The sequence below is a fragment of the Rhodobacter ferrooxidans genome (assembly GCF_000176015.1).
GTDB lineage: Bacteria > Pseudomonadota > Alphaproteobacteria > Rhodobacterales > Rhodobacteraceae > Pseudorhodobacter_B > Pseudorhodobacter_B ferrooxidans.
The window spans coordinates 110004-166098 of record NZ_ACYY01000004.1; the positions used below are offsets into that span (position 1 = coordinate 110004).

At 66.0% G+C, this 56095-nt stretch carries 56 protein-coding genes and 1 pseudogene (2 of these 57 only partly in view); 29 read left to right on the forward strand and 28 right to left on the reverse strand.

The annotated features are described in order from the left end of the window. A protein-coding gene (locus RSW2DRAFT_RS04465; RefSeq protein WP_008028475.1) for a DUF6544 family protein crosses the window boundary here: on the forward strand, positions 1–386 show its 3' end. It extends 445 nt beyond the left edge of the window; 386 of the gene's 831 nt are visible here — the last part of the coding sequence; its start codon lies off the left edge, out of view; it ends in the stop codon at positions 384–386. A 29-nt stretch (positions 387–415) separates the two neighbouring features. Here the strand turns inward: RSW2DRAFT_RS04465 and RSW2DRAFT_RS17835 are convergent, their stop codons facing one another. After that, positions 416–577, reverse strand: coding sequence for a hypothetical protein (locus tag RSW2DRAFT_RS17835; protein ID WP_008028476.1), 162 nt, complete (start codon positions 575–577; stop codon positions 416–418). Positions 578–940: 363 nt separating this feature from the next. Here RSW2DRAFT_RS17835 and RSW2DRAFT_RS04470 point away from each other — a divergent pair, with 363 nt between their 5' ends. Then, a complete protein-coding gene (locus tag RSW2DRAFT_RS04470) occupies positions 941–1846 on the forward strand; it encodes a LysR family transcriptional regulator (protein WP_008028478.1) in 906 nt (301 codons plus the stop codon). Positions 1847–1872: 26 nt separating this feature from the next. Here RSW2DRAFT_RS04470 and RSW2DRAFT_RS04475 read toward each other — a convergent pair whose 3' ends face one another. From RSW2DRAFT_RS04475 to RSW2DRAFT_RS04485, 3 genes are read right to left on the reverse strand one after another with little or no spacing between them, the layout of a single operon-like run. Further along, the gene (locus RSW2DRAFT_RS04475) at positions 1873–2841 is read right to left on the reverse strand and encodes an OmpA family protein (protein ID WP_083800642.1); all 969 of its coding nucleotides are present in this window, start codon (positions 2839–2841) and stop codon (positions 1873–1875) included. 14 nt (positions 2842–2855) lie between these two features. Next, positions 2856–3560, reverse strand: a complete 705-nt coding sequence (locus RSW2DRAFT_RS04480) for a GNAT family N-acetyltransferase (RefSeq protein ID WP_040671623.1) — start codon at positions 3558–3560, stop codon at positions 2856–2858. Positions 3561–3562: 2 nt separating this feature from the next. Beyond that, positions 3563–4291: a competence/damage-inducible protein A gene (locus RSW2DRAFT_RS04485; RefSeq protein WP_008028484.1), complete on the reverse strand. Its 729-nt coding sequence runs from the start codon at positions 4289–4291 to the stop codon at positions 3563–3565. A 109-nt stretch (positions 4292–4400) separates the two neighbouring features. On the opposite strand from RSW2DRAFT_RS04485, the gene map reads away from it, so the two are divergent. After that, positions 4401–5246 (forward strand): type I methionyl aminopeptidase, encoded by an 846-nt coding sequence (map, locus tag RSW2DRAFT_RS04490; RefSeq protein ID WP_008028486.1) that lies wholly within the window; start codon positions 4401–4403, stop codon positions 5244–5246. Next, positions 5243–6739 (forward strand): dienelactone hydrolase family protein, encoded by a 1497-nt coding sequence (locus tag RSW2DRAFT_RS04495; RefSeq protein WP_008028487.1) that lies wholly within the window; start codon positions 5243–5245, stop codon positions 6737–6739. The genes map and RSW2DRAFT_RS04495 overlap by 4 nt, the downstream gene beginning before the upstream one ends. Positions 6740–6793: 54 nt before the next feature. On the opposite strand, the gene RSW2DRAFT_RS04500 is transcribed toward RSW2DRAFT_RS04495, so the two are convergent. The 14 genes from RSW2DRAFT_RS04500 to bchF form a co-directional block, all read right to left on the reverse strand. Then, positions 6794–7291 carry a c-type cytochrome gene (locus tag RSW2DRAFT_RS04500; protein ID WP_008028489.1) on the reverse strand — a complete coding sequence of 166 codons (498 nt, stop codon included), beginning with the start codon at positions 7289–7291 and terminating at the stop codon, positions 6794–6796. Positions 7292–7496: 205 nt separating this feature from the next. Further along, positions 7497–8312 carry a putative photosynthetic complex assembly protein PuhE gene (gene puhE, locus RSW2DRAFT_RS04505; RefSeq protein WP_008028490.1) on the reverse strand — a complete coding sequence of 272 codons (816 nt, stop codon included), beginning with the start codon at positions 8310–8312 and terminating at the stop codon, positions 7497–7499. A gap of 57 nt (positions 8313–8369) precedes the next feature. Continuing rightward, positions 8370–9437, reverse strand: a complete 1068-nt coding sequence (gene acsF / locus RSW2DRAFT_RS04510; RefSeq protein WP_050786774.1) for a magnesium-protoporphyrin IX monomethyl ester (oxidative) cyclase — start codon at positions 9435–9437, stop codon at positions 8370–8372. Between the two features lie 17 nt (positions 9438–9454). Next, positions 9455–9751: a hypothetical protein gene (locus RSW2DRAFT_RS04515; protein WP_008028494.1), complete on the reverse strand. Its 297-nt coding sequence runs from the start codon at positions 9749–9751 to the stop codon at positions 9455–9457. Positions 9752–9773: 22 nt separating this feature from the next. Beyond that, positions 9774–10232 carry a photosynthetic complex assembly protein PuhC gene (puhC, locus tag RSW2DRAFT_RS04520; protein WP_008028496.1) on the reverse strand — a complete coding sequence of 153 codons (459 nt, stop codon included), beginning with the start codon at positions 10230–10232 and terminating at the stop codon, positions 9774–9776. 42 nt (positions 10233–10274) lie between these two features. Beyond that, on the reverse strand, positions 10275–10913 hold the full coding sequence (gene puhB / locus RSW2DRAFT_RS04525; protein WP_008028497.1) for a photosynthetic complex putative assembly protein PuhB: 639 nt from the start codon (positions 10911–10913) through the stop codon (positions 10275–10277). 22 nt (positions 10914–10935) lie between these two features. Then, entirely contained in the window at positions 10936–11712 is a 777-nt protein-coding gene (puhA, locus tag RSW2DRAFT_RS04530; protein ID WP_008028499.1) for a photosynthetic reaction center subunit H, read from the reverse strand. A gap of 15 nt (positions 11713–11727) precedes the next feature. Next, the gene (locus RSW2DRAFT_RS04535; protein WP_008028501.1) at positions 11728–13167 is read right to left on the reverse strand and encodes a PucC family protein; all 1440 of its coding nucleotides are present in this window, start codon (positions 13165–13167) and stop codon (positions 11728–11730) included. Beyond that, complete coding sequence (gene bchM, locus RSW2DRAFT_RS04540; RefSeq protein WP_008028503.1) at positions 13164–13832, reverse strand: magnesium protoporphyrin IX methyltransferase; 669 nt, start codon at positions 13830–13832, stop codon at positions 13164–13166. The genes RSW2DRAFT_RS04535 and bchM overlap by 4 nt, the downstream gene beginning before the upstream one ends. Next, positions 13832–14734: a ferredoxin:protochlorophyllide reductase (ATP-dependent) iron-sulfur ATP-binding protein gene (bchL, locus tag RSW2DRAFT_RS04545; protein WP_008028505.1), complete on the reverse strand. Its 903-nt coding sequence runs from the start codon at positions 14732–14734 to the stop codon at positions 13832–13834. The genes bchM and bchL overlap by 1 nt, the downstream gene beginning before the upstream one ends. A gap of 114 nt (positions 14735–14848) precedes the next feature. Beyond that, complete coding sequence (locus tag RSW2DRAFT_RS04550) at positions 14849–18403, reverse strand: magnesium chelatase subunit H (RefSeq protein ID WP_008028507.1); 3555 nt, start codon at positions 18401–18403, stop codon at positions 14849–14851. Beyond that, positions 18393–19985, reverse strand: coding sequence for a ferredoxin:protochlorophyllide reductase (ATP-dependent) subunit B (bchB, locus tag RSW2DRAFT_RS04555; RefSeq protein WP_008028509.1), 1593 nt, complete (start codon positions 19983–19985; stop codon positions 18393–18395). The genes RSW2DRAFT_RS04550 and bchB overlap by 11 nt, the downstream gene beginning before the upstream one ends. 88 nt (positions 19986–20073) lie before the next feature. Further along, a complete protein-coding gene (locus tag RSW2DRAFT_RS04560; protein WP_008028512.1) occupies positions 20074–21360 on the reverse strand; it encodes a ferredoxin:protochlorophyllide reductase (ATP-dependent) subunit N in 1287 nt (428 codons plus the stop codon). Continuing rightward, entirely contained in the window at positions 21357–21857 is a 501-nt protein-coding gene (gene bchF, locus RSW2DRAFT_RS04565; RefSeq protein ID WP_008028514.1) for a 2-vinyl bacteriochlorophyllide hydratase, read from the reverse strand. The genes RSW2DRAFT_RS04560 and bchF overlap by 4 nt, the downstream gene beginning before the upstream one ends. Positions 21858–22233: 376 nt before the next feature. On the opposite strand from bchF, the gene RSW2DRAFT_RS04570 reads away from it, so the two are divergent. From RSW2DRAFT_RS04570 to idi, 8 genes are all read left to right on the forward strand, one after another. Next, positions 22234–22965, forward strand: a complete 732-nt coding sequence (locus tag RSW2DRAFT_RS04570; protein ID WP_156790629.1) for a cobalamin-dependent protein — start codon at positions 22234–22236, stop codon at positions 22963–22965. Between the two features lie 70 nt (positions 22966–23035). Further along, positions 23036–24430: a transcriptional regulator PpsR gene (ppsR, locus tag RSW2DRAFT_RS04575; protein ID WP_040671598.1), complete on the forward strand. Its 1395-nt coding sequence runs from the start codon at positions 23036–23038 to the stop codon at positions 24428–24430. A gap of 140 nt (positions 24431–24570) precedes the next feature. Then, on the forward strand, positions 24571–26328 hold the full coding sequence (bchE, locus tag RSW2DRAFT_RS04580) for a magnesium-protoporphyrin IX monomethyl ester anaerobic oxidative cyclase (RefSeq protein ID WP_008028520.1): 1758 nt from the start codon (positions 24571–24573) through the stop codon (positions 26326–26328). An 8-nt stretch (positions 26329–26336) separates the two neighbouring features. Continuing rightward, positions 26337–26951 carry a bacteriochlorophyll 4-vinyl reductase gene (gene bchJ, locus RSW2DRAFT_RS04585; protein WP_008028523.1) on the forward strand — a complete coding sequence of 205 codons (615 nt, stop codon included), beginning with the start codon at positions 26337–26339 and terminating at the stop codon, positions 26949–26951. A gap of 89 nt (positions 26952–27040) precedes the next feature. Next, a complete protein-coding gene (gene chlG / locus RSW2DRAFT_RS04590) occupies positions 27041–27946 on the forward strand; it encodes a chlorophyll synthase ChlG (protein ID WP_008028525.1) in 906 nt (301 codons plus the stop codon). Beyond that, positions 27943–29229: a BCD family MFS transporter gene (locus RSW2DRAFT_RS04595; RefSeq protein ID WP_040671599.1), complete on the forward strand. Its 1287-nt coding sequence runs from the start codon at positions 27943–27945 to the stop codon at positions 29227–29229. Before chlG ends, RSW2DRAFT_RS04595 begins: the two co-directional genes overlap by 4 nt. 2 nt (positions 29230–29231) lie before the next feature. Then, positions 29232–30431: a geranylgeranyl diphosphate reductase gene (locus RSW2DRAFT_RS04600; RefSeq protein ID WP_008028529.1), complete on the forward strand. Its 1200-nt coding sequence runs from the start codon at positions 29232–29234 to the stop codon at positions 30429–30431. Continuing rightward, positions 30428–30964, forward strand: coding sequence for an isopentenyl-diphosphate Delta-isomerase (gene idi / locus RSW2DRAFT_RS04605; protein WP_008028531.1), 537 nt, complete (start codon positions 30428–30430; stop codon positions 30962–30964). Before RSW2DRAFT_RS04600 ends, idi begins: the two co-directional genes overlap by 4 nt. 66 nt (positions 30965–31030) lie before the next feature. On the opposite strand, the gene bchO is transcribed toward idi, so the two are convergent. The 4 genes and pseudogenes from bchO to crtA form a co-directional block, all read right to left on the reverse strand. After that, a complete protein-coding gene (gene bchO / locus RSW2DRAFT_RS04610) occupies positions 31031–31885 on the reverse strand; it encodes an alpha/beta fold hydrolase BchO (RefSeq protein WP_008028534.1) in 855 nt (284 codons plus the stop codon). 15 nt (positions 31886–31900) lie between these two features. After that, positions 31901–33581: pseudogene (locus tag RSW2DRAFT_RS04615) on the reverse strand (magnesium chelatase subunit D). Positions 33582–33604: 23 nt separating this feature from the next. Further along, positions 33605–34609: a magnesium chelatase ATPase subunit I gene (bchI, locus tag RSW2DRAFT_RS04620; RefSeq protein ID WP_008028540.1), complete on the reverse strand. Its 1005-nt coding sequence runs from the start codon at positions 34607–34609 to the stop codon at positions 33605–33607. Next, positions 34606–35358: a spheroidene monooxygenase gene (gene crtA, locus RSW2DRAFT_RS04625; RefSeq protein WP_008028542.1), complete on the reverse strand. Its 753-nt coding sequence runs from the start codon at positions 35356–35358 to the stop codon at positions 34606–34608. The genes bchI and crtA overlap by 4 nt, the downstream gene beginning before the upstream one ends. 130 nt (positions 35359–35488) lie before the next feature. Here crtA and RSW2DRAFT_RS04630 point away from each other — a divergent pair, with 130 nt between their 5' ends. The 3 genes from RSW2DRAFT_RS04630 to tspO are packed head-to-tail and all read left to right on the forward strand — an operon-like array spanning position 35489 to position 38661. Further along, positions 35489–37090: a phytoene desaturase gene (locus RSW2DRAFT_RS04630; protein WP_008028544.1), complete on the forward strand. Its 1602-nt coding sequence runs from the start codon at positions 35489–35491 to the stop codon at positions 37088–37090. Then, positions 37087–38163, forward strand: coding sequence for a 15-cis-phytoene synthase (gene crtB / locus RSW2DRAFT_RS04635; protein WP_008028547.1), 1077 nt, complete (start codon positions 37087–37089; stop codon positions 38161–38163). Before RSW2DRAFT_RS04630 ends, crtB begins: the two co-directional genes overlap by 4 nt. A 33-nt stretch (positions 38164–38196) precedes the next feature. Then, positions 38197–38661, forward strand: a complete 465-nt coding sequence (tspO, locus tag RSW2DRAFT_RS04640; protein ID WP_008028549.1) for a tryptophan-rich sensory protein TspO — start codon at positions 38197–38199, stop codon at positions 38659–38661. Positions 38662–38676: 15 nt separating this feature from the next. On the opposite strand, the gene crtC is transcribed toward tspO, so the two are convergent. Together crtC and crtD are read right to left on the reverse strand one after the other, a co-directional pair. After that, positions 38677–39549 carry a carotenoid 1,2-hydratase gene (gene crtC / locus RSW2DRAFT_RS04645; protein ID WP_008028551.1) on the reverse strand — a complete coding sequence of 291 codons (873 nt, stop codon included), beginning with the start codon at positions 39547–39549 and terminating at the stop codon, positions 38677–38679. A 35-nt stretch (positions 39550–39584) separates the two neighbouring features. Further along, entirely contained in the window at positions 39585–41105 is a 1521-nt protein-coding gene (gene crtD / locus RSW2DRAFT_RS04650; RefSeq protein ID WP_008028552.1) for a 1-hydroxycarotenoid 3,4-desaturase CrtD, read from the reverse strand. A 123-nt stretch (positions 41106–41228) separates the two neighbouring features. On the opposite strand from crtD, the gene RSW2DRAFT_RS04655 reads away from it, so the two are divergent. The 13 genes from RSW2DRAFT_RS04655 (at position 41229) to dxs (ending at position 53325) form a co-directional block, all read left to right on the forward strand. Then, on the forward strand, positions 41229–42116 hold the full coding sequence (locus RSW2DRAFT_RS04655; protein WP_008028554.1) for a polyprenyl synthetase family protein: 888 nt from the start codon (positions 41229–41231) through the stop codon (positions 42114–42116). A gap of 1 nt (position 42117) precedes the next feature. Next, positions 42118–43293, forward strand: coding sequence for a methyltransferase (locus RSW2DRAFT_RS04660; RefSeq protein WP_008028556.1), 1176 nt, complete (start codon positions 42118–42120; stop codon positions 43291–43293). Positions 43294–43432: 139 nt separating this feature from the next. Next, the gene (gene bchC, locus RSW2DRAFT_RS04665) at positions 43433–44389 is read left to right on the forward strand and encodes a chlorophyll synthesis pathway protein BchC (protein WP_008028558.1); all 957 of its coding nucleotides are present in this window, start codon (positions 43433–43435) and stop codon (positions 44387–44389) included. Then, positions 44386–45390, forward strand: coding sequence for a chlorophyllide a reductase iron protein subunit X (locus RSW2DRAFT_RS04670; protein WP_008028560.1), 1005 nt, complete (start codon positions 44386–44388; stop codon positions 45388–45390). Before bchC ends, RSW2DRAFT_RS04670 begins: the two co-directional genes overlap by 4 nt. Positions 45391–45471: 81 nt before the next feature. After that, a complete protein-coding gene (bchY, locus tag RSW2DRAFT_RS04675) occupies positions 45472–47037 on the forward strand; it encodes a chlorophyllide a reductase subunit Y (protein WP_008028563.1) in 1566 nt (521 codons plus the stop codon). Beyond that, positions 47037–48512 carry a chlorophyllide a reductase subunit Z gene (gene bchZ, locus RSW2DRAFT_RS04680; protein ID WP_008028564.1) on the forward strand — a complete coding sequence of 492 codons (1476 nt, stop codon included), beginning with the start codon at positions 47037–47039 and terminating at the stop codon, positions 48510–48512. The genes bchY and bchZ overlap by 1 nt, the downstream gene beginning before the upstream one ends. After that, entirely contained in the window at positions 48509–48730 is a 222-nt protein-coding gene (pufQ, locus tag RSW2DRAFT_RS04685) for a cytochrome PufQ (protein ID WP_008028566.1), read from the forward strand. Before bchZ ends, pufQ begins: the two co-directional genes overlap by 4 nt. A 120-nt stretch (positions 48731–48850) precedes the next feature. Beyond that, a complete protein-coding gene (gene pufB / locus RSW2DRAFT_RS04690) occupies positions 48851–49000 on the forward strand; it encodes a light-harvesting antenna LH1, beta subunit (RefSeq protein WP_008028569.1) in 150 nt (49 codons plus the stop codon). A 13-nt stretch (positions 49001–49013) separates the two neighbouring features. After that, a complete protein-coding gene (pufA, locus tag RSW2DRAFT_RS04695; protein WP_008028570.1) occupies positions 49014–49190 on the forward strand; it encodes a light-harvesting antenna LH1, alpha subunit in 177 nt (58 codons plus the stop codon). A gap of 112 nt (positions 49191–49302) precedes the next feature. Beyond that, entirely contained in the window at positions 49303–50151 is an 849-nt protein-coding gene (pufL, locus tag RSW2DRAFT_RS04700) for a photosynthetic reaction center subunit L (RefSeq protein ID WP_008028572.1), read from the forward strand. Further along, a complete protein-coding gene (gene pufM / locus RSW2DRAFT_RS04705) occupies positions 50144–51067 on the forward strand; it encodes a photosynthetic reaction center subunit M (RefSeq protein WP_008028573.1) in 924 nt (307 codons plus the stop codon). Before pufL ends, pufM begins: the two co-directional genes overlap by 8 nt. Before the next feature lie 13 nt (positions 51068–51080). Next, on the forward strand, positions 51081–51245 hold the full coding sequence (pufX, locus tag RSW2DRAFT_RS17840) for an RC-LH1 core complex protein PufX (protein WP_008028574.1): 165 nt from the start codon (positions 51081–51083) through the stop codon (positions 51243–51245). 181 nt (positions 51246–51426) lie between these two features. Next, positions 51427–53325 carry a 1-deoxy-D-xylulose-5-phosphate synthase gene (dxs, locus tag RSW2DRAFT_RS04710; protein WP_008028576.1) on the forward strand — a complete coding sequence of 633 codons (1899 nt, stop codon included), beginning with the start codon at positions 51427–51429 and terminating at the stop codon, positions 53323–53325. Positions 53326–53328: 3 nt separating this feature from the next. Here dxs and RSW2DRAFT_RS04715 read toward each other — a convergent pair whose 3' ends face one another. Genes RSW2DRAFT_RS04715 through RSW2DRAFT_RS04730 form a run of 4 tightly spaced genes read right to left on the reverse strand, consistent with a single transcriptional unit; the run spans position 53329 to position 55263 of the window. Beyond that, the gene (locus RSW2DRAFT_RS04715; protein WP_008028577.1) at positions 53329–54045 is read right to left on the reverse strand and encodes an LrgB family protein; all 717 of its coding nucleotides are present in this window, start codon (positions 54043–54045) and stop codon (positions 53329–53331) included. Next, positions 54038–54397, reverse strand: coding sequence for a CidA/LrgA family protein (locus tag RSW2DRAFT_RS04720; protein WP_008028578.1), 360 nt, complete (start codon positions 54395–54397; stop codon positions 54038–54040). The genes RSW2DRAFT_RS04715 and RSW2DRAFT_RS04720 overlap by 8 nt, the downstream gene beginning before the upstream one ends. Before the next feature lie 24 nt (positions 54398–54421). Further along, positions 54422–54880 carry a GNAT family N-acetyltransferase gene (locus RSW2DRAFT_RS04725; protein ID WP_008028579.1) on the reverse strand — a complete coding sequence of 153 codons (459 nt, stop codon included), beginning with the start codon at positions 54878–54880 and terminating at the stop codon, positions 54422–54424. Beyond that, the gene (locus RSW2DRAFT_RS04730; protein WP_008028580.1) at positions 54877–55263 is read right to left on the reverse strand and encodes a GFA family protein; all 387 of its coding nucleotides are present in this window, start codon (positions 55261–55263) and stop codon (positions 54877–54879) included. Before RSW2DRAFT_RS04730 ends, RSW2DRAFT_RS04725 begins: the two co-directional genes overlap by 4 nt. A gap of 187 nt (positions 55264–55450) precedes the next feature. On the opposite strand from RSW2DRAFT_RS04730, the gene smc reads away from it, so the two are divergent. Then, positions 55451–56095: the 5' portion of a chromosome segregation protein SMC gene (gene smc / locus RSW2DRAFT_RS04735; protein WP_008028581.1), read on the forward strand. It continues 2811 nt past the right edge of the window; only the first 645 of its 3456 coding nucleotides appear in the window; it begins with the start codon at positions 55451–55453; its stop codon lies beyond the right edge, outside the window.

Here is a 56095-nt window from a genome sequence, read left to right on the forward strand (position 1 = left end):
GCACGGCGGATTTTGCCCGCTCGGCGGCGGCGCGGATGGTCCTGGAAACCCTGTGGAACCCGGCGGCGCTGTTGCCGCAGTTCGGGGCGCGCTGGCAGGTGGTGGGGCCCGATCTGGCGGCAGTGCGCTTTGACGCCCTGCCGCAGATCGAGCCGGTGATGCTGCGCATCGACGCCGAGGGCCGGATTACCGAAGCCTTCACGCAGCGCTGGTCCTCTGCCAATGCCGACAAGGTTTACCGGCTGCAACCGTTCGGTGGCCATTGCCGCGGCTGGGGCAGCTTTCACGGCTTTACCATCCCGACCGAACTGCAGGCCGGCAATTTCTTCGGCACGCCGCAGTTTGTGCCGTTCTTCGTGGCCCGGCTGACGGCGATGCAGGTTTGAATGTGAGGGGCATGACGCCCCTTTTGCGGTCAGCCTTCGGTGACCAGAACCTTTTCGGCCAGCGCCTTGGTCAGCTCGTCCTGATCCACGCCGCCATCGGCATTGGCGTCGATGCTGGCGAACCCATCCGCGGTCAGCGCCGGTGCAACCGAAAGCCCAAATACTGCAGCAATGAAGGTCAGGCGGGTCATGGTTGTCTCCTTGATCTGCGCAAAGAATCGTCCGGAGGTGGCAGGATGCCATCCCCCGGACCTTGCAGATAGGCCATTGCGGAACACTGTTCCATCAGACTTCGGAAACCGGCAGGAAGGCCGACAAAACCCTGCCCATTCATCGTCAGAACTGGAACAGTTTCCTGCCGATCTGTCGGGCCTTACCCTTTTTCCGCCGATAGATTTCGCAACAAACGCTGGTTTTCCGCGCAGGTCAGGCTGTTTCCCCGCCATCAACGATCCGCGTTAATACCCCGGACTTGTCGCGCCCCTGCCGCTATCTCGCCCGATTTGAGGGCCAATAGGGATCATCAACCCGCATAAGTTCGCATGGGGAATACAATGGACCGACTGACCGAAATGGAAGCCTTTGCCACTGTGGTGGACCAGGGGGGCTTTACCGACGCGGCAAAGAAGATGGGCATTTCGAAGTCGGCGGTGTCCAAGCACGTCTCGGCGCTGGAGGCCCGGCTTGGGGCGCGGCTGCTCAACCGCACCACGCGGCGGGTCAGTCCGACCGAGATCGGTCTGGCCTACTATGACCGCGCACGGCGGGTTCTGAACGATGCGGGCGAGGCGGATGCGCTGGTGACCTCGATGCAGTCGGCGCCTTCGGGGCTGCTGCGCATCTCGGTTGCCACCGATTTCGGGGTGAACCTGCTGTCACCGATTCTGGGGGATTTCCTGCTGGAATATCCCGATATCACCGTCAACATGGTGCTGAACAACCGCTATGTCGAACTGATCTCGGAAGGCTTCGATCTGGCTATCCGGGTCGGCGATCTGGAGGACAGCAGTCTGCGCGCCCGCAAGCTGACCGAGACCAGCAAGCGGATGATCGCCAGCCCCAGCTATTTCCAGCGCTTTGGCCGGCCGATGAAGATCGACGATCTGAACGACCACAAGCTGCTGCATTACTCGAATCAGGCCAATGGCAATGTGTGGAAGATCACAGCACCTTCGGGCGAAAAGCGGCAGGTGCGTTCGGTCGGCTGGCTGACGGTGAATGACGGCCAATCGCTGCTGAACGCCGCGGTTTCCGGTTTGGGCATTGCCTATCTGCCGTCGTTCCTGTGTGCCGAGGCGATGAAGGCGGGGCAGGTCGAAGAGGCGATCCCCGGCTTGCCGGTGGAGACGCTGGGCATCTATGCGGTCTATCCGCCGGGGCGGTTTACCCAGCCCAAGGTGCGGGCGTTCATTGATTTCCTGGCCCGGCGCTATACCGACAAGGGGCCCGATAACTGGTGATTTAACGATTTTCTTGGTGCGGTGAACTACTGGGTCGAGGTCAACATGACTTCGACCCTTCTGTTTTGCGCCCGGCCTGCTTCGGTCAGGTTGCTGGCGCGCGGCACCAGAAACCCCACACCTTCAGCGATCACCTGTGTGGCGGGCACGCCAAGGCTGTCGATCAGCACCTGCCTTACCGAGGCGGCGCGTTTGCGCGACAGCGCAATATTCACCGCCAAGGGGCCAGAGGCGTCGGTATGGCCGACCACGGCGATGGCGCGGTCGGGGTGGGCTTTCAGATAGTCGGCCAGTGCCTGCAGCGAGGCATAGCTGCCCTCCGCCAAGGCCGCGGTGCCCGACGAAAACACCAGATCGTCCAGCGCCAGTGAGCCGCCGGTTTCCAGCCGGTTGCCCAGATCGACGGTTTCCGCGGGCGCTTCGGCGGCAGGAACCGGGTCCGCGGCGACAACCGGCATCGCCGCTGCCGGAGCGACGCGGGTCATCTGCACAAACCCCGAAGTGGCCGAACGGCTGACCATCAGCGCCACCAGATCGGGGCCATCGGGCGTGCCGCGCTCGGCCACGACATAGCGGAAGTCGCCCAGATCGACATGCATGTCGGGTTCGGGCAGCACCTCGGCGCCAAAGCGGAAATCGAAACCGCCGCAGGCCGCGGTCTCACATTCAAAAAGCACCCTATATCCTTCGACTGCCAGTTGCGCCCGCAGCGGCTGCATCAGCGCCAGCGTCGAAAGCGCCTGCGGCGTGGCGGCGGGGGCGGCGATGCGCCAGGCGGTCTGTTCCAGCGCGCCTTCGGCCAGACGGGTGGGCAGGCCGGTGGCGGCGGTCCAGGCGCCGATCGGCAGGCGGGTGCTGGTCAGCGGCTCGGTGCGGCTGGCGGTCTGGGTGGCGGGGCCGGGAAAGCTGGGGGTCAGTGCCAGCGCCGGGGTTGCGGCCAGCCACAGGGTCAGGCCGATCAGGCGGGCCGGGAAAGGAAATGGGCGTTGGGTCATCGGCCTGCTGCTGCTCATTTTTGGCGGTAGTGATACTGACCCATAGCCTGCAAGCCAAGCGAAGCATAGAGCGCGCGGGCGCCGGCATTGGCGGTGGTCACCACCAGGGACAGCGTGCCCGCCCCATTATCTTGTGCCCAATGGGCTGATGCCCGCAGGATGTTGCTGGCCACGCCCAGACGGCGGCGGTCGGGGGCAACCTCCAGCGCGTGCAGCATGGCGCTCGGACCGTGGATCGCCACAAAGGCCACCCCGGCAGCCCGGTCGCCCGCCCGGCCCAGGATCACGGTTTTCGGCCCCGCCGCGCGGTCCATCACCGCCAACCGTTCCGGCCCGATGCCCTCGGCCTCCCACAGGTCGCGGGCGATGCCCAGGGGCGGCCAATGCGGAAAGGCGGTCATCAGGTCGGGCGGCGCAATGGTGTCGCAGGGCGCGGCATAGGCCACCACCGGATCGACGATGCGATAGCCGCGCGATGCCAGTTCGGCATCCAGCGCGGCATCGCCATCACGGATCAGGAACAGCGCAGGCTGACCCAAGGCCTGCATGGCGGTTTCGGCGGCAGGAATATCCTGCGCGGTCCAGTCGCCTTCGGCGGTGGCCGCCGACACCCGCTTGCCGCCGCCCTGACCGTCGCGGATGCACCAGGGGCCAAGGCTTTGGCGGGCGGCGGGCGGCCAGGTTGCCTCCAGCACTGCATAGATATCGGCAGGGGGCAGCATCATCCGGCATCCCCGAACAGCGCCGCCAAGCGGGTCATCGCCGCGTCCAGCCGCCCCGCATCGGTGCCGCGGATCACCAGATTGGTGCCATGCGCGCCGTTCTGGATGAAGGGATAGCTGCCCATGCTCAGGTCGGGAAATTCGGCGGCAAGGGCGGCAAAGGGCGTGGCAATCTCGCCCTCGCCCCGGTTGACAGCCAAGGATTGCGACAACAACGGCGCGCCGCCGGTCAGCCCCGGCAGCACCGAGGCCAGCATCGCCTGAAAGATGTTCGGCACCCCGGCCATCACATGCACATTGCCGATGCGAAAGCCGGGGGCGGTGGACACCGGATTGTCGATCAGGCTGGCCCCCGCGGGTATCCGCGCCATGCGCTGACGGGCTTGGTTGAACTCCATCCCGGCGCGGGCGTAATGGGCGGCCAGGCGCGCCATCGCCTCGGGGTGCGGGCCGATCTCTACCCCAAAGGCCGCGGCCACCGCATCGGCGGTGATGTCGTCATGCGTCGGCCCGATACCGCCCGAGGTGAACACCGTGTCATACCCCGCCCGCAACGCGTTTAACGCCGCGATGATCGCGGGCGCCTCGTCCGGCACCACCCGCACTTCGGCCAGCCGGATGCCGGCCTGGGTCAGCTGCGTCGCCAGATAGTTGGTGTTGGTATCGCGGGTGCGGCCCGACAGGATCTCGTCGCCGATCACCAGCATGGCGGCGGTGGGGTTGGGCATCGGACTCTCCTTTGGCGGCGCAGGCTTTGGTATAGGCCCGGCGGCGCGGCGTTTCAAACCCCCGATTGCGGTCGCCGCCTCTGGCCATTCCCGCCGGAGGGCACTATTTATGGGCCAGACAACGCTGGAGACGACCTTGGACCACACGCGGGGACGCATCACCAAAGACGGCATCCGCATCTATGAGGAAGCCGATTTCGCCGGTATGCGCCGCGCCGGGCAGGTGGCGGCCGAGATTCTTGATGCGGTGATTCCGCTGGTGCAGCCGGGTGTCACCACCGAGGCGCTGGATAGTTTCATCACCGAAGAAGTGGCGCGGCGCGGCGTGACTTCGGCCACCATCGGCTACAAGGGCTATGCGCATGCCTCGTGCATTTCGGTGAACCATGTGGTCTGCCACGGCATACCGGGGCCGAAAACCCTGGCCGATGGCGACATTCTGAACATCGACGTGACGGTGATCGTCGATGGCTGGTTTGGCGATACCAGCCGCATGTATGTGGCGGGCAACCTCGGTCGCAAGGCCGAGCGGCTGATCGAGGTGACGCATCAGGCGCTGATGCGCGGCATTGCGGCGGTGAAGCCGGGCAACACCTTTGGCGACATCGGTTACGCCATTCAAACTCTGGTCGAGGCCAACCGCATGTCGGTGGTGCGCGATTTCTGCGGCCATGGGCTGGGCCGGGTGTTCCACGCGCCGCCGAACGTGCTGCACTATGGGCGCGCAGGCGCCGGGGCGGTGCTGGAGGAAGGCATGTTCTTCACCATCGAGCCGATGGTCAACCTTGGCCGCCCCGAAACCAAGGTGCTGGCCGATGACTGGACGGCGGTGACGCGCGACAAGTCGCTGTCGGCGCAGTTCGAACATTCGGTGGGGGTCACGGCCACGGGCTGCGAGATTTTCACCCTGTCGCCTGCCGGGTTGTTCCATCCGACCTGGGGCACCGCCGCGTGAGCCGCGCCCGCTGGGCGGTGCTGATTCTGGCGCTGATCGGCACGCTGTTGTCGGTCTGGCGGCTGGAGGGCGCGCGGGCGGGCATCGAGATTACCCATATGCAGGCAGGCAGCACGCCCGCCACGGTTTACCGTATGCCGGGCGCCGCGCCGGCCCCGGTGGTGGTGATCGCCCACGGCTTTGCCGGCTCGCGCGAGCTGATGGAGGGTTTCGCGCTGACCTTCGCGCGGGCGGGCTATATCGCGGTCAGCTATGACCTGCTGGGGCATGGCCGCAATCCGGTGCCGATGTCGGGCGATGTGACGGTGATTTCCGGCACGACGCAGGTGCTGATGGACGAACTTGGCCGGGTGTCGGATGCCGCCCTGGCCTTGCCCGGTGCCGATGGGCGGCTGGCGCTGCTGGGCCATTCGATGGCCTCGGATATCGTGGTGCGGCAGGCGATTGCCGACCCGCGGGTGGTGGCGGTGATCGGGGTGTCGATGTTCTCGCTGGCGGTGACGCCGACCGCGCCGCGCGATCTGCTGGTGATCGCCGGAGGCTGGGAAACCCGGCTGGCGCAGGAGGCGGAAAAGGCGCTGAAGCTGGCCGATCCGGCGGCATCGCTGGGCCAGACGGTGGGCGATCCGGGCACGGGAACCGGGCGGCGGGCGGTGCTGGTGCCGGGGGTCGAACATGCCAGCGTGCTGTATTCGCCGGTGACGCTGCGCGAGGCGCGCGACTGGCTGAACCTGAGTTTCGGCCGCGATGGGGTGGGCGAGGTTCCGGCCCGCGGCGGCTGGATCGCGCTGATGCTGGCCTCGGTGGTGGCGCTGGGCTGGCCTTTGGCCGGGGCGCTGCGGCGGTTCCGCGCCGAGGTGCCGCCGCTGCGGCTGCCGCCGGGTCGGTTCATGGCGGCGGTGTTGCTGCCGGCGCTATCGGTGCCGCTGCTGCTGTGGCCGGTGGATACGCATTTTCTGCCGGTGCTGGTGGCCGATTATCTGGCGGTGCATTTCGCGCTGTATGGGGTGATGGCGCTGGCCTTGGTGGCAGGGTTTGGCGGGCTGCGGCGCGGCGGGGTGTTGGCCCTGGCTTTGGCGCTGGTGGTGGCGGCCTATGGCATCGGGCTGTTCGGCGGGCTGACCGACCGCTACCTCGCCGCCTTTCACCCCTTCGCCGGGCGGCTGCCGATCGTGCTGGCAATGGCTTTGGGGGCGGTGCCGTTCATGCTGGCCGATGGCGTGCTGACCGAGGGCGGGCTGGCACCGCTGTGGCGGGGGGTCACGGTGCGCGGCATGGCGCTGGCCTCGCTGGGGCTGGCGGTGGCGCTGGATTTCGAGGGGCTGTTCTTCCTGATCATCATCCTGCCGATCATCCTGCTGTTTTTCGTGCTGTTCGGCACGGTCGGCGGCTGGATCGGCCGCGCCACCTGGCGCCCAGCGGCGGCAGGGGTCGGGCTGGGAGTATTTCTGGCCTGGGCCTTGGGCGTGACATTCCCGCTGTTCGCGGCATAAAAAAGCCGGGCGATTGCGCGCCCGGCTTTGCTTTGGCAGATTTTCTGACCGGCCTTAGTTGCTGGGTGCCGGGGCGGCAGCCGGATCAACCGGAGCAGCAGCCGGGTCAACCGGTGCTGCGGCCGGGGCCGGGAACAACGAGGTCAGGTAGGCGTAAAGATCGGCAGCCTCGGCCTCGGTCTTGACCTTGAAAGCCATCTTGCCCTTGGCCTTGGGGTCGCCCAGATAGGCTTGCAGGAACTTGCTGGGGTCGGCGGTGTAGGCGGTGAACTGCGCCTCATCCCAGACCAGACCCTTGGCCCCGGCGGCTACCATGTCCGGGCCATAGGCGAAATCGGGATAGGTGCCGGCCACGCGGCCGAACACGCCATACAGGTTCGGGCCCGTCTTCATCTTGCGACCGGCCAGAACGGTGCCATCGGGGGCCACCACGACATGGCAGGTCTGGCATTGCTTGAAGGCCTTTTCGCCTTTGGCAACATCGCCTGCGGCAAGGGCCGGGCTGGCCAGCAGCAGAGCGGCAGCGGCGGCGGCAGAGAGGGTGAATTTCATCTTTGGTCTCCCATTTGCAGGTGGTTCCGGGGCTGCTGCGGGTCTTGCACGTCCGGCGCAGCGCCGGGGTGGGGTTAAGCGGCGATGCGCCGGAGCCGGGCCCTTTGCCCTTGACGGCGGGTCTTCCTGTTCATCGCTCAGGTGGACGCCTGCGACAATGCGCAACGTTGCCACAGGGCGTCTTCGGCGGGAAGGCGCCGAAGGCTTACAACCCGTTGCCGTCTTCTTGCAGCAACTCGGGCGGGATGACTTTCGGCGCCGGGATCATCCAGCGCCACAGCTTCTGGTCGGGCAGCGGCACCACCATGAACCAATGCTCCAGCAGCGCCAGCAAGGTCAGTGCCGTCAGCAGAGTGAAGCCCGTGGTGCTGGCCGGCGTGGGGGCCGAAACCAGCCGCTCCAGAAAGCAGGCGGCGGAAAAGCTGAGCACGGTGATCGAGAACGGGTAGAACAGGTTCACCCGGCCACGGCGGAAATGGCTGGGCAGGTGCAGCAGCGGCGTGGACAGAAACTCGACATTGATCCGCGGCACGCCGAAGAACAGGTTCAGCTTGGCCGAAATGCGGGCAAAGAACAGGATCGAGAAGGTCCACAGCGCGAAAGGATGGTGCAAATCGCGGGTCGCAAAGGCCAGCAGCACCAGCGCCAGCACCAAAAGCCCCTCGTGCCAGGCAAGCGTGCCAAATCCGCGGACGAACCGCTGTCTGTCGCTGGCGTCAGGCGGGCAGCGGCTGCGGTTCGGGCCAGTGATGATGCCTGACAGGAAGGCAAGCTCGATCCAGCCCCAGATCGCCAGCGCCGACAAAAAGCCGACATAGGCCCCGAAGGTCGAGGTGTCGGTCAGCGTGACATTCACGCCCCAGATGCCGGCCGCCAGCAGCGGCAGGCCAAGCACAACCGAGACCAGATGCTGTTCCGGGCCGCCATTGTCCGCGACGCGCACCCGCCACAGGATGATGCCGGTAGAAAACCACCACAGGAAAATCGCCGTCAGCGTAGCCAGCCAGGGGTTGTCGGTCATGTCAGAACCGTCCGCGCCCTTGCCGGGCACGTTGGAAAAAGGGCTGTCGGTCTGCGCTCAATAACTGGGCTCCAGCCGGACATTGACCGGCAGAGTGTGGCGTTTCACCGGAATGGTGTAAAGCCCGACAAAAGCGACAAGCGCCTGCGTTGCCGCAACCCAGCCCTTCAGCTTGCCGCCGATGCCGCCCTGATGCTTGGCCGCGTCCATCGCCACGAAGGCGCGGTTCATCCGCTCCAGCCCCGGAATCCAGCGCGGATGGTCGATGTCCAGCTCGATCGGGAAGGATTGCCGGGCGATGGTCGAGGTCTTGCGGAACACTTCCTGATCATACCAACCGATGTCGACGCCCAGCGCCTTGTGGAACTCGGGGCGGGCATGGTCGCGCACCCACATGGTGGAATAGACTGCGGTCAGGAAGAACTTGATCCAGTAAAGATTGATGCCCGAGGTCAGTTTGGGGTCGGTGCGCATCAGCAGCGCAAAGGCCTCGCCATGGCTGAACTCGTCGTTGCACCATTCCTTGAACCACTTGAAGATCGGGTGGAAGCGGTGGTCGGGGTTGGCCTCCAGATGCCGGAAGATGGTGATGTAGCGGGCGTAGCCGATCTTTTCCGACAGGTAGGTGGCGTAGTAGATGAATTTCGGCCGGAAATAGGTGTATTTCTTGGCCTTGGTCAGGAACCCGAGGTTCACCGCAATCCCGGCCTCGCGCAGTGCGTCGTTGATGAAACCGGCGTGGCGTGCCTCGTCGCGGGCCATGAAGTTGAACAACTCGCAGATGTCGGGGTTGTTGCCGCGGCGCTTCATTTCCTTGTAAAGCACGCAGCCCGAGAATTCGGCAGTGCAGGACGACACCAGAAAGTCGATGAACTCGACCTTCAGCGCAGGGTCCATGCCATCCCAGTCGATCTTGTCCCAGTCCTCGTTCTTCTTGAAATGACCCTTGTTGGGGTCGGATTTCATCTGGCCGATCAGCTTGTCCCATTCGGCACGCACCGGGGTCACGTCGATGCGGTCCATCTCGTCAAAATCGGTGGTGTAGAAGCGCGGGTTCAACAGGGTGGTCTGCGTCGCCATCGCCGTGGTGTCGGTGGTATCGGGCGGCAGGATGTCGGCGTGCATCTCGGGGTTCGGAGCGTTCACAGCTTCACCTCGTCGGAAAAGGAAAATTCGCACAGTTCCATGAAACCTAGGTCACCTGTCAGCCGTGTCCAGAGTCTTTCGATGCCGGAGGCGCGGGTAATTGTGGCCATGCGGTCCTCGATCACCACTTCGCCGTAGGCCGCCACAACGGGCGCGCCATGCACCAGCACCACGTCGCCCGGAAAGACCACGGCACCGTTGTTGAACCGCACATGGGCGTGCAGGCTTTCAAAGCGGTGACTGACCTCGACGGTGCAGGGCACCTGTTCGGTGGTTCTGCTGAAAATTCCCATCAAGGCTTCCTTTATCTGGCCGTCACATCGCCATCAGCCGTTCGAACGCGGCCCGGTTGTCATCGCCAAAGGCGTGCAATTCGGCGGTCCAGCCGGTTTCCGGGTCGATGATCGACAGGCGGCCGTTCTCATAACGCACCAGCCGCACCGGTTTCATCTGATCGACGCCGCGCAGCTTGCGGGCGCGTTGCAGGCCGTTCTGGATGACGGTGATAAAGCCGCCGTGCGGCAGATCGACCAGCACTGTGCCATCGGTGTTCAGCACTTTCACCGCCTGGGCGTCCAGACCCACCAGAATGATCTGGCGTTCTTCGATCACAGCGGCCGCTTTGGGTTGGCCGACATGTTCGCGCCCGGTCAGCACCGCATAGCTGACCAGGGCAATCGAGACCACAAGCAGAACCCCAATGGCGCGCAGCAGGCCCTTGGGAATCATGTCGTCGTGGGAATCGTGCGGTTTCGGAGCGATTTCTGGGGGCATCGGATACCTTGGGTTAAAGCGCAGCGCGGAATTTGGCGCTGGCTATTGCGCGGGAACGCCCGCCATCGGGGCGGTATTGCGGGCCAGCACCGGTTGCGCCATCCGGGTTTCAGCGGCCTCGGCCAGAATCTTCGCCACGGCGGCGGCATCCGGGATCGCACGCAGCGCCGGTTGCGGGTGGCGCAGGTGCCAGGGGCGCACGTGCGGCCAGCACATCAGATAGGACAGCCGCTTGTCGCCCAGAAGTTCCAGCGCGATGGTGCCATGGCCGCCGCGCCCAAGCGCCAGATTGGCCGAGCCGATCTGGGTGAACGGCAGGTTCAGTGCCACCGACAGCGTCGCGCCGACGCGCATCACCACGCGGGCGGTGGTGATGGTATAGACCGTACTGCGCACCTGCGCATAGGCCATGCCGATCACGATCAACGCGCCCAGCAGGCCCAGAATAACGAAAGGCAGCCCATACGTCATCACACCGGTCATCCCGGAGGTGGTGAAGCCAACATAACCGCGCCACAGCACGACCAGGGCGAAGTAGGAAATCAGCCAGTTCAGCCAGAAGGCCTCGCGGGCCAGAGCCAAGGTCGCGGGACGGCCCTGCCAAAGCAGGGCCTCCCCGACCGGAGGTTTGGCAGGCAGGCCGGGGATCGGCTCGAAATCGAGATCATCGTGGTCCGACATAAGCCCCGGCCTTTCCTTCAGTTCAGTTCCACGGCGTCTGGTCAGAGTCTTTGGCCGGGCGCGTGGAATACATGGTGCCACCGGCATACCAGCCGCTGATCTTGTCTTCTTCCAGCAACGTCACTTCAGTGCTGGACTTAGTTTCCGGAATGCCCGGGAAAAGGTCGGAAGACAAGGAATTTACCTTGACGCCTTCGCTGGTCACGCGGGCCATTGCCATCGGCAGCAGACGCTTGCCACCACCGGCGGCCAGATCGAACTCGATGTAGCGCACGACATGTTCCGGGATATCGACCCAGAGGTCGGTCACGGTGCCGACGACATACTTGTCGTTCGAGATCACCCGCATGCCGCGCGGGTCACGCCCGGCTGCCACCACGAAATCATCGGTGGCCGACATCGGCTTGATCTTCACGCCACCATGGCCGTCCAGTTCCGGCACGTCGCGGCGCGGCGCCCAGGAGGCCGGGCCAACGCCGTCAACCATCGGGTTGCCGGTGGGCACATGCGGGAAGCCTTCGTTGACCGCGGTGCGGGCCAGGGCCACGTCGCGGGCTTCCGGCTGACGGGTCGGCTGGGTCACGGACCCACGGCCGTGCGGCAGGATGTAGGTCTTGTCCTTGGGCAGCGGGAACAGCCCCTGGTTCGGCGCAGGCTTGCCATCCTCGGTTTCCAGAGGATAGCCCTCATGCATGTTTGCGACTTGCAGATAGTAGATCAACAGGGCCAGGAAGCCCCAGAAAAGCCAGATCGCCAAGCTCGCCAGATCGAAGTTACCAAAGAAAGTGTAGCCAACCATGTCAGGTCCTCCACGTCAGGTGGGAAAATCAGCGATGCCGATACGTTCGGCACCGTTGCGGGGTTGAGAGTCAAGGGCCCGGGTTTTCACCAAAGGCCCAAGGACGATGAGTGTCGCGAACAGCAACACGATTTCAAAGTGATAGACAGCAGTATAGCCAATGGCCGGAAAGGCCAGCGCTTCGCCCGCGCCGCCCGCCCCGGCCCAGTGGCGGACGACATCGCGCAGGGTGCCACCCAGGGCGGTGGAAAGTCCCGCCGCCGTCGCCTGTGCCGCACCCCAGGCACCAAGCGCAAGTCCGCGCCCGGCAAGACCCTGCGCCGGCATCGCCATCGCCGCCGTCAAGGTGGAAATCGAAAACAACCCGCCGCCCAGACCAATGCCGAAAGCGCCGGCAAAGAACATCGCGGCGGAATGGAGCGGGGCTGCGAAGATCACCGCCGCAAAGGCCGCCACCCCGATCAGGATGCCGCGCGCGCCCATCCGGTAGGTGTCCATGCCGCGGATCAGCCAGCGCGCCGACATCCCGAAGCCGATCAGCGCCCCCAAGGCCGAGGTTGCGGTCAGCAGCGTGGTGTTGCCCACCGAAAGCCCAAGGATTTCACCGCCATAAGGCTCCAGCAGCACATCCTGCATGTTGAAGCCGAACGACCCCACCACCACCACCGCCAGCAGCCGCCCGGCAGTGCCACCAGCCATCAGGTCGGCCCAGGCATCGGCAAACTTCGGCCGCGGTTCGGCGCGTTCGGCGTCCGACATCGGGTTGAACTTTTCCTGCTTCCACAGCGCGATGACATTCAGCACCAGCGTCAGCAACCCGCAGCCCTGCACCACCCGGATCAGCCGCAGTTGCGAGAAATCGGCCAGCAACCAACCGACGATCAGCGAGGCCAGCACCATGCCCAGCAGGTAAGCCACATACAAAAGCGCCACCACCCGCGGGCGGGATTCGTCGGTCGCCCGGTCCGAGGCCAGCGCCAGACCGGCGGTCTGGGTCATGTGCATGCCAAGCCCGGTCATCAGGAAGGCCAGCGCCGCCAGCACCTCGCCCGCCCAGCGCGGCCCGACCATCTGATCACCGCTCAGCACGATCAGCGCAAACGGCATGATCGCAAGGCCACCCATCTGCCACAGCGAGCCGAACCACAGATAAGGCACCCGCTTCCAGCCCAGCGCCGAGCGGTGGTTGTCGGACCGGAAGCCCAGCAGCGCCCGGAACGGCGCCACCAGCACCGGCAACGCGATCATCGCCGCCACCACCATGGCCGAAACCCGCAGCTCGACGATCATCACCCGGTTCAGCGTGCCCAGAAGCAGCACCATCGCCATGCCGACCGACACCTGAAACAGCGACATCCGCAGCAATTGCCGCATCGGCAACCCCTCGGAAGCCGCGTCCGCGAAGGGCAGGGCCCCGAACGACAGCTTCTTGAAAGAGGATTTGCCAAGAATCACGGGCGGAACTCCAGACATTCGGAAATGTAGAAGCCGCGGGTGATGCGGTCGATCTTCGACAGTCGCGCGCCGGTTGCCTTGGCCAGCGTCGGAAAGGCATGCGGCACCATGGTCGGTGAACGATCAGCCTGCGGGAACAGTTTTCCCAACGCGAACATCGACATAAGCACCGGCGTGCGCGGCGCCACGGTAAAGACGACAGACTGCCGGGTGCGCGCACCCAGACGGTCAAGCGCCGCCGCGATATCGGCCGTGCTATAATAAATCAGACTGTCCATGGCCAACACATAGTCGAAATCACCGTGGCTGTCGCAGAGCATATCGCCGCTGGCAAAGCGCACACGTGCGACATGTTGATCCGGCAGGCGGCTTTGCGCGATGTCGATCAGCGCCGGCGAGATATCCACCGCCGTCACATCCGCCCCGCGCGCCGCCAGTTCCGCGGTCATCAGCCCGGTGCCGCAGCCCGCATCCAGCACCCGCGCGCCGGTCAGATCGTCGGGCAGGCGCGAGAGCATCACCGCGCGCATCTTGTCCCGCCCCTCCCGCACGGTCTGCCGGATGCGCGACACCGGCGCATCCGAGGTCAGCCGCTCCCACACCTTGGTGGCAGTGCGGTCGAAATAGTCTTCGACCCGGGCGCGGGTGGAGCCGTAGTCGTTCATCAATCGAATCCCAGCAGTTCAAAGATTTCGCGGTCGGGCAGCGGATGCGGCGACGATCCGGCCCCATTGACCGACCGCCACAGCGTATCGGCCAGCCGCATGTATTCGGCCCGCGCCACCACGATATCTTCCTCGTCATCCATCTCGAACAGCGTCTTCTTCTTCAGACGGCTGCGGCGGATCGCGTCGATATCGGGCATATGCGCCAGCCGGTTGAAGCCGACCTTCTCGCAATAGCGGTCCACCTCGTTGGTCTCGCGCGAACGGTTGGCGACGCAGCCCGCCAGCCGCACCTTGTAGTTGCCCGACTTGGCCTGCACCGCGGCAATGATGCGGTTCATCGCGTAAATGCTGTCGAAATCATTGGCGGTCACGATCACCGCCCGGTCGGCATGCTGCAGGGGTGCTGCAAAACCGCCGCAAACCACGTCGCCCAGCACGTCGAAGATCACCACATCGGTGTCTTCCAGCAGGTGATGCTGCTTCAGCAGCTTCACCGTCTGCCCAACCACATAGCCGCCACAGCCGGTGCCCGCAGGCGGCCCGCCCGCCTCGACGCATTTCACGCCGTTCCAGCCTTCGGCCACATAATCCTCGGGGCGCAACTCCTCGGCGTGGAAATCGACCTCTTTCAGAATGTCGATCACCGTCGCCTGCAAGCGCCCGGTCAGGGTGAAGGTGCTGTCATGCTTGGGGTCGCAGCCGATCTGCAACACCCGCTTGCCCATCATCGAAAACGCCGCCGACAGGTTCGACGAGGTGGTGGATTTGCCAATCCCGCCCTTGCCATAGACCGAGAACACCTTGGCGCCCTCGATCTTCACACCCTCGTCCAGATGCACCTGCACCGAGCCTTCACCGTCCAGTCCGCGCAGGTCCGGGATATCGTCTCTCGGGCTCATTTCATGTCCTTTCGGGCTGCAACACGTGCCGTTGCTTTCATCTGTTCACAAGTATCCCGGGGGTCCGGGGGCTGGCCCCGGCTCCGTCATGGTCACAATCGCGGCGCATCACGTTCATTCCGCCGCAATCCCTTCCAGCCGGTCTTCCAGCTCGTCCGCCGCCCCTTGCAGCGCCGCCAGCGTTGCCGCATCCGGCTGCCAGTAGTTGCGCTCCGAGGCTTCCAGCAGCCGCCCGGCCATCCGCGCCGTCGCCGCCGGGTTCAGATCGGCCAGCCGCTTGCGCATCGCCTCGTCCAGCACGAAGGTTTCCGACAGCCGCTGATAGATCCAGGGGTCCACCGCCTGCGAGGTGGCAGACCAGCCCATCGTATTGGTCACCTGCGCCTCGATCTGCCGCACGCCTTCGGGGCCGTGGCTCAGCAGGCCTTCGTAGAACTTCGGGTTCAGGCTGCGGGTGCGGCTTTCCAGCGCGATCTGGTCGCGCAGGGTGCGCACCTTGCCCGCCCCGCGGGTCTGGTCACCGATATAGACCGGAGTATTCTCGGTGCCGCCACGCGCCCGTTTCACCGCGCGGGCAATGCCGCCCAGCGTGTCGAAATAATGGTCCACCGTCGTGACGCCCAGTTCCACCGATTCCAGGTTCTGATAGGCCAGATCGACGTTTTTCAGCGTCTGCTGCAACAGCTTGGCGTTCTGCACCGGCTTGCCGTTGCGCCCGTAAGCAAAGGACTTGCGCGCCTCGTAGGCGTCGGCCAACTCGTCTTCCTCGCCAAAGGCCGAGCTGTCCACCAACTGGTTGACGTTCGACCCGTAAGCCCCCTCGGCGTTGGAAAACACCCGCAGGCTGGCCACTTCCATATCGACGCCCATCTGCTCGGCATAGGCCAAGGCATGGGCGCGGATGTAGTTCTGCGACAGCGGCTCGTCCGCCGTGGCGGCTTTCCAGGCGGCTTCGGCCAGCATCCGGGTTTGCAACGGCAAAAGATCGCGGAAGATGCCGGAAAGCGTCATCACCACGTCAACCCGCGGCCGCCCGAGTTCCTCCAGCGGCACCAGATCGGCCCCGCACAACCGGCCATAGCCGTCAAACCGCGGCTTGGCACCCATCAAGGCCAAGGCCTGCGCAATCGGCCCGCCATCGGATTTGATGTTGTCCGACCCCCAGAGCACCAGCGCCACCGAGCGCGGCATTTCTGCCGCCGCCGCCAGCAACCGCTCGGCCTGTGCCGCGCCGTCGCGCAGCGCAAAGGCGGTGGGCATGCGGAACGGGTCGAAGGCATGGATATTGCGGCCCGTGGGCAGGATCTCCGGCGCGCGGATCAGGTCGCCCCCCGGCACCGGCGAAATGAAATGCCCGCCAAGGGCGCGCAACAGCGCCGGAATCTCGTGATCCTGCGCCATCAGCTCGTCGGCGCGTTTCGCCGCCTCGCCGGTCACACCCATCAGCTCGATCATGTCGGCACGTGCTGCAGCCGACATCGGCCGGCCCACCACATGCAGACCCTCGGGGATCAGCGAGCCTTCGGTCTCCAGCAGCTTCAGCCACAGCGCCTCGGGCGGGTTGCCGCCCATATCGACCAGCGCCGCCTGTTCGGCGATCAGCACTTCCAGATCGGCACGGTCCGGCGCGTTGGGGTCAGAGTTGCGCCAGCGGGTCAGGCTGTCCTTCAGATCGGCCAAGCCCTTGTAAAGCCCGGCCTGCGCCAGCGGTGCGGTCAGGTGCGTCACGGTGATCGCATTGGCGCGGCGCTTGGCCAGCGTGGCTTCGGACGGGTTGTTGGCGGCGTAAAGATAGATGTTGGGCAGTCCGCCGATCAGCCGGTCGGGCCAGCATTTGCCGGAAACCCCGGCCTGCTTGCCCGGCATGAATTCCAGCGCGCCATGCATGCCGAAGTGCAGCAGCGCATCGGCGCGGAAATCCTCGCGCAGCCAGCGGTAGAAGGTGGCAAAGGCGTGGGTGGGCGCAAAGCCGCGTTCGAACAGCAGGCGCATCGGGTCGCCTTCATAGCCGAACACCGGCTGCACGCCGATCATCACATTGCCGAACTGGTGGCCCAGGATGAACACGCCACGGCCATCCGATTGGTGCTTGCCCGGCGCCGGGCCCCAGGCGGCCTCGATTTCCGCCAGCCAGGGGGTGTTGGCCACCATCGCATCGGCGGGCACATGGGCGGCCACCGCCGCGGTCTGGCTGTGGGCCGAGGTCAGCACCTTGGCACGCAACTCGTCCACGGTTTCCGGCGGATTGGTGTCATAGCCCGCGGCCTTCATCGCGTGCAACATGTTGTGCAGGCTTTCGAAAACCGAAAGATAGGCGGCGGTGCCGACAGCGCCCGCATTGGGCGGAAAGCCGTAAAGCACGATGGCGATGCGGCGCTTGGCCACTTCGCTGCGGCGCAGGGCGGCCAGACGCGCCACCTTGTCGGCCAGCACGGCGACCCGTTCGGAACAGGCCGACATCGCCTTGGATTCCGAACTCGGGCGGCAGCCCTTGGCGCAGCCGTCGCAACCGGCCAGACCGTGGCGACCGGCGAACACCGTCGGGTTGGTGGCGCCGTCAATCTCGGGCAGGGCGATCAGCATGGTGGTTTCCACCGGCCCAAGCCCGCCCGCGGCATCCGACCATTGGCCCAGCGTCTGGAATTCCAGCGGATGGGCGCTGACATAGGGCACGTCCAGCGAGGCAAGCGCCTCGACCGCTGCCGGGCTGTCGTTGTAGGCCGGGCCACCGACCAGGCTGAAGCCGGTCAGCGACACCAGCGTGTCGATCCTGGCGCCATGGGCACTGCGGAAGAATTCATCCATCGCCGGGCGGCCATCCAGACCACCGGCAAAGGCCGGCACCACGGCAAGGCCCTGCGCCTCCAGCCCGTTGATCACCGCATCGTAATGCGCGCAGTCATGCGCCAGGATGTAGGAGCGCAGCAGCAGCAGCCCCACGGTGCCCTTGGCCGCCGCCGGGCGCGGCAGGTCGGCCGGGTTGGTGGTGATGCGGTTCGGCAGGCGCGGGTGGTAAAGGCCGACCTCGGGGTAGTCGATCGGGGCTTTCGACTTGGCACCTTTCCAGGCCTGACGGCTGGAATAGCGCGACACCAGAAAGCGGATCATCTGTTCGATGTTGTCGTCGGACCCGCCCAGCCAGTATTGCATCGACAGGAACCAGGCGCGCAGATCCTGCGCCTTGCCGGGGATGAACCGCAGCATCTTGGGCAGGCGGCGCAGCATCGACATCTGCTTTTCGCCGGATTTCGACGAGGGCGTCTTGTTGCCGCGCAGTTTCTTCAACAGCAGCATGGCGCCCGAAGCGGGTTTGGACATATCCAGATCGCCCATCCGCGTCAGGTTGACGATCTGGCTGTCGGCAATCATGCCGACAAAGGCATCGGCGCGTTCACGCGCGGCCCGCAGGTTGGGCAGGATCGCGGTGATGTGTTCTTCGATGAAGATCAGGTTGGCGATGACGATATCGGCACTATCGACCGCAGCCCGGGCGCGGGTCAGCGCCTCGGGGTTTTCGGCCCATTCGGCGGCGGCCAGGACGGTGACGCTGAGGCCGGGGAAATCACGCACCAGGGCGGGGGTGATCCGGGCAGCGGGGCCGGCGGAATGGGCGTCCAGCGTGACGATGACGACGCTGTAGGCCGGGGAGATGTTCTGTTCAACGCGCATAATGGGCCTTGGCCTCATAAAGGGTGTCGATGCTGATCCGGGTCAGGCCTTTTTCGGCGGCGAACCGTTCGGTGTTACGGCGTGCCTTGCCGCGCACGAAGAACGGGATCTTCTTAAGTTCGGTTTCTGCGTCTGACAACCAGACGATTGTCGCAGGGTCGGGGTGGACGGCTTCGGCAACCACCGGCGGGGCGGCCTCGGCGGGCATCGAGCCCGCCTCTGCCGCGGCAGCAGGCGCTGCGGGTTGGATTTCGGCCACCGGGCGGGCCATCGCGGCACCGCCGTGATGCGAGGCACCGGCATCGTCGTGAAACTCGAAATCCTCGCGGAACATGGTCAGCAGGTGTTCTTCCAGACCCATCACCAAGGGGTGAACCCAGGTGTCGAAGATCACGTTGGCGCCTTCGAACCCCATCTGCGGGCTGAAGCGGGCCGGGAAATCCTGCACATGCACCGGCGCCGAGATCACGGCGCAGGGGATGCCGAGGCGCTTGCCGATGTGGCGTTCCATCTGGGTGCCGAGGATCAATTCGGGCGCCAGGGCCTGGATCGCCGCCTCGACCTCCAGATAATCGTCGGTGATCAGCGCCTCCAGCCCGTAGTCCTTGGCCATGGCGCGCATCGGGCGGGCGAATTCGCGGTTGAAGCAGCCCATGCCGACCACTTCGAAGCCGACCTCGTCGCGGGCGATGCGGGCGGCGGCCATCACATGCGTGGCGTCGCCGAACAGGAACACCCGTTTGCCGGTGAGGTAGGTTGAGTCGACCGAGGCCGACCACCAGGGCAGCCGCAGGCGCGATTCGTCCACCTTCGGCGACAGGCCGGTCAGTTTGGCCACTTCGGCAATGAAGGCGCGGGTGGCGCCGACGCCGATCGGCACGGTCTTGGTGTAGGGCTGGCTCAGCGCCTTTTCGCACTGACGCGCGGCGGATTCGCCGGTTTCGGGGTAAAGCAGCACGTTGAAATGCGCGGCCCCCATGCGGGCGATATCGGACGGGCGGGCACCCAGCGGCGCGCAGACGTTGACGGCAATGCCCATCTGCGCCAGCAGGCTGGTGACCTCGACCACGTCATCGCGGTGGCGAAAACCAAGGCCGGTGGCGCCCAGCAGGTTGCAGGTGATGGCTTCGCTGCGCGGCATCGGCTTGGCCAAGGCGCGGACGATCTGCAGGAACGTCTCATCCGCGCCGAAGTTTTCCTTGCGCTGATAGCTGGGCAGATCGAGCGCGATCACCGGCACCTTCAGCCCCATGGCCGAGGCAAGGCCTGCCGGGTCGTCCTGGATCAGTTCGGCGGTGCAGGAGGCGCCGACGATCAGCGCCTCGGGGGCAAAGCGGTCGACGGCATCCTGACAGGTGGTCTTGAACAGCGTGGCGGTGTCGGACCCCAGATCGCGGGCCTGGAAGGTGGTGTAGCTGACCGGCGGGCGGGCATTGCGCCGCTCGATCATGGTGAACAGCAGATCGGCGTAGGTGTCACCCTGCGGCGCGTGCAGCACATAGTGCAGCCCCTTCATGCCGGTGGCCACGCGCATGGCACCGATATGGGGTGGGCCTTCATACGTCCAGAGGGTGAGTTTCATTTGGCCCTCCAAGCCGGGGGCGCGTCGCCCCCCGGACCCCCAGAGGATATTTGTGCAAAGGTGAAGGCACAAGCAGGGATTGTGCGGGTCATTCGGCGGCCTCCAGCTTGCTGGCGTTCAGCAGCGCACGGCGGCGCAGGGGGCGGGCGAACAGGGCGGCCAGATCGCCGGCCTGTTCGTAGAAATGCACCGGGGTGAACACCAGCTCGATCGCCCATTTGGTGGTCAGGCCCTCGGCCTCCAGCGGGTTGGCAAGGCCAAGGCCGCAGACGGTCAGGTCGGGGCGGGCAGCGCGGGCGCGGTCAAGCTGGCGGTCCACGTCCTGCCCTTCCGAGATCACCGGGCCTTTGGCCAGCAGGTCAAGGTCGGGGCCAAGGATGTCGCGGTGCAGGTAGGGCGTGCCGACCTCCAGCGCCACCATGCCACATTCGCGGGTCAGGAAACGCGCCAGCGGCGGTTCAAGCTGGCTGTCGGGGAACATGAACAGGGTCTTGCCGTTCAGGGTATCGGCCTGCGAGGCGATGGCCTTGATCGCACGGGCGCGCGGGGCGGCGGTGACGGCGTCGAACGTGGCATCCGAGACGCCGAATTCCTTTGCCACGGCGCGCAGCCACAGCGTCGTGCCTTCCTCGCCAAACGGGAAGGGCGCGGGGATATGGCGGGCACCACGGCGGGTCAGCGCCTCGTGGGTGGAACCAAGGAAGGGCTGGGTCAGCGCGAAAACCGTGTTGGGGCCGACGGCGGGCGCATCATCGGCGCGGCGCGACGGCAGGCAGCGCACCGGACCGATGCCCATGGCGGACAACAGCGCCAGCGCCTGGTCTTCCACCACGTCGGGCAGCGCGCCGACCAGCAAAAGCTCGCGCGCCTGCGTCGGCGCCAAGGCGGGCACCATGGCGGCAAGGCAGGCATCCTCGCCCTGGGTAAAGGTGGTCTCGATCCCCGAGCCGGTGAAGTTCAGCACCCGCACATGCGGCGCGTGCAGCGCGCTCAGGCGCTCGGCAGCGCGGTGCAGGTCCAGCTTGATCACCTCGGACGGGCAGGAGCCCACGAGGAACAATTGCCGGATATCGGGACGGCGCGACAAAAGCCGGGCCACCTCGCGGTCAAGCTCGGTATTGGCATCGGCCAGGCCCGCCAGATCCTTTTCCTCGAGGATGGCGGTGCCAAAGCGGGGTTCTGCGAAGATCATCACCCCTGCGGCGGATTGCAGCAGGTGGGCGCAGGTGCGCGATCCGACCACCAGAAAGAACGCATCCTGCATCTTGCGGTGCAGCCAGATGATTCCCGTCAGGCCGCAAAACACCTCGCGCTGGCCGCGTTCCTTCAGCACCGGCACGTCGCGGCAACCGGTGGCGGGGGGTTGGATTGTCATGCGGTCACCCCGGTTTCGGACTGCTGGTCAAGACGCGCCGCGCGCAGCTTCAGGATGAACTGGCCGGCGTTGATCGCATAGGTCGCATAGGCGGCAAGGGCCAGCCACATCTGCCCGGTGGGTGAAAGCGCGCCGGTGAACAGCGCCCAGAGATAGGCGGTATGCAAGGAGATCACCACGAAGCTGAACACGTCTTCCCAGAAGAAGGCGGGGGCGAAAAGGTATTGGCCGAACACGACTTTTTCCCAGATCGCGCCCGTGACCATGATGGTGTAAAGGAAGCCGGTCTTGACCAGGATCGACCATGTCGCGGCCTCGTACCCGGTCCCGGTGGCCATGTAGCGCAGCACCAGAACCAGCGACACCGCAAAGGCCAGAAACTGTGCCGGAGCCAGCAGTCCCTGCACAAGCGTCCATACCGTCGCGTCGCGGCGGGCCCGCTCGGCTTCGGTATAGAGCCGTTTGCGGGGTCTGGAAGTGGTGACGGGCTGGGACATCAGGCAGCTTTCCCGCAGGATTTACCTGCCGAGATTACGCCCTGCGGCCAGAAAGTGTCAACCCAAACTTACAGCTTTGCCGGGCCGCCCCCGGACAGCGATCTTGCCAGGCTTTGCCCGCAATGGCGCTGGAATTTCCTTTCAATACATCATATAAAACTTCATAAAATGCATCGGTTGCATAGTTCGAGTAAGCCAAGTGTCAATTTCTTTTGACAATTTTTTATCTGGTGGAGGAAAGTTTTGCCTGTAGGGGGCGCAATCGGGTCCGAAGGTCTGCGGGCCGATGCCAAACACCCTCTGTCTTGGGGTTTCCATCATGCATGACCGCAGCAGTCCGCAGGTCACACGTCGCGGGGGCGACGGGGATGGGGACGTGGTAAGTTTCTCGGCGCAGATCATGTCGATGCTGGCCGCCCGCAGTGCGCAGGGTTGTCCTGTGCGCGAGGCCTTCGTGCGGTTGCTGGTGCAGGCGGCGGTGGCCGACAGCGATGCGGTGATGGCGGATCTGCTGAAGGATCTGCGGCGGCAGCGGGTGTCGGTAGTGGCGCTGGCTGACCAGTATATCCCGACGGCGGCGCGCTGCATGGGGCTGGCCTGGCTGGACGACCAGCTGAGCTGGGCCGATGTCAGCCTGGGCTCGGCGCGGCTGCAGGCGGTGTTGCGCGAGGTGGGCGCGGGCTGGAGCGCCGATCTGGCGGACCTGCCGCATCGCGGCTCGGTGCTGTTGGTGGTGCCCGCGCAGGAACAGCACACGCTGGGCGCGCTGGTTCTGGTTGGCCAGTTGCGCCGTCTTGGGGTTTCAGTCTGCCTGCGCATCGCACCGAACCGGGCGGACCTGCGGCAGGTGTTGCAGGCCGGACGGTTCGACGGGGTGCTGATCTCGGTGGCCTGCCGCGAGACGCTGGAGGCCACGGCGGCCCTGGTTGCGACCATCCGCGGTCTTGGCCACGGCACGGCGCCGGTGATCCTTGGCGGCGCCATTGTCGGGCGGCCGGGTATTGATGTGCCGTGCCTGGGGGCGGATGCCGTCACCAGCGACCTGTTCGCGGCGTTGCAGGTCTGTGGCCTGCTGTCAGACGCCAGAAGCGCGCGCAAGCGTGCATAAATCGCCGCTGTTCCCGGTCAGGGAGATCGGCAAAGGAAGTAGCCTTCGCGTGACAGTCGTATCGACACCCTTGCTGATCGGACCATCGACCTCGCCGGTTTCGCCCGAGATGCTGTCCGATATCATCGCGACGGCGTCGGACATTGCCATGTCGATCGACCCGTCCGGCAGGGTGCTGGCGGTGCAGGTCAATCCGCACAACCGCAGCTTCGGCGAGTTGCAGCATTGGGTCGGCAAGCCGGTCAACGAGGTGCTGACCGACGAAAGCCGCGCCAAGCTGGCCACAAGGCTGGAGCAGTTGCGCGCGGCTCCGGGTGGGCCGTCGCTGGCGGTCGAGGTCAATCACGTCGATGAGCAGGTCTGGGAATTCCCGGTGCGCTACACGCTGCACGTGCTGCCGTCGGGTGCGGTGCTGATGCTGGGGCGCGACCTGCGGCAGATCGCGGAAATGCAGCAACGGCTGGTCAACGCCCAGATGGCGCTGGAGCGTGACTACGAATCGCAGCGCGAGATGGACACGCGGTATCGCGTGCTGATGGAGGTGACGCGCGATGCCGTCGTGGTGGTATCGGTCGGCACCGGGCGGATCGTCGATCTGAACACCGCGGGGGCGCATCTTCTGGGCGGCACCAAGCCCGAACTGATGGGCGCCGCGATTGCGCAGGAGTTCGAGGGCCGCAGGCGCGGCGAGTTTCTGGAAAGCCTGACCAATCTGGCGGTATCCGATACCGCGGCGCCGATCGACCTGCTGGCCCGCCGCTCGCAAAGCCGGTTGCTGGTGACGCCGACGGTGTTCCGTGCTGCGGGCGAGCGGTTGCTGCTGTGCCGGCTGGAAAGTGCCGCCAAGGTGGTGGCCGTGCAGGACGGTCTCAGCGAAGACATGGCCCGGCTGTTCCACGAGGGCATCGACGGCATCGTGATGACCGACCGCGACGGCATGATCACCAATGCCAACGAGGCTTTCCTGAACCTGACCGATTCGTCCGATCTGGCCGAGGTGCGCGGCCGCCCGTTTGCCGAATTTCTGGTGCGCGGTGGCGTCGATCAGAAGGTTTTGTTTGACAGCGCCCGCCGTTCCGGGCGGATGCGACTTTATGCCACCAAGCTGATCACCGCTTTTGCCGGTGAAATTGCTGCCGAAATTTCGGCCACCTGGCTGAACGACCGGCCCAACCCCAGCATGGTTCTGGTGATCCGCGACGCCAGCCGCACCGACAGCCTGCGCCGTCCGGGCGGGGCCGGGGTGGATGATGGCATGACCAGCGTGATGGACCTGGTGGGGTCTTCGACGCTGAAGGATATCGTGGCGGAAACCACTGATGTGGTTGAGAAACTTTGCATCGAGACTGCGGTGCAGCTGACCCGCAACAACCGCGTCGCTGCCGCCGAGATGCTGGGCCTGTCGCGGCAATCGCTATACGTCAAGCTGCGCAAGTTCGGGCTGGTCGGCCGCGACGGCGACTGATCCGCCGCGCCATCAGGCCGGAAACCGCCGCCCCGCCTCCGGGGCATTTGATGAATTTCCAGTGTCGCTTTGATGTATGTCAAGTCAGGCTTACACACGATATGTCAATCAGTATGGACAGTCTCGGAGAGGGTTTCCCCATGCGCATCGTCTTTGTTCATCCCAACTATCACTCTGGCGGTGCCGAGATTGCCGGCAACTGGCCGCCGGCCTGGGTGGCCTATCTGGCGGGTTCGCTGCGCAAGGCCGGGTTCGAGGACATCGTCTTCCTCGACGCGATGACCAATTTCATGGACCATGACACCCTGCGCGCCAAGCTGATCGAGCTGAAGCCCGATATCGTCGGCACCACGGCGATCACTCCGGCGATCTACGAAGCCGAAGAGGTGCTGCGCATAGCCTCCGAGGCGTGCCCGGATGCCGTGCGGGTGCTGGGTGGTATTCATGCCACCTTCATGTATCGCCAGGTGCTTTCCGAATCGCCGACGGTGGATGTGATCGTGCGCGGCGAAGGCGAAGAGATCATGGTGGCGCTGGCGAATGCGGTCGATGAGGGCCGCTGGCCCGCCGACCGCGCCAATATCCGCGGTCTTGCCTACCGCGAAGGCACCGAGATCGTTGCCACCCCCGCCGCCCCCACCATCAAGGATCTGGACGGCATCGACCCCGACTGGACGATTCTGGAGTGGAGCAAATACATCTACACGCCGCTGGGCGTGCGGGTGGCCATTCCCAACATGGCCCGCGGCTGCCCGTTCACCTGCTCGTTCTGCAGCCAGTGGAAATTCTGGCGCGACTACCGGGTGCGCGACCCCAAGAAGGTGGTGGACGAGATCGAGCGGCTGGTCAACGACCATGGCGTTGGCTTCTTCATCCTGGCGGACGAGGAACCCACGATAAACCGCAAGAAATTCATCGAATTCTGTCAGGAACTGATCGACCGCGGTCTGCCCGACAAGGTGAAATGGGGCATCAACACCCGCGTGACCGACATCTATCGCGACCGCGAATTGCTGACCTTCTACCGCCGCGCCGGCCTTGTGCACATCAGCCTTGGTACCGAAGCCGCGGCGCAGTTGAAGCTTGACCTTTTCAACAAGGAAACCACCGTCGCCGAGAACAAGGAGGCGATCCGCCTGCTGCGCGAGGCCGACATCTTTACCGAGGCGCAGTTCATCGTGGGCCTCGACAACGAGACCAAGGAAACCCTGGAAGAAACCTTCCAGATGGTCTGGGACTGGCAGCCCGATCTGGCGAACTGGGCGATGTACACGCCCTGGCCGTTCACGCCGCTGTTCCAGGAATTGCGCGATCAGGTCGAGGTGTTCGACTTCTCGAAATACAACTTCGTGACGCCGATCATGAAGCCCAAGGCGCTGACTCGCGGCGAGTTGCTGGACGGCGTGATGAAGAACTACCGCCGCTTCTACATCCGCAAGGCGCTGTTCTACTATCCGTGGCGCGGCACCGGCTTCCGGCGGCGGTATCTGCTGGGCTGCCTGAAGGCCTTCCTGAAGGCGGGCGTCGGGCGCACCTTCTATGATCTGGGCAAGGCCGGCTATTGGGGTCCGCAGACCAAGGGCAAGGTCGATTTCCACTTCGACGACACCCGCAAGATTGCCGAAGCGCAGATGGCCGACTGGGAAGCCAGCGCCGACAAGGCCCGCAAGGCCGCCGAACGCCGCGAGGCGCTGCGGGCGCAGGGCAAGGAACGTGCCGCCGAACGGGCCGGTATTCCCGATCTGGGGGTGATGTCCTGCGGTGGCAGCGGCCACCACCACCACGACGACGAGCAGGTGCCTGATTTCGACGACGTGCCGGATGCCGCCGCGACCGCAGCCGCCCTGGCCAAGGCCTGCGGTGGTGGCAAGGAACAGATGCAGGAACCGGCGGAATAGGGTCAGGCATGGCGCAGGCCTCGGTTCAGGAGATTGATCTGGGGCATCGCATCGGCCCCAATGCCGTCCTGCAACTGCATGACGTGCTGGATCGCGAGGAGGGCGAGCCGACAAGGCGCGCCCTTTTCGCCGTGGCCGACCTTGTGCCGCCACCGCGCGACGCGGGCATGTTGCCCGAGGTCGATGTGGCGCGGCTGCACCACGCCTTGCGGCTGTATCTGCCCGACCGCGCCGAACGTCTGTCCCGCCTCGCGGGGCTGGCGGTTGGCGACTATATCCTGGCCCATCGCATCCCGCGCCCGGCGCAGCGGCTGATCCGGGCGCTGCCTGCGCCGCTGGGGGCGCGGCTGCTGGTCAATGCCATCACCAAACATGCCTGGACTTTTGTCGGTTCCGGCATATTTCGCGTGCTGGGGCATCGGCCCCCGACCTTCGAGATCATCGACAACCCGCTGGTGGCCGAAGATCACGCCAGCACCCCGCAATGCCACTGGCACGCCGCGGTGTTCGAGCGGCTGTTCTCCAGCCTGGTCTGGCCGGATGTGACGGTGGAAGAAGTGTCCTGCCGCGCGACCGGCGATCCGTCGTGCATCTTCGTGCTGAACCCCAAGGGCCGCAAGTAGGCCACCCCGCGCGACGACCCGCCCCCCGCGCGCTTTGCGCGACGACTTGAACTCTTGTCCGACTCTGCAATGTGGTGTCTATTTTGCCAATGACTGTCAGCCCGAATTTACACCCCCGCACTCTGCCGCAGCCCCGCGCCTTGCTGGAGCTGATCAAACCCATCACCTGGTTTCCACCGATGTGGGCCTATCTGTGCGGCGTGGTCTCGGCGGGAACGCCGATCCTGCCGCAATGGCCGCTGGTGCTGCTGGGCGTGGTGCTGGCAGGCCCGGTGGTCTGCGGCATGAGCCAGGCGGCGAATGACTGGTGCGACCGCCATGTCGATGCGGTGAACGAGCCTTACCGGCCGATCCCCTCGGGGCGGATACCGGGGCGCTGGGGGCTTTATGTGGCGCTGATCATGTCGGCGCTGGCGCTGGCGATGGGCTGGCCGCTGGGGCCCTGGGGCTTTGGTGCGACCGTTGTGGGCGTGCTGGCGGCCTGGGCCTATTCTGCCGAACCCGTCCGGCTGAAACGCTCGGGCTGGTGGGGGCCGGGGCTGGTGGGGCTGTGCTACGAAGGCCTGCCGTGGTTCACCGGGGCTGCCGTGCTGGCCGCAGGCGCGCCGCGCTTTGAGGTGGTGATGGTGGCCGGCCTTTACGCCTTTGGCGCGCATGGCATCATGACCCTGAACGATTTCAAGGCATTGGAGGGCGACCGCCAGCATGGGGTGCGCTCGCTTCCCGTGGTGCTGGGGCCGGAAGTGGCCGCCAAGATCGCCTGCACGGTGATGGCGATGGCGCAGCTTCTGGTGATAGCGCTGCTGATCATCTGGGGCAAACCCTGGCACGCGGGGGCGGTGACGCTGTTGTTGGCCGGGCAGGTGGCCGCCATGCGGGTGCTGCTGCGCGACCCCAAGGGCAAGGCGCCGTGGTATAACAACACCGGCATCGTGATGTATGTCACCGGCATGATGATATCGGCCTTCGCGTTGCGCGGGCTGGGGGTCATGTGATGCTGTCCTGGCTGTCGATCGTCCGCCTTGGGCTGGTGCAGATGTGCCTGGGCGCGATCGTGGTCCTGATGACATCGACGCTGAACCGGCTGATGGTGGTGGAACTGGCTTTGCCCGCAGTGTTGCCGGGGCTGCTGGTGGCACTGCATTACGCGATCCAGATCACGCGGCCGAACTGGGGCTACCTGTCCGACACCGGCGGCAGCCGCACCCGGTTCATCATCGGCGGCATGGCGGTGCTGGCAGCGGGCGGCTTTGGTGCGGCACTGGGGGTCACGGTGATCCCCGGCAACTTTGCCGCCGGGCTGGCGCTTTCCATCGCGGCCTATACGCTGATCGGCATCGGCGTCGGCGCCTCGGGCACTTCGCTCTTGGCGCTGCTGGCCTCGGCCACCGAACCGCGCAGGCGGGCGGCGGCGGCCACCATCACCTGGCTGATGATGATCTTCGGCATTGCCGTCACCGCCAGCACAGTGGGGCGGTTTCTTGACCCCTACAGCCCGACGCGGCTGCTGGAGGTGGTGGGCATCGTCACCGTTGGCGCGGTGGTGCTGACCTCGCTGGCCATCGCCGGGATCGAGGCGCGCTGCCACAAGGTCCCGATGGTCGAGGAACGCATCCCCTTCATGGAAGGCCTGCGCGATGTCTGGGCCGAACCCAAGGCGCGCGCTTTTACCATCTTCATCTTTCTGTCGATGACCGCCTATTTCATGCAGGAACTGATTCTGGAGCCCTATGCCGGGTTGGTGTTCGGCATGACCCCCGGCCAGACCACCGCACTTTCCGGCGCGCAGAACGGCGGCGTGTTCGTGGGGATGCTGACCGTGGGCATCGCGGCCACCGGCCTGCGCTTCGGCTCGCTGCGGGCCTGGGTGATGGCGGGGTGCATCGGCTCGTCGCTGTCGCTGCTGATGGTGGCGGCACTGGGGCAGGTGGGGGCAGCGCTGCTGACGCCTGCGGTGGTGGCGCTGGGGTTTTTCAACGGCATGTTTGCCGTGTCGGCCATCGGCGCGATGATGGCGCTGGCAGGTCAGGGCCGCGAGGCGCGTGAGGGCACGCGGATGGGACTTTGGGGCGCCAGTCAGGCGATTGCTGCCGGGTTCGGCGGTCTGGCAGGGGCCGCGGTGGTGGATGTGTTGCGGCTGCTGCTGCCCGCCCCCGCCGCGTTTGGATCGGTTTTCGTGGCCGAGGCCGCGTTGTTTGTTGCCGCGACGGTGATGGCGGCGCGGATCATCGAGGGGACAACACACGCCCCCTCGGCGGCATTGATAGCAGGGGAATGAGCATGGCCTATGATGTTTTCGTGATTGGCGGCGGGCCGTCGGGATCAACCGCCGCCGAGGATATCGCCCGCGCCGGCCGCAAGGTGGCGCTGCTGGACCGGGATGGCCGGATCAAGCCCTGCGGCGGTGCCATCCCGCCCCGGCTGATCGCCGATTTCAACATTCCTGACAGCCAGATTGTCGCCAAGATCACCACCGCGCGGATGATCTCGCCCACCGGCCGGGCCGTCGATATCCCGATCGAGAATGGCTATGTCGGCATGGTCGATCGTGACAAATACGACGAATTCCTGCGCAACCGCGCCGCCGAGGCCGGGGCCGAGCGGCTGACCGGCACCTTCCTGCGGATCGAGCGGGATGCCGAGGGCACCCACGTGGTCTGGCGCGACAAGGCCTCGGGCGAGGAGCAGCGCAGCGCCACCAAACTGGTGATCGGCGCCGATGGGGCCCGTTCCGGCGTGGCGCGGGCCGAGGTGCCGGGCGGCGACAAGATCCCCTATGTGATCGCCTATCACGAGATCATCGTGGCCCCCGAGGCCTCGAACAGCTACGACCCGACCCGCTGCGACGTGATCTATGACGGCCGCATCTCGCCCGACTTCTACGGCTGGGTGTTCCCGCATGGCAAGCATGCCAGCATCGGCATGGGCACTGGCGTCGATGGGGTGGACCTGAAGAAAGCCACCGCCGATCTGCGCGAATCCTCGGGCCTGACCGATTGCGAGACGGTGCGCCGCGAGGGGGCGCCGATCCCGCTGCATCCGATGGACCGCTGGGACAATGGCCGCGACGTGGTGCTGGCGGGCGATGCCGCCGGTGTGGTGGCGCCTTCGTCGGGCGAGGGGATCTTCTACGCCATGGTCGGCGGGCGGGTGGCGGCGACGGCGTGCCTGGCCTGTCTTGCCTCGGGCAAGGCCGCCGATCTGGCCTTGGCGCGCAAGGCCTTCATGAAAGAGCATGGCACGGTGTTCAAGGTGCTGCGCTCGATGCAGGATGCCTATTACAAATCCGACGAGCGGCGCGAACGCTTTGTCAGCCTGTGCCATGATGTCGATGTGCAGACCCTGACCTTTGAAGCCTACATGAACAAGAAGCTGGTCAGCGCCCGGCCGATGGCGCATCTGAAGATCGGGCTGAAGAACATGGCGCATCTGTTGCGGCTGGTCTCGCCGGTCTGGACCGGGGTGAAGGCGCGGCCATGAACGATCTGATACCCGCCTGGGTCAACGGCACGCTGACCCCGGTGGACAAGCTGGAGGTGCACCGGAAGGGTCTGCGGCATCAGGCGATCTCGGTCTTCGTGATGGCGGGGCGGCAGGTGCTGATCCAGCAGCGGGCGCTTTCGAAATACCACACGCCGGGGCTGTGGGCCAACACCTGCTGCACCCATCCGCATTGGGGCGAGGATGCCGCCACCTGCGCCACCCGCCGCTTGCGCGAGGAGTTGGGGATCACCGGGCTGGCGGAAGTGCCTGCGGGCCAAGTGGAATACCGCGCCGAGGTGGGCAACGGCATGACCGAGCACGAGGTGGTGCAGGTGTTCCGCATGCAGGCCACGCTGGACCTGCCGCTGGCGCTCAACCCCGCGGAAGTGGCCGCGACCCGCTGGGTGGATTTGCAGCAGCTTGCCGCCGAGACCCGGGCTGTGCCCGAGAAGTTCACGCCCTGGCTGCGGATCTATCTGGCCGAGCATATGGAGCTGATCTTCGGCGGCGATGCGCGGGAAGCGGTTTGAAATACCGGGAGTGCGGCGGCGTTGGTGCGCTCCGCGCAGGGATATTTGAGCGAAGATGAAAGCTGATCAGGCCGGGTGGCGGGCGAGGAAGCTCAGGATCAGGCCTGCGACGGCTTTCGGCACTTCTTCATGCACCAGATGGCCGTGGCCGGGGATTTCGACATATTCCGCGTTGGGCATCCGCGCGGCCCAGTTGCGCGAGGTGGCGCAGGGCACGGCGCCATCCTGATCGGCGGCGATCAGCAAGAGTGGGATCGTCATCGCCGGTAGCCGCGCCAGCAGCCCGTCCAGCTTCCATTGCGACATCATCGCCAGCGTCGCATCGACATGGCCGGGGTTGGAGACCAGCCGCTGATACAGCGCCTTGCCCTCGGTATCCAGCGGCGAGCCGGTGTAGGCTAGCAGCGAATTCACCTTGGCGGGCGTGCCCGAGATGCGGGCAAAGATCTGCGGCACGAAGGGGGCCAGCGTCAGGGCGCGGGCCAGCAGCGGGAACAGCCAGCCCGCCACGCCGTCGAAATTGCTGAGTGCGGCGTTGATGCCGATCACCGCGCGGGGTTTGTGCGGCAAAAGCTCGGTCAGCCGCAGCGCGATGGCCGCCCCCGCCGAATGGCCGATGATTGCGTCGGGTTGCCAGCCCTCGTGGGCGCAGAGGTGCAGAAGATCGGTGGACATGCCATCCAACCCCAGACGGCTGCGGGCCCCGGAGCGGGAATAGCCCTGCCCCGGCAGGTCCATCGCGACCACCCGGAAATGCTGGGCCAGCAGCGGCATCAACTGCCGCCAGCTATGGGTCGAGCCACCGGCACCGTGGATCAGCAGCAGCAGCGGGCCGGTGCCCATCTCCTGCACATGCCAGAGATGCGGCTTGCAGACCACAAAGCGCGAGGCGTCGCGGTGCGGCCAGTCGGCGGGGATCATGGAGGGGGCCAAGGCTCAGGCCCCCAGCGCGCCAGCCAGCGCCGCCGACAGCCTGCGCGAATCGGCCCGCGGCAGGGCAAGGTAGGGTGCGTTCATCTGGGCGGCCAGCACCCGCAACTCGGCCTGTGGGCGCGTGGCGGTGTCGATCACCAGCCCCGGCACGCCGGTCGCGGCCAGCACCCGGGCCATCTGCGCCGCCTCGGCCATGGCGGTGGGGCGGTTGGCGGTGCCATCCAGTGCGATGTTGGCGCGGCCATCGGTCAGCAGCGCCACCGTGGGCGTCATGCCGCGCGAACGGGCCAGCCGTGCCACCTCCAGCGCCAGCCGCAGGCCTGCCGCCAAAGGCGTGCCACCGCCACCCGGCAGCCCGGCCAACCGGCGTTTGGTCTGCACCAGCGATCGGGTGGGCGGCAGCAGCAGTTCGGCGGTGGTGCCGCGAAACGCCACCAGCGCCACGTGATCGCGCCGCGCATAGGCCTGCGCCAGCAACAGTTCCACAGCCCCCTTGGCCTCGGCCAACCGCGCCAGCGCCGCCGAGCCCGAGGCATCGACGGTGAAAATCAGCACCCGGTCCGAGCTTTCCTGAAACCGCCGCAGCCGGATATCGTCGGGGCGCACCAGCAGGCGACCGGCGGCATCGGGTTGCAGCTTGCGGCGCACGCCTTGCCAGGGGGCGGCGTTGCGCAGGGTGGCCACCGGGTCGATGCGCGACTGGCCGTCCGGCTCGCCGGGGCGCGAGGGCAGCGGGCGGCCGCGGCGGTTGCCCTTGCGGGCGGCACCGGTGCCGGCACTGCCAGCGGCGACGCGGGCGGCGCGACCGGCGGCGAGTTTGGCCAGCAGGTCGGCGGGCAGGGCGGCGCGCACGGCGTCCAGCAAAATCTCCTCGGGCAGCATCATCTGCTCGGGGTCGGGCGCGTTGGCCTCGCCTTCGTCATCCGGGGGGCGGCGGTGGCGGCGGGGTGTCATCTTCGGGCGGCGGCTGATCATATTCCGCTTCCGGCAGGGCGCGGTGGGCATAGATCAGGTCGGCGGCCAGCCGCAGGTCGGGTTCCGCCACGGTATCCACAGCCCGCCAGGCCGCCGAGGCTCGTGCCGCTGCCACCGCCAGCAAGGGTGCGCGCAGGCTGGCGATGCCCAGACGCGCGGCGAGCCGGGTCAGGGTTTCCAGCGCCTCGGGCGGGGTGGTGATATAGTCCAGCCGCTCGCGCGCGGCGGCCAGTTTGGTATCGTCGAGAGCAAGGTCCGTCGCTTCGGACCAGGCGATATCCGACAGATCGACGAACAGCCCCAGCCGGTCGGTCAGCGGATGCGGCGGGGTTTCGTCGGCCTCGGCGCCCTCGTCGAGCGCAATGACGCAAGAGCCGCGGGTGTCCAGCCATTGCCCCAGCCGCACCGCCAGCCCCGGCGGGCAGCGTTCGGCCATTGCCAGCACCACCGCCGCGCGGGCGTCGAGGATTCCGCGCGCCCGCACCGCATGGCCGGATGCCAGCGTGGCCGCCAGATCGACGCCGCCATACAACGCATCGTCGGCCACGCCCGGATGCATCCGGCGCAGCGGCAAGGGCAGGTGGGTGAAGGCCGCCGTCAGCCGGTCGCGCACCGGACCCGAGCGCGCCCGCAGCCACAAGCCGCGCAGACCGGCGGGGTCAATCGCCAGCAGCGTCAGCGCGGCCTTGGCCCGCGCCCATGGGGCCATCTGGCCCTCGGATGCCGGATCGGTCAGGGCAATACCTCGGTCAGGGTGCGGGCGACGCGCACGGTGGAGCCGGCCTCGTCCAAGGGGTCGCGGCGCAGACGGTGGCGCAGCGCCGAAGGGGCGACGGCGCGCAGATGGGCGCGGGTCACTTCCGCAGCACCTTCAAAGGCGGCGATGGCACGGGCGGCGCGCAGCAGCGTCAACTCGCCGCGCAGACCGTCAGACCCCAAGGCGATGCACAGCGCGGCGCAGTCGTGCAGCACGGCTTCGGTGGTGACCAGCTTCGGCAACGCCTCGCGCGCGGCCAGAATCGCCTTGCGCAGATCGGTATCCTTGCGGCGCCACTTCTTCATGAAGTTTTCGTTGTCATTCTCGAACGCATCGCGGCGGCGGATCACTTCGACCCGCGTTTCCACGTCGCGCGGCGAGGTCACCTCGACCGACAGACCGAAGCGGTCCAGCAGCTGCGGCCGCAACTCGCCTTCTTCGGGGTTGCCGGAACCGACCAGCACGAAGCGGGCGGCGTGGCGGATGGAAAGCCCCTCGCGTTCCACCACGTTCTCGCCCGATTGCGCCACGTCCAGCAGCAGGTCAACGATATGGTCCTCCAGCAGGTTGACCTCGTCGATATACAGATAGCCGCGGTTGGCGCGCGCCAGCAGCCCCGGCTCGAAGGCCTTTTCGCCGCGGGTCAGGGCGCGCTCGATATCCAGCGCCCCCACCACCCGGTCTTCGGTCACGCCCAGCGGCAGGTCGATCACCGGCGTGGCGCGCGTGACCATCTTGGTCGAGCGCACATGCGCCCATTCCGGGCAATCCTCGGGCTTGGCCGAGTTTACCGGGCAGCCTTCGACCGCCGTAATCTCTGGCAGCAGGGCGGCCAGCGCCCGCACTGCCGTTGATTTGCCGGTGCCCCGGTCGCCGAACACCAACACGCCACCGATCCCGGGATCGATGGCGGTCAGCACCATGGCCTGTTTCATCTCGGCTTGGCCGACGATGGCAGAAAACGGAAAGGGTTGCGTCATGCAGCGTCCATCTCAGTGGTTTGGTCTGGCTCGGCCACCGGCTCGGGGATCTGATTGAGCTTGGCCAATGGATCGACACCGTTCCACGACCCGACGGCGCCTGCAATACGAAAACGGGCGTAAAGGTCCTCCGAGAACCAGCCTTCGTCGTAAACCGCCTTGATCGCCTTGCCGTGCGCCCCGTTGCCACGGGCGAAAGCCGCCATGGTTTCGGTATCGGGCCAGATCGAGAAGGTGGCCTGATGCAGCACCGGAATCTCGCCGATGCCGATCTTGAACACGATGTTCGGGTCGGTGCCGATCACCGCCGAGATATCCGGCACCCGGCCCCAGAACCGTGCGGCCATATGCGGGCGCAGGCTGGCGCGGGTCAGCACGGCCAGCGCGCCTTCGGGCATCACGCCATCAGGCTGGAAGGGCTCTTTGCCCGACCATTTGCCGCGCGAGTTGATCGGGTTCAGGAAGATCGTCCAGGTTTCCGAGGCGTGCTTGGTCCAGTCCTTGTAGACCGGGGCGTTTTCGATGTCGCGGCGCGCGGTTTCCTCGTCGGGCCAGGTCGCCAGAATCGCCCAGACGGTGAAGTTGGGCTGCGGCGTGAAGCCCTCGCCCATGCCCGAGCCGCAAATCTTCCAGAAGCCGACCTGTTTCATGCCCATCAGGGCCATGCGGGCCAGTGCCATCTGGCCTGCCAGCCAGAACCGGGAACCGGGTTTGTCAAAGCGGAATAGGCTGAGTGTGACTGTCTGCATGGCTTTCTCCAATGCGTGAAGTGACGGCCTTTCATACGCCTTTCCGCCGTGCAGCGAAAGCATGACGGGGCTGATTCTGCTGCGGCACGTTGGATGTTGTAAATCCAACTAGACAGTATATCGTGCCGCCATGTTGACACCTGATGCCTTGCGCCCCGCGAAAACCGCCCCCGAAACCCCGAAAGACCAGACAGGCGCCAAGGCGATTGTCGTGGGTGCGGGCTTGGGCGGGCTGGCGGCTGCGATGCGGCTGGGGGCCAAGGGTTACAGCGTTACGGTGATTGATCGGCTGGACCTGCCGGGCGGGCGCGGCTCGTCGATTTCGCAGGGCGGCCACCGCTTCGATCTGGGGCCGACCATCGTGACGGTGCCGCATCTGCTGCGCGAATTGTGGGCGTTCTGCGGCCGCGATTTCGACGCCGATGTCGATCTGCGCCCGGTCGATCCGTTCTACAAGATCACCTGGCCCGATGGCTCTACCTACACCGCCCGCCAAGGCACCGAGGCGATGCGGGCCGAGGTGTCGCGGCTGTCGCCCGGCGATCTGGCGGGTTACGACAAGTTTCTGCAAGACAGCGAGGCGCGCTACTGGTTCGGCTTTGAAAACCTCGGCCGGCGGCCGATGCACCAGTTGTGGGAGCTGATCAAGGTCTTGCCGCGCTTCGCGCTGTTCCGCGCCGACCGCTCGACCTATGCCCATGCCTCCAGCCGGTTGAAGGATGAACGCCTGCGGTTCGCGTTGTCGTTCCATCCGCTGTTCATCGGCGGCGACCCGTTCCATGTGACCTCGATGTATAACCTGGTCAGCCATCTGGAGAAAGAGTTCGGCGTGCATTACGCCATGGGCGGGGTGCAGGCGATTGCCAAGGCGATGGCGAAGGTGATCGAGGATCAGGGCGGCACCCTGATGCTGGGCACCGAGGTCGATGAGGTGGTGGTGGCCAATGGCCGCGCTGCCGGGGTGCGGCTGCTGGAGGGCGAAGTGTTGCCCGCCGATGTGGTGGTTTCAAACGCCGACGCGGGCCACACCTATGACCGGCTGCTGCGCAACCAGCCGCGCAAGCGCTGGACCACCAACAAGCTGAAGCGCACCCGCTGGTCGATGAGCCTGTTCGTCTGGTATTTCGGCACCAAGGGCACGGCCGGCATGTGGCCGGATGCAGGCCACCACACCATCGTCTGCGGCCCGCGCTACAAGGGCCTTCTGAACGACATCTTCATGACCGGCAAGCTGGCCGACGACATGAGCCTTTATGTCCACCGCCCCTCGGTGATCGACCCCAGCGTCGCACCTGCGGGCGATGACACCTTCTATGCTTTGTCGCCGGTGCCGCATCTGGGGCATGACAATGGCGTCGATTGGCAGGTCGAGGCCGAGAAGTATCGGCTGAAGGTGCAGAAGATGCTGGAAGAGCGGATGATGCCGGGCCTTGGTGATCGGATCAGCGAAAGCCTGGTGTTCACGCCGGAAGATTTCCGCGACCGCTACCTGTCGCCGCTGGGATCGGGCTTCTCGATCGAGCCGCGGATCCTGCAATCGGCCTGGTTCCGGCCGCATAACGTGTCCGAAGAACTGCCGGGGCTGTATCTGGTCGGCGCGGGCACCCATCCGGGCGCCGGGCTGCCCAGCGTTGTGACCAGCGCCGAGGTGCTGGGCAAGCTGGTGCCGGATGCACCGGGCGGCGGGCGCCGGAGCGCTGCACCGATGGAAAGAAAGCTGGCCGCAGAATGACCGCCACCATGAACTTTGCCCCGTCCATCCCGGTGTCCGCCGCCGCCGACATGGACTATTGCCGCGAGGCGATCCGCACCGGATCACGCTCGTTCCACATGGCGTCGAAACTGCTGCCCGCGAAGGTGCGCGACCCGGCGCTGGCGCTCTATGCCTTCTGCCGGATTGCCGATGATGCAGTGGACGAAGGCGATGACAAGGCCCATGCCGTGCTGTCGCTGCGCGACCGGTTGGACATGGTGTATCAGGGCAGCCCGCGCAACGCCTGCGCCGACCGCGCCTTTGCCCGGATCATCGAGGAATTCGACATGCCGCGCGCCTTGCCCGAGGCGCTGCTGGAGGGCTTGGCCTGGGACGCGGTGGGGCGGCGTTACGATACCTTCTCCGGCATCATGGACTATTCGGCGCGGGTGGCCGCGGCGGTGGGCGCGATGATGTGCGTGCTGATGCGGGTGCGCGATGCCGATGCTTTGGCGCGGGCCTGCGATCTGGGGCTGGCGATGCAGCTTTCCAACATCGCCCGTGACGTGGGCGAGGATGCCCGGGCGGGCCGGATCTATCTGCCGCTGGACTGGCTGCGCGACGAAGGCATTGATCTGGAAGCGTTTCTGGCCGATCCCAAGCCCACACCGGAAGTGTGCGGGCTGGTGAAACGGCTGCTGGACGAGGCGACGCGGCTCTATGGCCGGTCTGCCGCCGGGGTTTCCCTGTTGCCGCTGGCCTGCCGGCCCGGCATCCATGCGGCACGGCTGATCTATTGCGGCATCGGCGGCGCTGTGGCCCGCAACGGCCATGATTCGGTGAGCGTGCGCGCCCACACCGGTGCCGGGCAGAAGATCGGCTGGCTGGGCCGGGCGCTGCTGGATACCGGGTTGCACCTGATGCGGCCGCTGCCCGCGACGCTGCACGCCGCCCCGGCGCCCGAGGTGGCATTTCTGGTCGCCGCCGCCGCCCAGCCGCGCGGCAGTTTCCGCCGTAGTTCTGCCGTTCTGTCGGTGCTGGCGCAGCTTGAGGCGAAGGATCGCGCGCTGACGACGGCGCGGCTTCAGGGATTGGCCTTTCCCCGCGGTTAGGGTAGGTGTCGCGCAGCAACCTGGAGGTGCGCAATGGACTGGACGCTGTTCCTGACCTACTTGGCCGCCTGTGGCGCGGCGGCGACGACCGGGGCGATGATCAAGCCCGGCCCGTGGTATGCAGCCCTGCAAAAGCCCAGCTGGACCCCACCCGACTGGGTGTTTCCGGTGGTGTGGTTCATTCTTTACTTCAGCATTTCCTACGCCGCGATGCGGGTGGCGCTGCTGCCCGATACCGGGCAGGCGCTGGCCTGGTGGTCGGTGCAGATCGCGCTGAACACGCTGTGGACGCCGGTTTTCTTCGGGTTGAAGCGGATGCAGGCCGGGCTGGTGGTGATCGCCTGCCTGTGGCTGGCCGTTGCGGCAACGGTGGTGACGTTCTTTGCCGCCGACTGGGTGGCGGGGCTGTTGATGTTCCCCTATCTGGTCTGGGCCAGCATCGCGGGCGCGCTGAACTATTCGGTGTGGAAGCTGAACCCCAACGCGCCGGCTGCTTGAAGCGGGGCTGCCTGATCAGTCCTTGAAGGTCCATCCGGGCCGGCGCGGCACCCGGCAGGCCAGCATCGGCTTCAGCCAGGGCTTGGCAAAACGCGCGAGGTCCAGCGCCTCGTGCACGCCAAGGCTGACCTCGCCGTTGATCCGGGTTTCCACCATCGAGCGGCTGTAGAACGGCGCATCCAGCATCGCCATCACCTGCCGCGGCTTGAAGCCCGCGTCGCAGCGGGTTTCGCGCCGCAACACCCAGGGCGTGCGGGGCAGGCGGGTCATCGGCGGCGGCTCGATCACCCGGGCCGCACCGGCATGATCGACATGCAGGCCCAGCGACAGATGCGTGCCGTCATGCCGGGTGGCGTCGTAGAAACAGGCGGCACCATCGCGCAGCGGAAACCGGCCCCAGGTCCAATAGGCGAAATCGGCCTCCAGCGCGCGGGTGCCGAAATTGGCGTCGAAATAGCCGTGGCCCTGCCATTTGTGGCCTTGGGAAAGATCGACCTCGATCCGCGCTGTGGGACCAAAAGGCCGCCACAGATGCGCGCCATCCGGGGTCAGCGCCACTTCGACATCGGTGATCGCCTCGGGCGTGACGGTGATGGTGCCCTGCACGCGGCTGACCTTCGGCGGCGCGCCGATCTCGTCCACCGTGATCACCAGTTGCCTGCCGTTCCAGTGCATCGAACTGGGGCCTATGGTCAGGGTGTCTTCGGTCTGCCGCAGCGCCGCGCGGCCACGGTCGGTCATGGTGAAACGGCCACCGGGGCCATAGGTCGCCACGTTCATGCAGCAATGGTTGGCCGGATCGCGCCGCCCGGCCCAGCGATACCACGGCGAGAACACCGAGCCGATGAAGCCGATCACCGAGACCGCACGGTCGCCCGCATCCGACACCCCGTCGATATACCACCAGGCATAGCCATCCGGCCCTACGTCGATGGTAAAGCACGGTCCTGCAAGATCGCCTCGGCCGCGTGCCGGCCGGACAGGGCAGCCATCGGCACCCCCGCCCCCGGGTGCGCTCCACCCCCCGCGATATAAAGTCCCTTCAGCGCCGTCCGCGCCACCGGCCGTTGCAGGGCTGCCAGGGCTGCCTCCGGGCTGCGGCCATACAGTGCCCCCATCGAGGCCGGGAACATCTTCGCGAACCCCGAGGGCTGGGTCAGTGACGTCACCTCCGGCTGCGGATCGAAGGTCAGGCCGAAGCTTGAAAGACGCTGAAAGGTCAGATCCCGGCATGTTTGGTCCTCGTGCGGTTGCGACACCAGCGTGGCGGTGGATGGCGCGTTCATGATGATTTCAAAGCGTTCCGGGCCGGGGGCAGGGGTGCCCGCAGCGCGGTCTTGCGCGCAGATATAAAGCGTCGGGTCTTCGGGCATCCGGCCGGCAGAGATCGGCGGGAATTCGCGGCGCGGGTCGCTGCCGAAGAACACGTTGTGATGGATCATTTCCGGCCCCGAGGGTTGGGCGGCAAAGGCCCAGACCCAGGCGGCAAGGCTGCGCGGCTGGCTGGCCGACAGCGGCAAGGCGCTGCGGGCAGCCCCGCCCAGCAGCCCCGCGGTCAGTGCCGCCGGATCGCCGTTGAACACCACATGATCGGCGGGCAGGGTGGTGCCATCGGCAAGACCCACATCCGCCACCCTTCCCCATTGCGGCACGATGCGGTCCACGGCCACGCCATAGCGGAACTGCGCGCCCCCCTTGCGGGCCAGCGCCTCCAGCGCCAGTGCCAGCTGGTGCATGCCGCCCTTGACCGCCCAGACCCCACGCGCCTCGGCCTGCCACACCAGGCCAAGAACGGCGGGCGAGCGGTAGGGCGAGCCGCCGACGTAAGTTGCATAGCGCCCGAACAACTGCCGCAGCCGCGGGTCGCTGAACTGCCGCGTCAGCGACCGCGCCAGCGTCATCCCGGGAATCAGGTCGGGCCAGATCCGCGGGCTGCGCAGCGCGGCGGCGGCAATGGCCCCCAACCGCGGTCTGGCGGCCTGCATCATCGGTTCGTCGAATGCGGCATAGAGCCGCGCGGTCTGCGCCTGAAACGTCCGGAACTGGTTGTAGCTGCGCTTGCCGGCAAAGCGGCCCACCGCATCGGCGCAGGCCTGCGCGTCGGCGTGCAGGTCCAGCGTGCTGCCATCGGGCCACCAGTGCCGCGCCAATATCGGCTGCGGGATCAGCGTCAGATGATCCTCCAGCCGCGCCCCGGCAGCGGCGAAAACCGCATCAAACACGCTCCGCATGGTCAAAACCGTGGGTCCGGCGTCCACCGGGCCTGCCACCGAGTCGATCACCCGCATCTTGCCGCCGGGGCGTTTCCACGCCTCGACCACGGTCACATCCATCCCGGCGTGGGCCAGCCGCACCGCGGCGCACAGCCCGCCGATGCCCGCGCCGATCACCACAACCCTGTTGGCGACCCTGTCTGCCGCCCGCCCGTTCTGCCGCTGTTCCATGGCGCGGGATTGTTGACTTGGGCGGCGCAACTGTCCAGTATGATTTACAGTGCTGTGTCATTATAGCCTGACAAGCACAGGATTGCGGGGCGGCCGATCTGCCCCCGCCTTTGGGAGAGTGCCATGGCGCTTGAAGAACGGGTCGAGGCGGCGATTGCTGCGGCGGTAGGCTTTGGCCTTGGGCCGGATGCGCCGCCACGTCTGGCGCAGGCGCTGCCCTATGCCGTGACCCCCGGTGGCGCACGGATTCGCCCGACCATCCTCTTGTCGGTGGCAATCGCCTGTGGCGACGACCGGCCCGGGCTTTCCAATGCCGCCGCCGCGGCGCTGGAGCTGATCCATTGCGCCAGCCTGGTGCATGACGACCTGCCGTCGTTCGACGATGCTGACATCCGCCGGGGCAAGCCGACCATCCACAAGGCCTTCAACGAGCCTTTGGCGGTGCTGACCGGCGACAGCCTGATCATTCTGGCCTTCGACGTGCTGGCGCGTGCCGCCGAGGATGCGCCGGGCCGCGGGCTGGGCTTGATCCGCACGCTGGCGAAACGCTCGGGGATGCCGGATGGCATCTGCGCAGGGCAGGGCTGGGAAAGCGAGCCGACGGTGAACCTGTCGGCCTATCACCGGTCGAAAACCGGGGCGCTGTTCATTGCCGCCACCTGCATGGGGGCGCAAGCCGCCGGGCAAGAGCCGGAGCCGTGGGTGGAACTGGGTTCCCGCATTGGCGAGGCGTTCCAGGTGGCCGACGATCTGCGCGACGCGCTTTATGACGCCGAAACGCTGGGCAAGCCGGCCGGGCAGGATACCGTGCATGCGCGGCCCTCGGCGGTGACCGAGCTTGGCGTGCCGGGCGCGATCCGGCGGCTGCGCGATATTCTCAGCGGCGCCATCGCCTCGATCCCGTCCTGCCCCGGCGAGGCGATGCTGGCAGACATGGTGCGCGCCTATGCCGAACGGATGACCCCGGTGGCCCCGGCTGCCGCCACCTCCCCGATGCGGGCACGGGCCTGAGATGACCGATCAAACCCATACCGCCCCCCGCCCCGCAACAGCCGGGCGGCAGATCGGGTCCGCGCTGAACCGTCTGGCGGCTTCGGAAAAGTTCCAGGCCTGGGCGGCGCGGGTGCCGCTGCTGCGGCGCTACGTCAAGGCCGAAGGCATGGCGATGTTCGACGTGATCTCGGGCTTCGTGCAGTCGCAGGTGCTGCTGGCGCTGGTCGAGCTGGAAATTCTGCCAAAGCTGCAGGCGCAACCGCTGGCGGCGCGCGATCTGGCCCCCGGTGCCGGGCTGACCGAGGACCGGATGCAGGCGCTGTTGCAGGCCGGGGCGGCGCTGAAGCTGATGAAACGGTTGGCCGACGGGCGTTTTGCGCTGTCGCCGCGCGGGGCGGCTTTCCTTTCCGTGCCGGGGCTGGTGCCGATGGTGCGCCACCATGATGTGCTTTACCGCGATCTGGCCGATCCGGTGGCCTTCCTGCGCGGCCAGACCTCGCCGGAACTGGCGCGGTTCTGGCCCTATGTGTTCGGCGCGGCGGGGGCGGTCGATCCTGCCGTGACCGCGACCTATTCCAACCTGATGGCCGACAGTCAGGCGCTGGTCGCCGCCGATACGTTGGGGCTGGTGGATTTCAAGGGCATCACGCATCTTCTGGATGTGGGCGGTGGCACTGGCGCGTTCATCGCGGCGGTGGGTCTTGCGCATCCGGGGCTGAAGCTGGGGCTGTTCGACCTGCCGGTGGTGCTGGAGGGGGCCAATGCGCGGCTGTCCAGCGCCGGGCTGGCGGCGCGAGTCACCCTGCATCCCGGCAGCTTCCGCGACGACGCTTTGCCGCAGGGTGCGGATGCGATCAGCCTGATCCGGGTGCTGTATGACCATTCTGATTCCACCGTCGCCGCCCTGCTGGCGCGGGCGTTCGAGGCGCTGCCGCCGGGCGGGCGGCTGATCATCTCGGAACCGATGTCGGGGGGGGCGAAACCCGACCGTTCAACCGACGTTTATTTTGCCTTTTATACCATGGCGATGCAGACCGGCCGCACCCGGTCGGCGGCGGAAATCATCCGGCTGCTGGCGGCGGCGGGCTTTGAAAACATGCAGAGTTTCCCCGGAAACCGACCCTACGTCACTTCGTCCGTGACCGCCCGCAAGCCCGGTGTCGCGCCCATGGTGCAAGCCGCCACCGCGCCCTGAGCCTTGATCGTCAATTCCTCGCCAATGTGTCTATTTGGGTTGACACTTATTCGTGTAAGTTTAAAGTTACAGGATAAGCCGAGGCGCTGGCCCCGAGTCCCTTGTGGGGTGAAGGCAGCGGGTCGAACTGGGGGAAGACGTGGAAACCACTGCCGTCATCTTGTCGGGGCCAAAACAGCTTGGGGTTGAATCCCTGATGCTGGTCGAGCCGACGCATGGCGATCTGGTGGTGGAAATCTCTCATTCCGGCATCTCGACCGGCACCGAAAAACTGTTCTGGACCGGCACGATGCCGATGTTCCCCGGCATGGGCTACCCGTTGGTGCCCGGCTATGAAGCGGCGGGCGAGGTGATCGAGGCGGGGCCGGAAACCGGCTATCGCCCCGGCGACCGGGTGTTCGTGCCCGGCGCCAACTGCTTTCAGCCGAAAGACGGCACGCCGGTATTCGGGCTGTTCGGCGGCGCGTCGCATTTTCTGGTGACGCCTGCCGCGCGGGTGTCGCGCATCGACGCAGGCTTTGGGGCCGAAGGCGCGCTGCTGGCGCTGGCCGCCACGGCACGACATGCGCTGGCCGGTTTCAACACCGCCCTTCCCGATCTGATCGTCGGCCATGGCACGCTGGGCCGCCTGCTGGCGCGGCTGACCGTGGCGGCAGGCGCTCCGGCCCCGACCGTGTGGGAGGTCAACCCGGCCCGCGCCGAAGGTGCCATCGGTTACGAGGTCATCCACCCCGATCAGGATCAGCGGCGCAACTACCGCTCGATCTACGACGCCTCGGGCGATGCCGGTCTGCTGGATTCGCTGATCGGCCGAATCGCCAAGGGCGGCGAGGTCGTGCTGGCGGGTTTTTACACGGTGCCGATCCAGTTTTCCTTCCCCGCCGCCTTCATGCGCGAGGCGCGTCTGCGCATTGCCGCCGAATGGAGCCCGGAAGACATGGTTGCCACGCGGACGCTGGTCGAATCGGGGGCGCTGTCGCTGGCCGGTCTGATCACCCACCGCCGCCCGGCCGCCGAGGCCCCCGAAGCCTACACCACCGCCTTCACTGATCCTGACTGTCTGAAAATGATCCTCGATTGGAAGGCTGCCGCATGACGCTCGATGTGCCAAATCTGAAAGATTTCGATCAGCGCCTGCGCGACGAAGCGCATGAGGAGCCGACATTGGAAATCCCCCAGGGCGAACCCACCAAGAAAACCCAGATCATCGCGATCTATGGCAAGGGCGGCATCGGCAAAAGCTTCACGCTGGCCAACCTGTCGCACATGATGGCGGAAATGGGCAAACGGGTGCTGCTGATCGGCTGCGACCCGAAATCCGACACCACCAGCCTGCTGTTTGGCGGCAAGGCCTGCCCGACCATCATCGAAACTTCGACCAAGAAGAAACTGGCCGGGGAAGAGGTGAAGATCGGCGACGTCTGCTTCAAGCGCGGTGGCGTGTTCGCGATGGAGCTGGGCGGGCCGGAAGTGGGCCGGGGCTGCGGTGGCCGTGGCATCATTCATGGCTTCGAGTTGCTGGAAAAGCTGGGGTTCCACGACTGGGACTTCGACTATGTGCTGCTGGATTTCCTTGGCGACGTGGTCTGCGGCGGCTTTGGCCTGCCGATCGCCCGCGACATGGCGCAGAAGGTGATACTGGTCGGTTCGAACGACCTCCAAAGCCTGTATGTTGCCAACAACGTCTGCTCGGCGGTGGAGTATTTCCGCAGGCTGGGCGGCAATGTCGGCATCGCGGGGCTGGTGATCAACAAGGATGACGGCACCGGCGAGGCTGCGGCCTTTGCCAAAGCCGTGAACATTCCGGTGCTGGCCGCCATTCCGCAAGACGAGGATCTGCGCCGCAAATCGGCGAACTACCAGATCGTCGGCAGCATGGAATCGCAATGGGGGCCGATGTTTGCAGCCCTTGCCGAGGCCGTGGCGATTGCGCCGCCGATCCGTCCGGCGCCGCTGTCGCAGGATGGTTTGCTGAACCTGTTCTCGGCTGAAACCACCGGCAAGGACTTTGTGCTGACCCCCGCCACCGACGCCGACATGCGCGGCAAGAACGCGGTGCTGAAGAAAACTCTGGAAGTGGTTTACGACAATGCTTGACCTCGACGCCCTTGCCGCTTTCGAGCGTGCCTTGGCCCAGATCACCGCGCGCCCGGCGCCATCAGCTTCGGTGGCGGCAAAATGAGCGGTGAAGTCGGTTATGATGATGCCCATGCCACGCCCTTGACGGACGTTGGTGTTGCCACCCCGGAGGCCGCTGCGCTGCCGGTCGATGGCATGGGCTGTCATGCCGATGCGGGCACCATGCAGGCGGCGGCGCGGGCGGCCGGTAATTCGGACCTTTTGGACCAATACGCCGCCGACTATCCGCAAGGGCCGCATGACAAGCCGCAAAGCATGTGCCCGGCCTTCGGGTCTTTGCGTGTGGGGCTGCGGATGCGGCGGGTGGCGACGGTGCTTTCGGGCTCGGCCTGCTGCGTTTACGGGTTGACCTTCGTTTCGCATTTCTACGGCGCGCGGCGATCGGTGGGCTATGTGCCGTTCAACTCGGAAAGCCTAGTGACGGGCAAGCTGTTCGAAGACATCCGCGACGCGGTGCACGAGTTGGCCGACCCCGACCGCTATGACGCGGTGGTGGTGACCAACCTGTGTGTGCCCACCGCCTCGGGTGTGCCTCTGAAGCTGTTGCCCAGCGAAATCAACGGCGTGCGGATTGTCGGCATCGACGTGCCGGGCTTTGGCATCCCCACCCATGCCGAGGCCAAGGACGTGCTGGCCGGTGCCATGCTGAAATACGCCCGCGCCGAGATCGAGGCAGGGCCGGTGGCCTCGCCCGCGCAAGGCCGCTCGGATCGCCCGACGCTGGCGCTGCTGGGCGAGATGTTCCCGGCCGACCCGATGATGATCGGCGCGATGCTGGCACCGATGGGGCTGGCCGCCGGGCCGGTGGTGCCGTGCCGCGAATGGCGCGAGTTGTATGCCGCACTCGATTGCGACGTGGCCGCGGCGATCCATCCGTTCTACACCGCTTCGGTGCGTGAATTCCTGACGGCTGGCCGCAAGGTTGTGGGTTCCGCCCCGGTGGGCCATGACGGCACTGCCGACTGGCTGGCGGCGATAGGGGCGGCCTTCGACGTGGGGCCTGACAAGATTGCCGCAGCACAGAACGCCTTCCTGCCCGCGATCAAGGCCGCTTTGGCCGCCAACCCGGTCAAGGGCCGCATCACGCTTTCCGGCTATGAAGGCTCGGAACTGCTGGTGGCGCGGCTGCTGATCGAAAGCGGCGCCGATGTGCCTTATGTCGGCACCGCCTGCGCCAAGACCCAATGGTCGGAAGCGGATCGCGACTGGCTGGAAGCCAAGGGCGTGGCGGTGAAGTATCGCGCCAGCCTGGAAGATGATCTGGCGGCGATGGAAGGTTTCCGTCCCGATCTGGCCATCGGCACCACGCCGCTGGTGCAGAAGGCGAAATCGCTGGGCATCCCGTCGCTGTATTTCACCAACCTGATTTCGGCCCGCCCCCTGATGGGGCCCGCGGGTGCGGGTTCGCTGGGGCAGGTGGTCAATGCCGCCATCGCCGGCAAGACCCGGATGGATGGCATGCGCGCCTTCTTTGCCGGCGTCGGCACTGGCGATACCGCCGGCATCTGGGAAGGCAGCCCAAACCTGCGCCCCGATTTCCGCGCGCTGCATCAGAAGAAACTCGACCGGGCCGCGAAAGCCGCCAAAGCCGAGGAGATGATCTGATGCTGGTGCAGGACCACGATCGCGCGGGCGGCTACTGGGGGGCGGTTTATGCCTTCTGCGCCGTCAAGGGTTTGCAGGTGGTGATCGACGGCCCGGTGGGCTGCGAGAACCTGCCGGTGACCTCCGTGCTGCACTACACCGACGGTCTGCCGCCGCATGAGTTGCCGATTGTGGTGACCGGTCTGGGCGAGGACGAGATGACCTCGGGCACCGAGGCGTCGATGGCGCGGGCCTGGAAGACCCTGGACCCGGCGCTGCCGGCAGTGGTGGTCACGGGCAGCATTGCCGAGATGATCGGCGGCGGCGTGACGCCGCAAGGCACCAACATCCAGCGCTTCCTGCCGCGCACCATCGACGAAGACCAGTGGCAGTGCGCCGACCGGGCGATGACCTGGATCTTCACCGAATTCGGCATGACCAAGGGCCGGATGCCGCCGGAAACCCCGCGCGATGCCGGGCAGAAGCCGCGGGTGAACATTCTCGGGCCGATGTATGGCGTGTTCAACATGGCGTCGGACCTGCATGAGATCCGGCGGCTGGTCGAAGGCATCGGCGCCGAGATCAACATGGTGATGCCGCTGGGCGCGCACCTGGCCGAAATGCGCCATCTGGTGAACGCCGACGCCAATGTGGTGATGTATCGCGAGTTCGGCCGCGGCCTGGCCGAGGTGCTGGGCAAGCCCTATCTGCAAGCCCCGATCGGCCTTGATTCGACCACGAAATTCCTGCGCACCCTGGGCGAAATGCTGGGTCTGGACCCGGAGCCGTTCATCGAGCGCGAAAAGCACTCCACGCTGAAGCCGGTCTGGGATCTGTGGCGTTCTGTCACGCAGGATTTCTTTGCCACCGCCAGCTTTGGAATCGTGGCCAACGAGACCTATGCCCGCGGCGTTCGGCACTATCTGGAAGACGATCTGGGCCTGCCTTGCGCCTTTGCCGTGGCCAGATGCGCCGGTTTGAAGACCAACAACGAGGCTGTTCGCGGTTTGTTGCGGCAGCACCGGCCTTTGGTGGTGATGGGCTCGATCAACGAGAAAATTTACCTGGCGGAATTGAAGGGCGGCTTCGGTCCGGCCCCCAGTTTTCTGGCCGCCAGCTTCCCGGGTGCGGCCATAAGGCGCGCTACAGGCACGCCCTTTATGGGCTACACAGGTTGCACGTGGATCTTGCAGGAAGTCTGCAATGCGCTGTTCGACGCATTGTTTCACATTCTGCCTTTGGGAACCGAAATGGACAGTGCAGCCGCAACTCCGACCAACCTTCGCCGGGATTTCCCGTGGGATGCGGATGCGCAGGCCGCGTTGGAAAAGATCGTCGAAAGCCACCCCATTCTGACCCGGATCAGCGCCGCGCGCACCCTGCGTGACGCCGCCGAAAAAGCCGCACTCGATGCGGGCGCCGAGCGGGTCGTTCGTGAAACCGTCGAAGCCCTGCAAGGGATGACGGTACCTACTTCCAAGGGAGAAAGAGCATGACCGATTACAACATCGAAGTGCCCAGGGGTCGCGCCCATCGCGCAGGCCGGATCGAATACTCGATCTACTTCGCCCTGATTTTTCTGATTGCGCTGCCGTTCGCCTTGCTGGCGGTTCCGGTATCGCTGGCGCTGCACGGCAGGTTTCCCGCCAAAGGGCCGATCGCCCGGGCGCGGTCCGAGGCAACGGCTGCGGCGACCATGATTTTCCGGGCCTGACTTGGGCGCGGATACCACATTCGCCCCTTGGTTTGGGGCGGATTTTCGGGCAGGCATTCCGTCTGTTCGTCAACCTGGCCGCGGGGCACGCGGCCTCAGTCTGACCATCCGGAGGATAGAATGGCTGATAAATCTGACCTGAGCTTCACAGGTCTTACGGACCAGCAGGCGCAGGAACTGCACTCCGTCTATTTGAGCGGGCTTTGGCTGTTCGTGGCCGTCGCCGTTGTTGCTCATGCGGCAGTGTATTTCTGGCGTCCGTGGCTCTGAGGAGAACCAAGAAATGTCAAGCTTCTACAAGATCTGGCTGATTTTCGATCCGCGTCGCGTTTTCGTGGCGCAAGGGGTTTTCCTGTTCCTGCTTGCAGCGATGATCCACCTTGTCCTGCTCAGCTCCCCGGCCTTCAACTGGCTGGACCTGGCTTCGGCCAAGTACGGCTACGTCGCGGCTGCGCAGTAAGTCTAAGCACCTGTTGAGGGCGGCCTGCGCCGCCCTCAACCATCCGAAACAACCGGCATCGACGGCATCCTGACACTTCTGTCGCGGGCCGCCAGCAAGCGGAGAGGGAAGCATGGCACTGCTCAGCTTCGAACGAAAATACCGCGTGCCAGGAGGCACGCTGGTCGGCGGCAATCTGTTCGACTTCTGGGTCGGACCGTTTTATGTCGGCTTCTTTGGCGTCACGGGGTTCTTCTTCGCGGCGCTTGGCACTCTTCTGGTCTTTTGGGGCGCCGTGCTGCAAGGCACCTGGAACCCCTGGCTGATCTCGATTGAACCGCCAGCCGTTGAAATGGGCCTGGCATTCGCTCCGCTGGCGGCGGGCGGTCTTTGGCAGATCATCACGGTCTGTGCATTGGGTGCCTTTGTCAGCTGGGCCCTGCGTGAGGTCGAGATTTCACGCAAACTGGGCATGGGGTTGCATATTCCCTTCGCCTTCGGCTTTGCGATCTTCGCCTATTTCACCTTGGTGTTCATTCGCCCGGTGATGATGGGTGCCTGGGGCTATGCCTTCCCTTACGGGATCTGGACGCACCTCGATTGGGTGTCGAACACCGGCTACACCTACGGCAACTTCCACTACAACCCGTTCCACATGATCGCGATCAGCTTCTTCTTCACCACCTGTCTGGCGCTGGCGCTGCACGGTGGTCTGATCCTGTCGGCGGCGAACCCGGAAAAGGGCCTGGAGATGCGCTCGCCCGATCACGAAGACAGCTTCTTCCGTGATCTGGTCGGTTACTCTGTCGGTACCCTGGGCATCCACCGTGTGGGTCTGCTGCTGGCGCTGAATGCGGCGTTCTGGAGCGCGGTCTGCATCGTTCTCTCTGGCACCTACTGGGTCGATCCCTGGGTCGATTGGTGGCAGTGGTGGCCGAACATGCCGTTCTGGTCTGATATCGCTGGAGGCGTAAATGGCTGAGTATCAAAACATCTTCACGCAGATCCAAGTGCGTGGCGCCCCTGACCTGGGCCTGACCGAAGACGTGAACCTGGCAAACCGGACCAACGCAGGCGGCTTCTCGTCGCTGATGGGCTGGATCGGCAACGCCCAGCTTGGCCCGATCTATCTGGGCACGCTGGGGGTGGTTTCGCTGGCCACCGGTGCGATCTGGTTCATGATCGTCGGTGCAAGCTTCTGGGCGCAGGCGGGGTATAACCCGGCTGTGTTCCTGCGCGACCTGTTCTGGTTCTCGCTGGAGCCGCCAGCACCGGAATGGGGCCTGCGGTTCCCGCCGCTGAAGGAAGGTGGCATGTTCCTGATCGCCGGCTTCTTCTTCTTCATCTCGCTCTGGACCTGGTGGGCTCGCACCTACCTGCGGGCCAAGGCGCTGGGGATGGGCAAGCACGTGTCCTGGGCCTTTGCTGCTGCGCTGTGGCTGGTGATGGTTCTCGGTCTGATCCGCCCGGTTCTGATGGGCGAATGGGCGCAAGCGGTGCCTTACGGCATCTTCTCGCACCTCGACTGGACCAACATGTTCTCGCTGACTTACGGCAACCTGTTCTACAACCCCTTCCATGGTCTCTGCATCGGCTTCCTTTACGGGTCGGCGCTGCTGTTCGCCATGCACGGGGCGACCATCATCGCGGTCAGCCGCTTTGGTGGCGAGCGCGAGCTGGAACAGATGGTTGACCGCGGCACGGCTGCCGAACGGGCAGCGCTGTTCTGGCGCTGGACCATGGGCTTCAACGCCACCTTCGAAGGCATTCACCGCTGGGCCTGGTGGTTTGCGGTTCTGGTTCCGATCACCGGTGGTATCGGCATCCTGTTGACGGGCACTGTGGTGGACAACTGGTTTGTCTGGGCACAGGACCACGGCTACGCACCGCTGGATTGAGGAGAAAACGACAATGGCTCGCAAATCAGTCTTCGGCCAGACCAGAGAGCAAGAGCTTCGCAACTTCATCATGGAGCAGATGCTCAAGGGTGGTGGTTGGGCGGCGGCGCTGTTCTTCGGCGGTCTGATCCTGGCGGTTGTCCTGCGCTATGTCGGCGCAGCGATGATCGGCGCCTGACCCTCGGGTCGGAAGGAAAATCGGGGCAGGGCGGTCGCACAGGCCGCCCTGCCTTTTTTGCGCATCCGGCCATTGCGGTCGGCCTTGCCTGGTGCCGCTTCACAGACCGGGCTTTGTCCTGTAGGCAACAGGAACCGGGTGCCCTGCATCCAACCCCCACCTCCTGCATCGCGGAGACCCCATGGCCCATCCTGCCACCCCGATCCTTGACCGTATTGCCGGACCCGCCGATCTGCACGCGCTGAGCGATGCGCAACTGGCGCTGCTGGCAAAGGAAGTGCGGGCCGAGGTGATCTCGGTGGTGTCGGAAACCGGCGGGCATCTGGGCTCGTCGCTGGGGGTGGTGGAACTGGCGGTCGCAATTCATGCGGTGTTCGACACCCCGCGCGACAAGCTGATCTGGGATGTCGGCCACCAGTGCTATCCGCACAAGATATTGACCGGGCGGCGCGACCGGATGCGCAGCCTGCGGCAGGGGGGTGGCATCTCGGGCTTTACCAAGCGGTCGGAATCCGAATACGACCCGTTCGGGGCGGCGCACAGCTCCACCTCGATTTCGGCGGCGCTGGGGTTTGCGGTGGCCCGCGATCTGGGAATGCCGACCGGCGAGGCCATCGCGGTGATCGGTGATGGCTCGATCACCGCCGGCATGGCCTACGAGGCGATGAACAACGCGGGCGACATGCACAAGCGGCTGTTCGTCATCCTGAACGACAACGACATGTCGATTGCGCCGCCGGTGGGGGCAATGTCGCGCTATCTGAACCAGCTGAACAATGGCGCGCCGTTTGCTGCACTTCGGGCGGCGGCAGAAGGCATCGAGGCCAGCCTGCCCGGCCCGCTGCGCGATGGTGCCCGCCGTGCCCGGCAGTTGATCACCGGCATCCCCGGCGGCGGCACGCTGTTCGAGGAACTGGGCTTTACCTACATCGGCCCGATCGACGGCCACGACATGGCGCAGGTGCTGGCCACCCTGCGCACGGCGCGGGCGCGGGCCACCGGGCCGGTGATGATCCATGCGCTGACCGTCAAGGGCAAGGGCTACCCCCCGGCCGAGCATGCGCTGGACAAATACCACGGCGTCGGGCGGTTCGATGTCGAATCGGGCACCCAGGCCAAGTCGAAATCCAACGCCCCCAGCTATACCGGCGTGTTCGGCACGGCGCTGGCCAATGCCGCAGCGCTGGATACCCGCATTGTGGCGGTGACGGCGGCGATGCCCTCGGGCACCGGCGTCGATATCATGGCGGCGAAGTTTCCGGCGCGGGTGTTCGATGTCGGCATTGCCGAACAGCATGGCGTGACCTTTGCCGCGGCGATGGCGGCGGCGGGTCTGCGGCCGTTCGTGGCGATCTATTCCACCTTCCTGCAACGCGGCTACGACCAGATCGTGCATGACGTGGCCTTGCAGGGCCTGCCGGTGCGCTTTGCCATCGACCGCGCCGGGCTGGTGGGGCAGGACGGCGCCACCCATGCGGGGGCGTTTGACGTGGGTTTTCTGGCCGATCTGCCGGGCATGGTGGTGATGGCTGCGGGCGACGAGGCCGACCTCGTGCACATGGTCGCCACCGCTGCTGCCTACGACGACGGCCCGATTGCCTTCCGCTATCCGCGCGGCGAAGGCCGGGGCGTCGAGGTGCCTTCGCCGGGCGAGATCTTGCCGATCGGCAAGGGCCGGGTGCTGCGGCAGGGCGATGATCTGGCGCTGCTGTCGTTCGGCGCGCACTTGGGCGAGTGTCTGATCGCCGCCGACCTGCTGGAGGCCGATGGCATCAGCGTCACCGTGGCCGACGCCCGCTTTGCCAAGCCGCTGGACACCGATCTGATCACCCAGCTGGTGCGCCACCACAAGGCGGTGATCACGGTCGAGCAAGGCTCGGCGGGCGGTTTCGCAGCACAGGTGCTGCACTATCTGGCGAACTCGGGCGGTTTCGACCGGGGTGCCGTCGTGCGCACCCTGACCCTGCCCGACCGCTTCATCGAGCAGGCCAGTCCGGCGGCGATGTATCTGGATGCCGGCATGACTGCGCAGGATATCCGCCTGCTGGCGCAGACCACGTTGCAGGCCGCCACGGCCTGAGCGTTACTGGAACAGTCGCAGCAGCGCCGGGGCCAGAAACGCCGTCAGCACCGCGTTCAGCCCCATGCCCAGCCCGGCAAAGGCGCCCGCCACCGGATGCACCTGAAACGCCCGCGCCGTGCCGATGCCATGCGCCGCCACCCCTACGGCAAAGCCACGCGCCCGCCAGTCGGTCAGCCGCAACAGGTTCAGCAAGGGTGTCGCCACCACCGCGCCGATGATGCCGGTCAGGATCACCAGCACGGCTGTCAGCGTCGGCGACCCGCCCAGGCTTTCCGAGATGCCCAGCGCCACCGGTGCCGTGGCCGATTTCGGCGCCAGCGAGATCAGCGTCTCGCCGCGCAGCCCCATCGCCCAGCCGATGCCCAGTGCCGAGATCACGGCGGTGGTCGATCCGGCCAGCAATGCCGCGACGATCGGCAGCGCCGAGCGGCGGATATGGCGCAGGTTGTCAAACAGCGGCAGCGCCAGCACCACCGTGGCCGGACCCAGCAGGAAATGCACGAACTGCGCGCCCTCGAAATAGGTGGCATAGGGCGTGGCGGTGGCCCAAAGCAAGCCGCCCAGCAGCGCCACGGCGATCAGCACCGGGTTGACCCAAGGCCTGCGCCCGGACGCACGAAACGCCGCATCTCCCAGCGCATAGGCGGCGATGGTCGCGGTCAGCCACAGCAGCGGGCCTTGCGCCAGATAACTCCAGATCTCGGTAAAATCACGCATCTTCCGGCTCCGCCCCGGTCAGCCGCGCCACCGCCGCGAAGGTCAGCGCCCCCACCGCGATGGCCAGCACCGTGGACCCGATCAGCGCCACCAGCAGCGGCAGCCCTTCTGCCCCCAGCCGGTCCAGATGGCCGATCACTCCCACACCGGCGGGCACGAACAGCAGCGCGAGGTTGCCCAGAATCCCCTGCGCCAGTGGCCGCACCACCTGCGCCAGCCGCGGCAGTGCGGCAAAGGCAGCCAGCATCAGCAGCATGCCCAACACCGGGCCGGGCAGCGGCAAGGCCAGCGCCCGGCTGGCGGTCTCGCCCGCAAGCTGGCACAGCAGAACGGCAAGCAAGGCGGCGATCATGCGGGCTCCTGATGGCGAAAAGGCCTAGACCGGCTTTGTGAACACCAGACTGGTGGGCTGGGTATAGCCCGGATGCGTGGTCTCGCCGGTCTGGGCAAAGCCCATGGCGCGGAAGGTCTCGTGGTTTTCCAGCAGTTCCACCCGCACCTGCAATTCCAGCGCCGGCAGGCCCAGGGCGCGGGCGCGCTCGGCCGCCAGATCAACCAGTTGCCGGGCATAGCCGTGGTCGCGCCAGGCCGCATCCACCGCCAGCCTGCCAATATAAAGTGCGGCAGGCTTCGGCGTCAGCACCACGCAGGCCCGCGCCGGACGCCCGATCACCCAGACCTCCGACACCGCCGACAGCGCGGCCAGTGCTTCGGGCGTCATCCGCTCGATCGACGAGGGCGGGTCGATCCGCCCCTCCATCCCGGCAAAGGCGCGGCGAATCATCGCCAGCAGGGCTGCCCAGTCATAGGGGTCTTTGGCTTGGAACGGCGTCACGTCTGCGGCAGGCCATCGGCAAGGTGCACCCAGGGCAGCATCTCGGCGCTGTGCACATGTTTGGTTGGGGTGTAGGACGCAGGCCGGTCCAGCGTCGCGGCAAAGAAATGCGTCTCATTGGGGTATTTCGCGGCGCGGTAGGCCATCTGGGTGCCGCAGGTGGCACAGAAATCGCGCCACACACCGGGGCTGGACTGATAGGTGGCCGGGTGTTCGCCGGTCCACAGCCACTTGCCGTCCTCGATGCCGAAATACGAGGTGAAAGGCGAAGCGGTGGCGCGACGGCAGCTTTCGCAATGGCAATGCGCCTGCCACAACGGCTCGGCCTTGCAGGTGTAACGGGTGGCACCGCAAAGGCAGTGGCCGGAAAAGGGCGGGATCATTCAGGGTCTCCTTCTCCGGTATTAGACGGCGGCGGCGTGCCGGGGTCAAGCGCCGCGATGCGGCAAGATGTTGTGGATAAGCGCCGATGTCCGCCCAGATCAAGGGCCATATCGGGGGTTGCTGATTGACATGGCGCCGCAGGCACCGGACCATGGCCGCCCGATCGGAATCACCCGGAGTTGCCCCTTGCGGTTCGCCCGCCTGCGCCTGAACGGCTTCAAGAGCTTTGTCGACCCGACGGATCTGGTGATCCATCCGGGTCTGACCGGCGTTGTCGGGCCGAACGGCTGTGGCAAATCCAACCTGCTGGAAGCGCTGCGCTGGGTGATGGGCGAAAACCGCCCCACGGCGATGCGCGGCGGCGGCATGGAGGATGTGATCTTTGCCGGGGCCGCCACCCGGCCCGCGCGCAACTTTGCCGAAGTGGCGCTGGTGATCGACAATGCCGAACGGCTGGCCCCCGCGGGTTTCAACGAGGCGGATCAGATCGAGATCGTGCGGCGGATCACCCGCGACGCCGGGTCGGCCTACAAGGTCAACACCCGCGACGTGCGGGCGCGCGATGTGCAGATGCTGTTTGCCGATGCCTCGACCGGCTCACATTCGCCGGCACTGGTGCGGCAGGGGCAGATCTCGGAACTGATCAACGCGCGGCCGAAATCCCGGCGGGTTATCCTGGAGGAGGCCGCAGGGATTTCCGGGCTTTACCAGCGGCGGCACGAGGCGGAACTGCGGTTGCAGGCCACCGAGGGCAATCTGGCGCGGATCGACGATGTGGTGGCGGCGATGGCCGCGCAATTGGTGACGCTGGCACGGCAGGCCCGGCAGGCG

Bases quoted from the DNA above. Each gene is read 5' to 3' on its own strand.
- crtD (WP_008028552.1), bottom strand. From the start codon at position 41,105: ATGGAACAGCGGCAGAACGGGCGGGCGGCAGACAGGGTCGCCAACAGG.
- puhB (WP_008028497.1), bottom strand. From the start codon at position 10,913: ATGTCGGACCACGATGATCTCGATTTCGAGCCGATCCCCGGCCTGCCT.
- bchF (WP_008028514.1), bottom strand. From the start codon at position 21,857: ATGTCCCAGCCCGTCACCACTTCCAGACCCCGCAAACGGCTCTATACC.
- map (WP_008028486.1), top strand. From the start codon at position 4,401: ATGGGCCAGACAACGCTGGAGACGACCTTGGACCACACGCGGGGACGC.
- bchE (WP_008028520.1), top strand. From the start codon at position 24,571: ATGCGCATCGTCTTTGTTCATCCCAACTATCACTCTGGCGGTGCCGAG.
- RSW2DRAFT_RS04475 (WP_083800642.1), bottom strand. From the start codon at position 2,841: ATGACCCAACGCCCATTTCCTTTCCCGGCCCGCCTGATCGGCCTGACC.
- pufA (WP_008028570.1), top strand. From the start codon at position 49,014: ATGTCAAGCTTCTACAAGATCTGGCTGATTTTCGATCCGCGTCGCGTT.
- chlG (WP_008028525.1), top strand. From the start codon at position 27,041: ATGACTGTCAGCCCGAATTTACACCCCCGCACTCTGCCGCAGCCCCGC.
- RSW2DRAFT_RS04730 (WP_008028580.1), bottom strand. From the start codon at position 55,263: ATGATCCCGCCCTTTTCCGGCCACTGCCTTTGCGGTGCCACCCGTTAC.
- RSW2DRAFT_RS04485 (WP_008028484.1), bottom strand. From the start codon at position 4,291: ATGCCCAACCCCACCGCCGCCATGCTGGTGATCGGCGACGAGATCCTG.
- RSW2DRAFT_RS04515 (WP_008028494.1), bottom strand. From the start codon at position 9,751: ATGGGAATTTTCAGCAGAACCACCGAACAGGTGCCCTGCACCGTCGAG.
- RSW2DRAFT_RS04600 (WP_008028529.1), top strand. From the start codon at position 29,232: ATGGCCTATGATGTTTTCGTGATTGGCGGCGGGCCGTCGGGATCAACC.
- bchM (WP_008028503.1), bottom strand. From the start codon at position 13,832: ATGAACGACTACGGCTCCACCCGCGCCCGGGTCGAAGACTATTTCGAC.
- RSW2DRAFT_RS04715 (WP_008028577.1), bottom strand. From the start codon at position 54,045: ATGCGTGATTTTACCGAGATCTGGAGTTATCTGGCGCAAGGCCCGCTG.
- bchI (WP_008028540.1), bottom strand. From the start codon at position 34,609: ATGACGCAACCCTTTCCGTTTTCTGCCATCGTCGGCCAAGCCGAGATG.
- idi (WP_008028531.1), top strand. From the start codon at position 30,428: ATGAACGATCTGATACCCGCCTGGGTCAACGGCACGCTGACCCCGGTG.
- puhA (WP_008028499.1), bottom strand. From the start codon at position 11,712: ATGGTTGGCTACACTTTCTTTGGTAACTTCGATCTGGCGAGCTTGGCG.
- tspO (WP_008028549.1), top strand. From the start codon at position 38,197: ATGGACTGGACGCTGTTCCTGACCTACTTGGCCGCCTGTGGCGCGGCG.
- crtA (WP_008028542.1), bottom strand. From the start codon at position 35,358: ATGCAGACAGTCACACTCAGCCTATTCCGCTTTGACAAACCCGGTTCC.
- RSW2DRAFT_RS04720 (WP_008028578.1), bottom strand. From the start codon at position 54,397: ATGATCGCCGCCTTGCTTGCCGTTCTGCTGTGCCAGCTTGCGGGCGAG.
- pufB (WP_008028569.1), top strand. From the start codon at position 48,851: ATGGCTGATAAATCTGACCTGAGCTTCACAGGTCTTACGGACCAGCAG.
- RSW2DRAFT_RS04670 (WP_008028560.1), top strand. From the start codon at position 44,386: ATGACGCTCGATGTGCCAAATCTGAAAGATTTCGATCAGCGCCTGCGC.
- pufQ (WP_008028566.1), top strand. From the start codon at position 48,509: ATGACCGATTACAACATCGAAGTGCCCAGGGGTCGCGCCCATCGCGCA.
- puhE (WP_008028490.1), bottom strand. From the start codon at position 8,312: ATGACCGACAACCCCTGGCTGGCTACGCTGACGGCGATTTTCCTGTGG.
- pufX (WP_008028574.1), top strand. From the start codon at position 51,081: ATGGCTCGCAAATCAGTCTTCGGCCAGACCAGAGAGCAAGAGCTTCGC.
- RSW2DRAFT_RS04660 (WP_008028556.1), top strand. From the start codon at position 42,118: ATGACCGATCAAACCCATACCGCCCCCCGCCCCGCAACAGCCGGGCGG.
- puhC (WP_008028496.1), bottom strand. From the start codon at position 10,232: ATGCCCCCAGAAATCGCTCCGAAACCGCACGATTCCCACGACGACATG.
- RSW2DRAFT_RS04470 (WP_008028478.1), top strand. From the start codon at position 941: ATGGACCGACTGACCGAAATGGAAGCCTTTGCCACTGTGGTGGACCAG.
- bchY (WP_008028563.1), top strand. From the start codon at position 45,472: ATGAGCGGTGAAGTCGGTTATGATGATGCCCATGCCACGCCCTTGACG.
- RSW2DRAFT_RS04560 (WP_008028512.1), bottom strand. From the start codon at position 21,360: ATGACAATCCAACCCCCCGCCACCGGTTGCCGCGACGTGCCGGTGCTG.
- bchJ (WP_008028523.1), top strand. From the start codon at position 26,337: ATGGCGCAGGCCTCGGTTCAGGAGATTGATCTGGGGCATCGCATCGGC.
- RSW2DRAFT_RS04500 (WP_008028489.1), bottom strand. From the start codon at position 7,291: ATGAAATTCACCCTCTCTGCCGCCGCCGCTGCCGCTCTGCTGCTGGCC.
- bchB (WP_008028509.1), bottom strand. From the start codon at position 19,985: ATGAAACTCACCCTCTGGACGTATGAAGGCCCACCCCATATCGGTGCC.
- pufL (WP_008028572.1), top strand. From the start codon at position 49,303: ATGGCACTGCTCAGCTTCGAACGAAAATACCGCGTGCCAGGAGGCACG.
- bchO (WP_008028534.1), bottom strand. From the start codon at position 31,885: ATGATCCCCGCCGACTGGCCGCACCGCGACGCCTCGCGCTTTGTGGTC.
- bchZ (WP_008028564.1), top strand. From the start codon at position 47,037: ATGCTGGTGCAGGACCACGATCGCGCGGGCGGCTACTGGGGGGCGGTT.
- dxs (WP_008028576.1), top strand. From the start codon at position 51,427: ATGGCCCATCCTGCCACCCCGATCCTTGACCGTATTGCCGGACCCGCC.
- RSW2DRAFT_RS04550 (WP_008028507.1), bottom strand. From the start codon at position 18,403: ATGCGCGTTGAACAGAACATCTCCCCGGCCTACAGCGTCGTCATCGTC.
- RSW2DRAFT_RS04630 (WP_008028544.1), top strand. From the start codon at position 35,489: ATGTTGACACCTGATGCCTTGCGCCCCGCGAAAACCGCCCCCGAAACC.
- RSW2DRAFT_RS17835 (WP_008028476.1), bottom strand. From the start codon at position 577: ATGACCCGCCTGACCTTCATTGCTGCAGTATTTGGGCTTTCGGTTGCA.
- acsF (WP_050786774.1), bottom strand. From the start codon at position 9,437: ATGCACGCCGACATCCTGCCGCCCGATACCACCGACACCACGGCGATG.
- crtB (WP_008028547.1), top strand. From the start codon at position 37,087: ATGACCGCCACCATGAACTTTGCCCCGTCCATCCCGGTGTCCGCCGCC.
- RSW2DRAFT_RS04655 (WP_008028554.1), top strand. From the start codon at position 41,229: ATGGCGCTTGAAGAACGGGTCGAGGCGGCGATTGCTGCGGCGGTAGGC.
- bchL (WP_008028505.1), bottom strand. From the start codon at position 14,734: ATGAGCCCGAGAGACGATATCCCGGACCTGCGCGGACTGGACGGTGAA.
- pufM (WP_008028573.1), top strand. From the start codon at position 50,144: ATGGCTGAGTATCAAAACATCTTCACGCAGATCCAAGTGCGTGGCGCC.